Raw genomic sequence first — 55902 nt, forward strand, 5'->3', positions numbered from 1 at the left:
CCGAAGCCCACACCCTCTGCACCTTCACAAGCCCAGGCCTGACCCACACAGTCAGACCCGTAAACCCCTGACATTCCACACCAAGCCACAGAAGTGCCCGCCCCATCGGCTATTGTCCAAATGTCGGCGGAGGTGCGCTAACACCATTGATGCCGATGAGACCGCGGCGCATCCTTGGATCCGACTCCGTGCGCCGCGGCTCTCTATCTCCACGGCCGCCGGCACCCACACGCGCACCGTTCAATCGCACTGGCGATGTGTGCTGCGCGAGCTCGACTTCCTCTACAGTCGGGAAGTCGGCGGAGGTGCACCAACACCGTTGAAGTCGATCAGACCGCGGCGCATCAACGGATCGAGCTCCGTGCGGCGCGGTCTGCTTGTTCCTCCAGGCGCACCGACCCTCCACGTGCGCCCTTCGATCACACCAACGACGCGCACTCGCGAGTTCAACGTCCGGTATGGTCAGGAAGTCGGCGAAGGTGCACCAACACCGTCGATGCCGACGAGACCGCCGCACATCGTTGATCGGACTCCGTGGCGCCGCGGTTTGCTTGTCCTCTCAACGGATGGCCTCCTCACCGCTGCGCGACCACGCCAGCCAGAAGGGCGAGCCGGTGGTCCAAAGGTTTGCGCAACGATGGCTTGTCAAGGACCCGATCGGTCAGCCCCATGCACGTGGAGGGATCCCGCCAGTTTGCTCGAGCATGCGAACTCGGTCCGTGAGGGAAGGCATGCTTGACATCACCTGACTTCGACGACTCTCGTCTCGGCCGAGCATCTGCTGATGCTGCATCTGCCAGCCGTACAGAACCTGCACGAGCGTGCTGCCGTAGCCCAACCGCGCCGCCTTTTGATCGGCCTGCCTGACCTGCCATCGATTGAGCCAGGCAAGCAGAGGAGGCGCGATGAACGGCGTCACGAACAAGAAGGGCCAAATATATCCGTGTCCCAATGCGAAGACGGCAAGGATCAATCCGATGTATGCCATCGCCAAGAATCCACCGATGATGCACCCAAGCGCCGGGACTCGCCTCATCAACCTGGCGATGGCCCGTACGGCGACCAGACCACAACGGGCCGGAATTGAGTACCAGAAGTTAAGCATGCTCAGCCACGAGCGACCCCCCAGATGATGCCCGAGCTCGTGTGCCAGAACTGCCTCAAGATGTGATGGAGGCAGTGTGTACAGCGCCCACCTTGTTACCGCCACTACGTAGCCTGGCGTGGGAGTCGCGTTGACGTCGTCGGATTCTTGAATCCACAGCGAGAATCTCGCGTGCCGAACCTCCGCGCGCCGGAGGAGCTGGTGCCAGATGGGTCCGAGGCGCTCCTGCTCGATCAGAGTCGGCTGGCGCAATCGGAAGAGATACCTGGCGAAGAGAGGCTCAGCCGGAGCGACGAAGATCACCGCACCAGACAGGATCCAGACGACGACAACGATCCAGCCCCAGCCAAAGCCAATCGCACCTGCAACCCAAACAACCAGAACTAGGCTCCAGAAGAACCATGGAATCCCGGTCAGCAATGACGTCCACGCCGAGGGTTCGGGTAGGTACGCCGCCCCCCGCGATTCTGGCCCGGCTCCATTGCCGCTGGTTGGCGGTAACTCGCGGGGCGGCTGACCGCCATGAAGACCGAAATTCGGAGGTGGTGGGGTCCCCGGATCGGAACCACCGGCCCAGTCACCGTGTTCGTCGTTCGGCTCGCTGGGGCCGGTCATTGGTAGCGCTCCTTTTGCAAAGTGGGCGGTTTGGTCCAGTCCATTATTAGTACAGAGAGACGTGGACGTGGTCGAAGTGGCCGCCGGTGGCGTCTGTGGGGTCGTAGACGCCGCCGCCGTTGTAGGGGATCCAGGTGCCGCGGCGGGCTGACCAGATCTTGCCGTACCAGATGACGTAGTGCACGCCGGTCTGGCCGGCTGTCTTGATGGCCCAGTTGGCGATCTGGTCGCCGCGGGCTCTGGCGGGCGCCGACGTTCGGGCATCTGTTCCGACCATGACGTCGCAGGCCTTCCCGCGGGGGTGATCGCTGGTCGGATTCCACGCATGCGCGTCCCAGCAGCTCATGCTGAGAGTGCCGAGATTCTGACGGGCCAGGGCGACCCAGGCCGCCGTACGCGGGGTGACCAGACCACCAGTGCCGGTCGGGTCAGTGACCGATTGCTGCTGCTCCGGCCAGACTCCGTTGACCGGTTGACCGCTGATCAGGCCGCCGGTCTGGTCACAGTTGCCGTCGTCCTGCTGAACGCCTTCATTGGCGGAGTCCGGAGGAGGCGCGCCGGCCCGGCCGGCGTACGGGTTTCCGGTGCGGGTCAGATCGATGCCCGCCTGCGACGCGATCTCCCGTGCTTCCTGCTCGCGCTGCGCGTACCGCTCAGGGAATTTAGATGCCTGGACGGTCTGCGCCGCATCCCCGAGCGCCATGGACGGCCACCCGTTGATGTCGACCAATCCTGGCGGATCCGGCGGTTCGGCGCCGCCGAAGAACGCCTCCGTCGCGTAGTGCGGGTCCATGATCTGCGCGATTCTGCCCCACCCGGCAGCAGGCCGCTGCTGGAAAAGACCAACGGAGTCGGCGTCACCGAACGCGATGTTCTGTAGATCCGACTCGACGAGCGCTGTCATCAACGCAATCAGCGTCGCCTTGCCGGGCAAGCCGCGTTGTACCGCGACCTGATCAATGAGCTTGGCGAAAGCAACCTGCTGGGCACGCAGCGGAGCGTTTGAACTCGGGTTGTCGGCCTGACCTGGAATCCCCGGCAGACAGGCCGCCTGCGGTTGCGACGTACCACCGAACGGAGCAAGCATCAACAGACTCGCGACGCCGACAACCGCGAGTACAGCGGCGCCCTTGATGAACACCCCGCGGCTCGCGACCGCCATGAACCCGCGGCCGAGGTCACGCTCGTCGAACATCGCAGACCCCCACTGTCATGGCCCGGTACCGCCCGACACGTCGCTGATGACCCATTGGTCGTTCTGATTCACCAGCGAGATCAGTAGCGGTACGTCGAAGCGCTGAGGGTGCTTACCGGTGACGTCGATCGTGACCTTCACAAACCGGGTGATCCGATTCGGGGTGTCGACCGGTGCGTCTGCGTTGGCCGGAGGAGCGGTCACCGGTGCCGCGAGCACTGTCGATTTCCCGCCGTCGTTCTTGAGTGCGTCGTACGTCGGATCCCCCGCCGAGGTGAAGCTGGCTGCGACCTCGTCGGTCATGTACTTGGCGCTCCTCCCCACCAACGCGGCGTAGCTCTCCGCGCTCGGATCGCGGGTGTAGAACAACCTGGCCCAGGCACCGACCACGTCGGTAGCCAGCGCTGTTGCCTCCGACGACGGACCTTGTGTCACCGGAGGTGGGGTGGTCAACTGCGCAGTGGTCGTGGACGAGGTCGGCTGACCTGCCGGCGGATTCGATGGCGCCGTCGGAAGGACCACCGAACGCCCAGGGGTCAGCAAACTGATGGGCGAACCGTCGCCGCCTCCCTTGCCACCGAACAGGCGCGGCAGCCCGCCACCGAGACCGAGGATGACGACGGCCAGCACCACGACCAGTACGACGATGACCACGGGACTAACCGGCTCAGCCTGCCGCTGACTACGCAACCAGGCCATCCGCTGCAAGTGATCGTCACGCCGCCACGTCTTCTTGGCCCGACGCCGCTCACGCCCACTCAGCTCGTCAATCTCCTCCGGATAGTCATAATCCGAACTCATCAACGAACGCCAACCATCAGGCGTGTCGGGGTGGGTCCGGCCTGACTCGTCGCGGTCCGTCTCGGAGGAGCTAGGTTGTTGGGCGCGATGACGTGACCGGCGCGCACCTTCGCGGCGGTCGTCTGGTGAGCGTGGTTTCCTGGCCATCGGACATCACCTGCGCGTCGGCACGTGCACCGTCACGCCGTCCTTGGTGACCGCGGAATACTCGCGGAACCTGCGCTGGGACGAAGCCGGCGACTTGCGCCGGGTCCGCTGGCCCTTCGGCGGCCCCTCCCGCAGGCTTGCCGATTGCGTGTGAATCCGCGGCTCGTACCTGACCTCGTTGGTAGGCGTAGGGATCGGACGCCGCGAGTGCCGAGCCTTCTGAGCCTCGGCCGATGCACCACGCGAACCCGTCGCCGCAGCAGAACCTCCGGTGGAGGCAACGCCGGCGGCCGACACCGAGATGGTCCGCCGTCCCTCGCCCTGGGACTGTGTGCGCGCTCTCGCGAGATTCAGTGCGGACGTGCTACGAGCTGGCGCACCATTCGTGCCCAACCTGCCTCCGCCACCGACACCACCAGCACCCGCCGCCGCTTGGCCGCCAGGCCCCGTGCCACCGGAAGGCGCCGAGGTCGTATCCGTCCGGCGTCGCTCGGCACCAGTCGTCAATTCGTACGGCGAACTCGCCGAGGACCCGCGTGACAACGAACCAGCTACGGGAGCCTGACGATAAACCCGCGTAGATGAAACCCGCTGCGGACTCGGGTCCGATTGCCGAATGCGATCCCTGCTCCGGTCAGCAGGTGCCGGTGTGGCTCCACGACTGCTCAAGGCACCCATGAGCCTTCGAACGGCCCCCATGGCACCACGCCGAGCGAGCCCACCAAGCATGATGCTGCCTGCACCTGGACGCATCATCGTCGTCAGACTGTCCAACAACCGCCGAAGCCTGAAGCCGACGATCAGGACCGCGATTGCCAGACCGGTTACCGGCAGCCAACCAAGCGTCCCAGTCAATGTGAAGACCGCTGTGACCAGAGTGAGTGCTGTACCGAAGACCAACATTGCCAGGAATGACTGAAGCACCAGACCGACCAGGGCTTCGAACCAATTGAGACCCCACTGGCGGGGGCGTCCGGGAATTATCCACAGGCAGGCAAAGAACACGCCTACAACCAGGAGCAGTAACGCGCCGATAAACGCCATCAACGCGGTGAACGCCAAACCTATGTTCAAGAAGCCGAACAACGTCGCCGCGATCGCAGCGAGCATGACCACAGCGGTCCGCCCGAACGGGTTGTCGCCCTTGACCCACTTGGCCGTTGGAGAGTCCTCGCCACCTTCGGCGGGAATGACAACCTTATTCACATAGTCCGATCGATCTTTCGGATTGACGCCAACGTCGAGCATTCCTTTTCCGTATCGCTCGCAAGCTGCGATGGAACCGAATTCCGCAATACACCAAGGAGTTACAGCGAACCCTCGCCAACTTGCATCTGCCGATTTTCGCAGCAATGTGTCCCGTGGGGTACCTGTGAAACCAGGCTCCGGCCAAGGCAGCGGGCTCTGCATTGTCGGCCCCAAAGCCTCTGACGAGGCTGTCATAACTGCACCGGCGCCCAGTTGCCTCGCGCCATCAACTCCACGGAGCCAGGTGGCAGGCGCGAGGGCGAAGCTGATACTCAGAACGCCTGCTACGAAGACCCACACCAATTGCCCCAACGCAGATCCAGTCGCGCGTCGCTGTGTGTACGCCGCCACTGCTCCGAAGGCCAACGCCGAAGGAAGCAGCCAACCAACCAACTGAGTTCCGGTCGCGCCGATCGTGGCGGAGGTGGCATCCGTCAAGGGTTTCACGTCAGTGAAGGAGAAGAGCCACCAACCCACGGAGATCGCCGCTCGCGTTATCGCGACGATGTACATCATCACGAGGTAGGCATAGCCGTTGAAGATCATGTTGAACGTGTCCGACAGACCGGTGTCGAAGTCCAACCCATAGGCCATCGGGCTGTACTGCTCGAAGAGGGTTCGGGTGTCGCCGTGGGTCAGGTCGGGGGTTGGGAGTAGGTCCGCGAAACCGGTGGGGTTTGTTGGGCCTTGGTTTGGGTCGGCGGCTAGGGCTAGTTGGGCTGTGATTATGAAGGAGACGCAGACGACGGTCGCCAGTGTTCGGAGGCGTTTGGCCCACCTCATGCGACGTGTTCCTTGTTGGTGGGGGGTTTTTCGCTGGTGGCGGGTTGGTACATCGCCTCGTTGTAGGCGGCTTCGTCTGCTTCTTGGTCGTAGACCTCGTCGGGGCCTATGGGGGATTCGTAGCGGGGTGGGTGGTGGTGGTCTTGGCCGTTGGTAGTGGCGTGACCGTTTTGGGGTGTGGGCTCGGGGGGAGCTGTCGGCGGGGAGGCGGCTGGGGCCGGGGTGGGGCTTGCGTGGGCCGCGGGGGTGGGGACGCCGTTGGTGGGGGGTGGGGTGATGGCGTCCTGAAGGGCGGGGGCCGGGGCGGGGGGCTCGGCTGTGTGGGCCTCGGCTTGGGCTGTGGCTGTGGCGGCTGGTTCTAGGGAGTCTTCGTAGTCTTCGGCGAAGGGGTCTTCGGGGGGTTGGGGTTCCAGGACCGGTTGGGCGGGCTGGTTGGCGTGTTCGGATTCGGGGGTGGTGCGGAGGAGGGCGGCGACCTGCTGGCTGGGGATGTCGATCTGGACGGTGGCTACCTCGTCCCAGCGGTCGCGCATGATGCAGTGGCCGTGGCGGATGGACTTGCCGTTGGCGGCGGTGTTGATGCCGCGAACCAAGGTTTGGTACGGCGGGGTCTGCGGCCGGCCGAGGAGTTCGAGGAGTGAGTCGACCTGCTCACGGGAACGCAGGCTGAACGCGAAGAGGGTGGTGATCTGCTCGACCAGACCAGGCAGCTTCAGGATGCTGGCCGGGTCCTGGGTGTCGAGGACAAGGGATGCGCCGAGGGCGCGGCCGACACGGGCGATGTAGTCCAGGAAGGACGCACCGTCGGGGGTCTTGGTCAGCAAATGGACCTCGGGCACGATGACGACCTTCGAGCGACCACGGAACTCGCGGCGGCCGGTCGTACGGACCATCCAGGCGAGGCAGCCGCGGAGGCAGGCCATGCCGACACGTTCGATCGGTGACCAGGACTCTGGTGCCGATTCGGGTGAGGGCAGGGTCAAGCCGGGCATCTGCACGACCCATAGGCCTGGGTTGGTGGTCAGCGACGACAGGCCTGACGGTGGTCCGGCCACGACCGAACCAAGGCCCGTCTCGACCAGGTCGCGCAAAGCGAAGCCGACAGTACGCACGGTCTCCGACTCGGAAGCGCAGAGCCGCTGGATCACGCCCCACGACGACGGGTCGGGTGACTGGATCTCGGCACGCGTCGCGGCCACCACTGGAGCTTCAGCGGCACCACGCAGGTGTGGAGGCAGCAAAAGCATCAACTGCGACGGCGCCTGCAGCAGCGCATCGTCAACAGGCAAAACCCGGAGCAGATCGGCCGCACCGGAGAACTGGGCGGTGATCTCGATAACAGCAGTCGGTACGCCGTACTCCGCCGCGACTGCGGACACACCGGCCGCGTCACCCTTCAGGTCGAGCAGCGGCACCCACGCACCGGCGAAGGCGGAGTCAAGACCACCCAGCATCGCCGCTGTGGTCTTTCCACGACCGGACCTGCCCAAGAACAGCGTCGTTGTCGCGTCACCGAGCGCAGAACCCGCAGCGGCATCAAATCGCACCAGACCGGGCGTAGAGCCGGTCAGATAGCCAATTGCTGGGCCGGTAGCGTCGCCGATAGACGCACCGCCCCAGAACCACGACCCGAAGAACGCGGTCGACTCACGGACGTGTCCGAGGTCAGGCACGCGCAACTGGTCACCTGGCAGGGACTCCAGCCAGAGATCACGCTGCTCGTCCGCACCCGGCGCCACGGTGATGCCGCGGTCGGCGTAGTGCGCGATGACGGCGTCGACGTACGCGTCGAGGTCCTCGCGGGTGTCCGCGCTGACCAGTAGGCGCGGGTGGTCCTCGACCAGCGTCAGGCCGCTGCGGTTGATGTCGCGCTTGACCTCACGCATGATCCGCTCGGTCTCGACGATCTCGTCCGCGGTCTCCTCGGCCGTGCCCTTGGCGGCGGACCGGCGCTGCTCCTTGGCGCTCTTGCGGGTCTCGTCGACCAGGTGCCGCGCCGTCTTCTTTGTCAGCACCCGGAATCGGACGGACGCCTCGACGGTGACGTCGATCTCGTCACCCTCGTCGTCGATCGCCTTGATCTCGGACAGCGTACGCAGCCACTCCCCCGGCCCTGGCGTCTCGAGCTCTTCAGGGAAGTCGGTCATCGCCAGAACGGTCGTGTACGCCGCAATCTGGCCACGCGTGTCGTAGATCCGCAGATGGTCGGTGTAGGGCACCACTCGGCCGGACGTCAGCCGGGCCAGCGACGCACCGGTGATCAGACCGCGACGAGGCGCGGCAACGGCGCCACGGTGCATCTCTCGGCTGATCAGCCAGGAGATCACCTCGGCCGGCGCGGTGTGGGCGCGCCACACGGTCGAGCCGAGCTGGCGACCCAGTTTGCGGACGCGCTCGTCCAGGTGGGCGAGCTCGCGGGCGCTGACGCGCCAGGACGTCGTACCGAGGGCGTCGCTGATCGAACCGCGGACCTGCGCGGTCGCCCGCGGGTCGCGGTCGCTGAGGTGGACGCCGAGAGCGACGTACCGCTCGGGCATGCGCATCTCGTCGATCCGGTCGGCCCTGGTCTGGGCCCACGCCTCGTGGTCGCCGAGGCGGTAGTGACCGGCGATGGAGTCGATGTAGTCCGCGCCGGTCGAGCGGCCCCAGACCACCTTCAGGTGGCTCAGGCGGTCGCCGAGGATAGTGGCGGCGGCGCTCACCGCGGCGTCGAGGGCGGCGTCCTGCTCGGCCTCGGTGGCCAGGTCGGTGTTCGCCACGGAGATCAGGAACCACGCCTCAGCGCTTCGCTCGGTGACCAACAGGCCGTCGGCGATGGCGACCAGACGTGGCGGCGGGAGGCCGCGTTCACGACCGACGCCGACCAGGTTCAGGAGTTTGTCAGCGATCTTCATCGTTGCCCCTTCCGCTCCGAACCAACGAGTCGCTCCGACCCAACGGGTCGCTCCGGACCGGCGAGCTCGGAACCGGTGAGTCGGTCCGAACCAACGAGTCGGTCCGAGCCGGCGAGCTCAGGTCGGGCGAGTGTCTCCGTCCGCGCACGTCCGGACGAGTTCCTGCGGCTGACCTTCTGCACGTGGTCCGCCCCGAGCAGGCGGGCGCGCTGGTTCACGGTGATGTCCGCACCGGCGCGGACCATCGGATCCAGCTCGACCACGGCCTCGCGCTCCCACTCCGGTGTCACCCTGGCCTTGGCCAGGTCGGCGACCTTCCGGGTCGCGACGCGGTCACGCCACGGCAGGTACTCGGTCTTGTCGGCCGCGCGAGCACCCAGGCCGATGATCGGGCGGTGGGCACGCAGCGCGTAGCGGACGGCCAGCGCCCACTCGGTCACCCGGCGGCGACGGTCGTGGAACTTGCCCGGCCGCCAGCCGAAGGCGGTGATGACGAACGGCGGAACGACGTACAGGCTGACGGTGGGTTTCTGCGGAATCCCGATGAACGGGTACAGCAATGCCACCCAGAGCACGATGATCACCGCGCCGAAGATGATCATCCGGCGACGGGCGCCTTCTCCGAGGTCGATCCCGAGCAGGTCGTACTGCCGGGTCTCGATCTCGAAGTGGTGGGTCAGGGTACGGCCGACGCGCATCAATTACCTCCGGACAGCAATCCCCAGAAGCCCTTGAGCACATTGATGGTCTGGTTGTTGGCGTAGATCAGCCCACCGACCAGTACTCCGGCCGCGATGTGGCCGAACAGCTCGCCCCACTCGCGCTTGAAGTAGTGCCCGATCGCGCGCAGCACGAGGATGGCGATGAAGATGTTCCCCGCGATGACCAGGACCCAGTCCTTGAAATCCGCACCCGTGGGGACGTTGGCGTCGGCCAGGGGCGCGGCGAGCTGAACCACGCTCGCAGCCAGTTCGTGCATCATTGCGGTGTCTCCCTCGTTGCCTCGGTCATCCGATGGCTCGTCGCTGGTGTCATCCGACGGCTGCCACTTGCCATCGTTGTGCTCCGTCCGTGGCGACAGTACGCCTCAGCGTGAGCGTGTACGTCTGGTCGAGGGTGGTGTCTCCCGCCCCGTCCCAGGTGACGGCCGCGGTCGCCCGCCGCTCGTCGTCGTTGCCGGTGAAGACCTGCCAGTCCTTCAGCTCGCCGAACTTCACCGCACCGTTCAAACTGCGGATGGTGGAGCCCGGCGCGGTCACCGCCGACACCTTGTTGTCGGACTCGGCATAGGCACTGAAGAACGCCTCCGCGTCCTTCTGCGTCGCCGCCGTTACATCATCATCCGGAGCACCGGCCTGCGGCATGTTGTCCGGGAGCGGCGCCCGCTCGTCCGGTACGAACGTCGGCGGCCCGCTGGCCACCACCCGCGCCGCGGTCCGCGCGACCGGCACGGACAGGCGCTGCCAGGTGAACGGGCCGGCGGCCCAGCTCGAGCCCTTCTTCGTGAAGGACTGAACCTGCACCCGTACGTCGACCACGGCGGTGATGCCGTTCGAATCCGGCTTAACCTCACCTGGATACGCAATGGAGGCTGTCTGCTTGCCGCGACCGTTCCAGCCGGCGCGGCTGTCCAGTCCAGCGGCCAGATCGAGGCCGACCTGCGCCGGCCGCGCATCCGGATTGCCCTCGTCCCACGTGAGGTAAGAGACGGCATACCGCGTCGCGATGGCGCGGGCGTCATCGGCCGGGAAACTGCTCTGCCCGCCGACCACCGTCTCCGGGGCGCGGTTCGGAGAGATCCACGACCGGACACCGGAGATCGCGGCGAACAAGAGCACAACGACGACCAGGCCGCGGAAGAACCGCCGGGCCCAGGTCGAGAACGACGACTCCGGCTCCGTCGACCACGGAGCCTGGCCGGGCTCGAGCACCTCGCGGGTCGGAACCGGCGCCGCGTGCGCGCCGTGCGGCGACCGTTGTTTCAAACGCTCGGGTGGGCGATGGCCGGGCTGGGAGTCCTGCGGCGGATGCGCGGAAGGACGGCGCGGCGGTGCCATCACGCCACCGGTCGGCGGTGGCGGACTCTGCGGTGCCGAATACTGCGCCGCTACACCCTGTGCCTGCCGAGGGGTGGGTGACACCGGTCCATCGGGGTGGGCCCACCACTCCGGTGCGGTGTTCTGAGGGCGCTTACCCGCCTTTTTCGTACGCCGCTGGTCCGACCAATGCTCACCTTGTGGCGGCAGATTCAGCAACGTTCGCCACCAACTCATCGCTACCCGCCCCTCAGACAGCAGTTATGCGGACAGTAGCCGGGAGGATACGGCAAGCAACTGTCCACCGGGAGACCTGAGACCAGGATCCGGATGCTCCATCGCTCCCCGCAGCCATACTGTTACCCCACTTGCGGGCAGTGTCACCCTCATCGGGCAAGCGTGACACCTTCGGTACCGTCGTCATAGCTCCTCTCCCATGCCCGCTCGGGTCGATCGGGCAGCGCAAACCCTGCCACACGCGGCGGACAGATTCGAAAATCCGTGCGAACACCAGGGTAAAAGAACGCATCAACTGATCACGCATAGTAACCGATCCGCGGACCTGCCTGTGGAAAACTCTCGCGTGGCGAGGGGGTCAAATTGCCCTGTGGACAACCGCTTGCCACCGCCTTCCGCGGGCATAAGGTTCAAGTAACCCCTGCTACCCCTTTGGAGACCAGGATGGAAACTCGCCGACTGGGCAGACTCGGTCACGAGAGTTCGGTGCTCATCTTCGGTGCCGCGGCGCTGGGCGCCGTCGACCAGGATCGGGCCGACGCCGCGATCCAGGAAGCGCTGGACGCCGGCATCAACCACTTCGACGTCGCCGCCGACTACGGCGACGCCGAGCTCCGCCTCGGCCCGCGGATGGCCGACATGCGCGACCGCATCTTCCTCGCCACCAAGACCGGCCGCCGCACGTACGACGAGGCCTGGGGCGAGATCAACCGATCGCTCGAGCGCCTGCAGACCGATTACGTCGACCTGATTCAGATGCACGCGGTCTGCGATCTGGAGAATCTCGATCTCGTCACCGGCAAGGGTGGTTCGCTGGAGGCGGCCATCCGGGCCAAGGAGGAAGGGCTCGTCCGGGCGATCGGGATCACCGGGCACACCGCGCAGGCGCCGTCCGTGCACACCGAGGGGCTGCGCCGCTTCGACTTCGACAGCGTGCTCACTCCGCTGAACTACCGCCTCTCGACCGACCCGCAGTACGCCGCCGACTACGCCGCCCTGGTGGAGGCCGTCAAGGCGTCCGACGCTGCCCTGATGACGATCAAGATGATCGCCCGGCGAGGGTGGAAGGACGGCGAGGAGAAGTCGTACGACACCTGGTACCGGCCGTTCGACGAGCAGCGCTACATCACCGCCGCGACCGCCTGGCTGCTGAACGGGCATCCCGAGATCACCGGCCTCGCAACCGCCGGCGAGACCCGGCTGCTGCGGCAGATGATCGTCGCTGAGCGCGAGCGCGCCGATCTGACCCCGGAGGCGGCCGCCTCGATCCTCCAGGAGGTGGGTGACTACGAGTCACCCTTCGTGGACATGCCGATCTGAGGCGTGGCTCAGGTCACACTCCCGGCTCCGCATTCCGGTCAGTCGTGCGGGGTACGACGACGCGGGCGGGCGTCGTCGTACCCCCGGGAACAACTCGGGGGCGGTCGGGTGTTGAGATCGCTGTAGTCGTCTACTTTCGGAGGTCGTAGTGGCAACGGTCGAGCTGACCCAGGAGAACTTCAACGAGGTGGTCGGTAGCGACGGCCTCATCCTGGTTGATTTCTGGGCAGAGTGGTGTGGCCCGTGCAAGATGTTCGAACCCGTGTACGAGAAGTCTTCCGACCAGCACACGGACATCACGTTCGGCAAGGTCGACACGGAGGCTCAGGTCGAGCTGGCGCAAGCGTTCGACATCCGGTCGATCCCGACCCTGATGGCGGTTCGCGACGGCGTCGTCCTGTACTCGGAGCCGGGCGCGTTGCCGGCTGCGAACCTGGAGGACCTGATCGGCCAGCTGCGTGCGGTCGACATGGAAGAGGTCCGGGCCCAGATCGCCGCCCACGAGGCGGAGCACGGTACCGAGCCGCACACGCACTAGTTCACCCGATCCGGGAGCTCGCTCAGAGCTCCCGGATTTGTTGTGCCAGGGCGGATCTGCCCACGCCGGACCGGATCTGCGGGCTGGCGTCGACGGCTGCTCTGAGGTCGCGACGTTCGTCCGGTGACAGGCGGCCCCAGCCGTCCAGGATCACCTTCAGCGCGTGATACTGCTCGTTGCCGGTGAGCGGTCGGGTGACTGCGTCGAGCAAGACCTCGCTGTCGATCAGTGAGAGGTCGCCTTCCATCAATCCGAGTGCGAGCACGCGGACGATGGGAGCGCCGTACAGAAAGAGGTCCTTGACCTCGGCGGGGTCGAACTTCTCGACTGCCGATGCGTTGGAGACTCGCTGGACAATCCGATCGAGGAGCTGCCCACGGACGTCCTGCAGCTCGGCGCCACGCAGCTCGGTGTAGATCGCGGCGTAGGAGTTGAGCTCGGACTCCATGCCGAGTCGTCGCAGGATGTCCGCGCTCTTGCGGGCGTTGCCGGCGATCTGATCCATCAGCTGGATCTCGAACTGGCCGGCCTTGAACGTGCGGAGCCGGTCGACCACCGACGGCAGGAGCACGAGGATGACACCGGCGGCGAGCTCGGCGATGAGCCCCGCGACGCTCACCTCGACGAACAGGCCGACGATCGCGGCGAGTACGAGGGCGCAACCGGCCGACAGGCACGCGATCCGCGCGATCACGTCGATCCGCGGACCGCCCGTCTCCACCCACGACTTTTGCGCGCTCGGAGGCGGCCGAACGGCGTGAGTCGGCACGGTCTCGTCGGGATCAGGCATCAGGGTTGCCTCTCACCTTTGGTGGGCGTGGTGCTGATCGTGCTCCCGGATGAGGGCGTTCGGCAACCAGTCAGGGTCCGCAGGTTGCTGCAATCGGGTCGGTCAGGAGTCGCGTGAGCTGAGCACGCAGAACTCGTTGCCCTCGGGATCGGCGAGGACGGTGAACGACCCATCGGCCGGCTGTCCGACGTCCACGTGGGTGGCGCCGAGCTCCAGCAGGCGCGCGATCTCGGCGTCGCGATCCTGGCTGGTGTGCGGCGCGAAGTCGAAGTGCAGGCGGTTCTTCACCGTCTTGCCCTCCGGCACCGGCACGAACGCCATGCCTGGCCCGATCCGCTCCCACGGGGTGTCGCGCATCGCGCTCTCATCCACCCAGCCGGGGATGTTCACGCACTCTTCGTCGCTCTCGTAAACCGTCTTCCAGTCGAAAGCTTCCGCCCACCACGCGGCCTGCTTCCGCACGTCCGCACAATCAACCACCGTCACATACCACCGCAGCGCCATGGCAACCCCTCCTCGTCATCGGGAGGAACACCTTCGCAGGCCGCACCGACAAAATTCAGCCCGTCAGCCGAGAATCGGTGGTCCGGCGCATGAGGAGCGAGCGACCGACCTCATCGGTGAAGCCCCAGCGGCGATAGAACGGCACCAGCTCGGGCTGGCAGACGAGTTCCAGGCTGCGGATCTGCGCCAGCCGCGGATGCTTGACCACAGCATCCAGCAGAGTCGCGCCGTATCCGGTCCCCCGACTGCCCGGATCCACGACCACGTCGAGCAACAGACCGACGTACGTGAAGTCGGTGAGCACCCTGGCGAAGCCGACTACGCGATCGGAGACGTGCTGCGTCAGTACGACGACCAGGTCGGACTCGACAAGCATCCGGGCGACGTCGTCCGGCGTGCGGTCGGCCATCCACCATGCCGAGTGCAGAAGCCCCAACAGGTCGGTCAAGCGGTCGGGCTCGATCGTCCAGCTGACAGTGACAGTCATCCCGCAAATGGTCGCTGACCCGAGAGAAGCCGGCTGGAAAGAAGAGGGAGCGGGCCCTGGGCAGGAGATTTACTTGCCAGGGCCCGCTCCTGGGGCTGACCGGGGCGGGGTGATCGCGCTGTGGCGCCGGCGGACGGGTGCTGGAATCCGTCCGGGTTGATCACCCGGGTCGTCGCCCGAGGTGTGGTCAGCCGGGGAGGGCGCCGCCTGAGGCGGGCGGCAGATCCCTCTATCGAAGGGGGTTACTCCGCTATCGGAGCGGGTTGAAGGGTGCCAGCTCGCGCGGTGCGCGGCCGGTGGTGATGGTCTCGGCCAGGAGCTGGCCGGTGATCGGGCCGAGGGTGATGCCCCACATGCCGTGGCCGCCGGCGGCGAAGACGCGTGGTGAGGAGGTCGCGCCGATCAGCGGCAGGCCGTCCGGCGTGCACGGACGCGGTCCGACCCACTCGAAGGTGCGCGCGTCCAGGTCGGCGTCCCGCAGCAGGGGGCGCGCGGCCTCGACGATCGCGTCGATCCGGCGCGGGTCCAGCTTGGCCTCCGGCTTGCGGAACTCCATCATCCCGGCGACCCGGAGCCGGTCTCCCAGCGGCGTGCAGGCGATCCGCTGCGCCGGGAAGTAGACCGGGCCGGCCGGTACATGCGCGATCGGCACGCTGAAGCTGTAACCACGGCCGGCCTGCACTACGGTCCGTACGCCGAACTGCCGCGCCAGCCCGTTCAGCCAAGCGCCGGTCGCCATCACCACGGAGTCGAACGGGTCGGTCTCGCCGTCCTCGGTGATCAGCCGGACGCCGCGGATCTCATCAACGATGTCCTTGACCACGACCCCACTGATGATCTGCCCGCCACGGGCGATCACCGAGTCGGCCAGCAGCTGCACGTACTCACCCGGGTTGATGAACCGCTGCCCGTGCAGACGGATCGCCGCGCCGATGTTGTCGGACAGCGACGGCTCGATCTCGCGGGCGTCGTCGCCGGTGATCGCCTCGAACTCGATGTCCTGGCCGGCCGCGTGGATCTGCTCGATCTCCTCGAGCAGCACACTCCGCTCGGCCTCGGTGCGATAGGCGGCCAGGAACGACTTCGCCTCGTACGTCTCGGCCTCGACACCGGCCTTGGCCAGCAGGTCGAAGGCGTTCAGGGCCTGGCGGTTGATCGGGACCAGCGACTCCATCGCGGTCTTCCAGCGTCCGGCGGTGCTGTTGCGAGCGAAGCGGGTGAGGAAACTGAGGAGCCGCGGGCTCGCCGACGGTGGGACATACACCGGTGAGGAGGGGCTCAGCACCGCACGGACGCCGTACTTGAGGACTGCCGGTTCCGGCAGCGGGGTGGCCAGGCCGGGCGTGAGCCAGCCGGCGTTACCCCACGACGCACCTGCGGCGACGCCTTCACGGTCCAGGACGGTGACCTCGACGCCGGCCTCCTGGAGGAACCAGGCGGTGGCGAGGCCGACCATGCCGGCACCGACGACGGCGACGCGATCGGGAACGATATGAGTGGAACCTGCAGCGACCATGTATCGATGGTGCGTCGTCAACAAGCTGCTGTCATGGTGCGATCACACCACTGACGGGACAAATGACTGTGCCGAGCGCACAATAACCTAATGATCACTGCGTCTGACCTGGTCGTTGCCGTCGGTCCAGCCCTCTTCGACGTGGTCGTGGCGGGCAAAGGCGACACTGAAGTGCGCGATGTCTTCGTAGCCGATCCCCAGGAGCCCGCGACCGGTCAGCCCGGCGATCTGGTCCTAGGACTCGGTCTACGCGGCGCAGAGGACGCTGTAGAGCTCGTGGAGCGCTGTGCGGCCGGCAATGCGTCCGGAGTCGTCGTTCGTACGGCGCTAGCCCGCGAAGCCGATGTGGTCACGGCAGCCGAACGGTCCCAGCTCACCCTGGTCGCCCTGCAGCCGAGCGTCACCTGGGCACACGTGGTCTGGCTCCTGCGCGGCGTCATCGATCGGGCCGCCGCACCGGACTCTCCCGCCGCCGGAGACGCCGGAGTCCACCAGGAGCTGTTCGCACTGGCCGATGCGGCCGCTGCGATCGTGGACGCGCCGGTCACAATCGAAGACAACCAGTCCCGCGTCCTCGCGTACTCCTCCGGCCAGGACTTCACCGACCCCACCCGAGTCTCCACAATCGTCGGCCGCCGGGTGCCCGCCGAGGTGATCGCGCACTTCCGGGCCCGTGGGATTTTCCGCCGGCTGGCGCGGTCCAGTGAGCCATTCCTGGTGCCTGATGGACCGGACGGCATCCGCCCGCGTCTCGTCGTACCGGTGCGGGCTGGTGGCGAGTGGCTGGGGTCCATCTGGGCCGTTGTGGACGGTCCAGTGAGTGCTGAGGTCACTGCGGAGCTCAGCAACGCCGCCTCGGTGCTCGCGCTGCACCTGCTCCGGCTGCGGGCGCAGGCGGACGTAGCGCGGCGGAGTGCGATTGACAGGCTGCGAACGGTCCTGCGGCAGTTCTCACCGGACAGTCCGGTCGACGTACGGCTCCCCTCGCCGCCATGGCGTGCGGTCGCCCTCGCATCGCCCGAGGGGTACGACGTGCCCCAGCAACTCGACCTGTGGGAGTCGACAGGCCGCCGGCACGGGTGGAGCGAGCCTCAACTCGCGGACCTGGACGGGACGGTGCTGGCCGTGGTCACCGACGCGGAAGGCCCCGGCTCGTGGGCCTGGCTGCGCAAGCTGGTCACAGAGCAGGCCAAAACCACCCCCGGCACGATCGCCGCGGCAGGTGGTCCTGCACGCGGTCCGGCCGACCTCCCAAGCTCCCGGGCCGAGGCGGTCGAGTTGCTGGGTCTGGTACGACGCGGCGCCGCGCCCGGACCCGCATTACGCGTCGAGGAAGCGTGGCACGTACTGACTGTGCACCGAGCGGTCACCTCGCTGGATACCACCAAGATGGACGGACCGCTCGCCACGCTGCTGCGGCACGACATCGAGCACGACACCGGGTTCGTGGAGACCTTGCAGGCGTGGCTCGACTATCCGGGTCAACCGCAGCGCGCCGCCCGGGAGCTGCACCTGCACACGAACACCTTGCGGCATCGGATGAAGCGGATCGGCGAGATCGCAGCGCTCGATCTGTCCGATCCCCAGGAGCGTCTGGCGCTACAGCTCCAGATCGCGGCCGTGCGAACCGAGCACTAGGGCGTGGGATCGGGAGACACGCCCTAGTTCCCCACCGGGCTGAGATCTACGCCACAGGCCGGTGTAACAAGGCTTCACATTCTGGCAATGGTTGGGCAACATGCGGCTGATTAAGTTCTTCTCAGGAGCTGGTCCGACCGTTCACCAGGCGGCCGGAACGGCTCGGGTCCGAGCTTTTCACCAGGAAGCTCGGGCCCCCTCTCGTGGCCCGGCGGTTGTCTGAGCGACCGCCGGGCCCAGAGTCGGCACAGAGCGCCGGCACAGAACTGACCCGAAAAGTTGCCCCTGACGCGGCAAATATTTGCTCAGGACAACCGATTCACGATCGTCGCGTAGACGCCGGGCAGTCGCGCCGCCGCCGGAACGATCCGGGGACCGAGCAACGACCGGTTGCGGGCCCACAGCAACGACCCCGTGAGCAGCCGGCATTCCCGCGACACCCGCCGCCACGCTGCCTCGTACGACGCGGGCTCGTCGCGCCGGACGCACTTCACCAGCTCGGCGGAGGTGCGGAGCGCCACCGCGATCCCTTCACCCGTGAGAGCGTCGACGTATCCGGCAGCGTCACCCACGAGCAGCACCCGGCCGGCCACCCGCCCACGGACGCGCTGGCGGAGCGGACCGGCGCCCATCACCGAGCTCGCGGGCGCAGCACCGCGCAACCGCTGCCGAAGCGCCGGAAAGGCTTCCAGGTGCGAGTTGAACGTCCCGCGTGCCGACGTAAGGATCGCAACGCCCACCAGATCGTCCGCCACGGGCGTCACGTACGCCTCCCCCAGCCGCGACCAGTAGACCTCCACCAGATCCGTCCAGGGCGCCACGGAGAAGTGCTGACGGAGTCCCCGGCGTACGTCCGAAGACGGCGGGCCGCAGAGCGACAACTGGCGGCGGATAGGCGAGTGGAGGCCGTCGGCGGCCGCCAGATACCGGGCGGTGATCCCAGCGGCAGTCACCGAGGTCAGGTTCTGAGTGATGGGCCCCACCCGCGCCCGCACCACCTCGATCCCCAGCTCGGCCATGCGGGCGGACAAAGCAGCCTGCAACGTCGTACGCCGAACTCCTAGCCCTGGACCAGCGACGAACCGAGCGTCGACCCGGTGCGCCGAGTCGAGATACCGGATCCCCTGAAACGGCCGGCCGGCCAACTCGACTCCCAGCCGACCCAGATAGTCGACCGCACTGTGGGCAATACCCTCGCCGCAGGCCTTGTCGATCGGAGCCGCGCGAGGCTCAACAACCACAACAGACAGGCCCGCCAAGGCCGCCCGAATCGCGGTCGCCGCACCGGCCGGCCCCGCCCCGGCAACCAGCAGGTCGGGCCCGTTCACTTCACCAGAGCTGTATTCAGGGCGGTTTCCTCGGCGCGAATCCGGACGGCCAGCAGCGGGATGTTCAGCACAGTAAAGACGAGCGCGGTGATCCAAGCGGTGTGCACCAACGGCAGTGCGATGCCCTCAGCCACAACCGCCACGTAGTTGGGGTGCCGGATCCACCGATACGGGCCGCCGGCAACCAGCTTCAGTCCCGGTACGACGATCACCCGCGTGTTCCACTGGTGTCCGAGCACCGTGATGCACCACCACCGCAGGCCTTGCGCCAGCAGAACCACGGCGAGCATCGGCCACCCGAGCGCCGGGATGAACGAGCGGTGCGCCCCTTCCACCACACAGGCCGCGAGCAGCAAGGTGTGCAGCGCGACCATGAACGGATAGTGCCCGCGACCGGACTCCACCCCGCCCTGCGCGAAACTCCACTTGGCGTTGCGCAGTGACACCACCAGCTCGGCCACGCGCTCGAGACCGACGAGCACGATCAGCACCACGTACCAGGCGTACATTCACCACTCCAGGAGGACGAGCTCGGAACAGAATCCCGGCCCCATCGCGAGCAGCACCGCGGGGCCCCTGGGAGAAGGATCCAGCTTGAGCGTGTCACCGAGGACGTGCAGCACCGACGACGACGACAAATTGCCGACCGCGTCGAGTGACTTCCAGGTCAGACCCAGCGCCCCCGGCCGCAGCTCCAGCGTCTCCGCCACGGCCTCCAGCACCTTGGGACCGCCCGGATGGCTCACCCAGGTCCCAATCTCCGGCACCGTGAGCCCGTAGTCCGCCAGGAACGCGGTCACGTCCCCACCTAGGTACGTCCGCACCACCTCAGGCACGTCCGCCCCGAGCACGATCCGGAACCCACCAGACCCGACGTCCCATCCCATCACGCGCTCCGAGTCCGGGTACAGCCGCGAACGCGTCGCCACCACTGACGGCCCGGCCGCGAGCGGATGCTCCGACCCGGTCAGCACCACTGCCGCAGCACCGTCCCCGAACAGCGCCCCGCCCACGAGGTTCGGCAGCGACGCGTCGTCGCGCTGCAGGGTCAGCGAACACAACTCCACCGACAGCAGTACGGCGACCTGCGTCGGCCAGGCGAGCAGATAGTCGTGCAGCCGGGCGATACCCGCCGCTCCACCCACACACCCCAGCCCGAACAGCGGCATCCGCTTGACGTCCTCCCGCAGCCCGAGCCGCACGGCCACCCGCGCGTCGATCGACGGCGCAGCGACCCCGGTCACGGTGGTGAACATCAGTACGTCGACATCGTCCAGCGTCAGCCCAGCGTCCTTCACCGCGCCCGCAACCGCCTCAGCGCCGAGGTCCACGGCCGCCGCGATCCACGCGTCGTTCGCATCACCGAAGTCCTTCAGTGCGGCGTACTGCTCCAGAGGCAACGCGAGATGCCGCGAGGACACCCCGGCGTTCGCGTGCAGTCGCCGTAAGAGGGCGAGCCCACGTCCGTCCGGCAGACAGATGTCCGCGAAGGCCTCGGTCAACGTGGACTGCGGATAGCGGTACGGCGGCAACGCGGGCCGGACCGCTGCGATCCGCGTCATCGTGGCATCGTTACGTCGGTGAGGATCCTCGGGACGGCACGTGGTCTGGCATTGGCCTGCCACCCCGGTCCGACGGTCGCCGTGACGGTCCTCATCACGGCCTTGGCCTGGTCAGCCGGGCGCAGTCCGGCAGGGTGTCTCCTGGTCGCAGCAACGATCCTCACCGGCCACCTCTCGATCGGCTGGAGCAATGACGCGATTGATGCAGCCCGCGACACCATTGTGAACCGACAGGACAAACCTGTGGTGCGTGGACTGGTGAGTCGCCGCACGCTCGCGGTCGGCGCCGGCGTCATGCTGGTCGTCACGATTCCGGTCTCCCTCGCGAACGGGATCGCCTCCGGGCTGATGCATCTGCTCTTCGTCGCGTGCGCCTGGGCGTACAACCTCGGGCTGAAGTCGACCCCGATCTCCTGGCTCCCGTACGCGGTCGCATTCGGCGCGCTCCCGTCGTTCGTCACGTTGGGTACGGCCCACGTGTGGGCGCCGTGGTGGGCGACCGCCGCCGGCGCGCTGCTGGGGATCGGTGCCCATCTGGCAAACGTCGTACCCGATCTGGCCGATGATCTGGCGACCGGGGTTCGGGGCTGGCCGCAACGACTTGGTCGCTACGCCCGGCTGATCGCGCCGCTACCGCTGGCGGCCGCGACCGTGCTGCTCGTGATCGGACCGGCCGGAGCGATCGGCCTGACCGGCTGGATCGCCCTCGCCATCGTGGCCGGGTTGCTGGTCGTGATCGTCGCTTGGCGGAACGCGCCGTTCCTCGTCACGATCGCGATCGCCGCCGTCACCATCGTCGCCCTGATCCTCCGAGGCAACGCACTCGTTTAACCGCGCACTCCTTCCCCTCCTTCGAGGGTTTTCAGAACCCTCAAAGAAGAAAGCAAGGACAGGAAAAGAAAAAATAGAGTTGCTGGGCGCGCGGCGGGCTCGGTGCGTAGGTGCGGGCGGCCTGTGGTTGGCGTGTCGAGAATGCGACGACCGCGGCGCGTGAGGGATCGCGGCTGTCGAGGACCAGGCGCTGAGTGAGCGGTCCTGCAGCCCCGGGTGCGGATGCCTTGCGTGCCCGCTGGGTGGTTCGAGTCGTGGATTATGGCGTGGTGGGGTGTGTCTGGCCGACCACGATCCACGACTCGATGCCGGCACGTACCCTGACCAGCCGACCACCACCGGCCCGCCCACCCCAGCCAGGCACCCAGCACCTCTCTATTTTCCCTTTCCTGCCTTTTTAACGCTCTTGCTCTTGTTCTTTGCTCTAGGTCTTCAGAACTTCTTCTTTCTCTTCTAGGTGGCGTGCGGTTTCAGCGGTGCATTGCTCCCGAGGATCGCGGCGGTGAGTGCCTCCGCGGGCTCCTTCGCCGCCCGAGGGTTGGTGATCAGCACCAGATCGACCGGCGGCAGCTCCGGCAACCCGGCGCTCGGCGGCGGCTCGACCAGGTCCACCGGCATCAACGACCGGGCAAAGATCGCGATCCCCAGACCGGCACGGACAGCCGCGAGTACGCCGTTGACCCCCCGGACGATGCATGTGATCCGGCATGACCGACCGGCCTGCTCCAGCGACTGCACACCGAGTGACCGGCTCAGTGACGGCGCCTGATACGCCACCAACGGCACCGGACCATCGGGCGCGATCCGGGTCCCCGCGATCCCGGCCCAGACCAGCGGGTCCCGTCGTACCAGCCGTCCGTTCGGCTCGTAGCCACCGCCACCTTGCTTGACGTAGGCGAGATCGAGGTGGCCCGACTCGACCCGGCGGAGCAGGCTCTGGCTCTGGGCGACGGTCAGCTCGAGGTCGATCCGGGGATAGAGCTGACGGAAGTCGCGCAGGATCCGCGGCAGCGGGGTCAGCGCCAGGTCGTCGGTCACCCCGAACCGCAGCCGGCCACGCAACTCGGAGCCGGTGAAGTACCCGGCCGCCTCCTCGTGCGCGGCCAGGATGGTCCGCGCGAACCCGGCCATCGCCTCGCCGTCCGCGGTCAGCGTCACCGTCCGGGTGTCCCGGACGAAGAGCGGACGCCCGACCGCCGTCTCGAGTTTGCGGACGTGTTGACTCACCGTCGGCTGCCGGATGCCCAGCCGATCGGCAGCCTGGGTGAAGCTCAGCGACTGGGCGACCGCCAGGAACGTCCGCAGCTGGTCCGGGTCATACATCGATTCACCTCTCATTACGCGACGCTATAAGACTAATAGGAGTAATTCGCTGTCGGAATTCAGTACCGAACAGTGAGGATGGAGATGTCCTCCCCTGACCAGTCCACACGCGTAGGGATCGCTCTTGACCACCCGGGCCACCGGTACTGTCCCATCCGTCCCCGAATCCGTCTCCGACTTCCACACCCACCGAACCACCACCGCGGACAAGGTCCGCGAACCCCAGCGGCGTCCCGGCTTCAAGGACACGTTCAGCGCACTGCAGGTACGAAACTTCCGCCTCCTCGTCAGCGGCCTCCTGGTGGTGTCGACCGGCGGCTGGATCCAGCGGATCGCCCAGGACTGGCTGGTACTGACGCTCACCGGCAGCGCCACCGCGGTCGGCATCACCACCGCGCTGCAGTTCCTCCCCACCCTCCTGCTCGGCCTGTTCGGCGGCGTCATCGCGGACCGCTTCCCGAAGCGGAAGGTCCTGCTCGTCACCCAGTCGACCTTCGGATCCTGCGCGGCCGTGCTGGCGGTGGTCGCGTTCACCGGCCATGTGCAGGTGTGGCACGTCTACCTGATGGCGTTCGTCCTCGGTCTCGCTACCGCGGTCGACAACCCGACGCGGCAGTCGTTCGTCACCGAGATCGTCCCCCGGGACAAGGTCCGGAACGCGATCAGCATGGTCTCGTCGACGTTCCAGCTCGGCAGCATGATCGGACCGGCCCTCGGCGGCGTGCTGCTCGGCGTGCTCGGCACGCCCTGGGCGTTCGCCATCAACGCCTGCACGTTCTTCGCCTCGATCAGTGCCTTGCTGCGGATGCGCGAGAGCGAGATGCCCGGGATGCACGCGGCCCGCAAGGCCAGCGCCGGGATCCGGATCCGGGACGGGCTGCGCGACGGCCTGCGGTACGCGTTCCACGAGCCGGCTGTCCGCTGGTCGATTGCACTGGTCGGCATCTACGGGATGTTCACGATCAGCCTGCCGGTCACGCTGACGGCGTTCGCTGACCGCGTCTTCCACACCGGCGCATCGGGGTACGGCGTACTCAACTCGGTTGTCGCGTTGGGTGCGTTGGCCGGCGCACTGTTGTCCGCTCGCCGGGTGCGGCCGAGTCGCCTGCGCAACCTGATCGGTATCGCGGCGCTGCTCACGCTCACCGAGGTACTGGCCGCGATCCAGCCGTCACTGTGGACCTTCATCCCGGTGCTGGCCTCGATGGGTGTGGCCACGCTGATGTTCCTGACGGCCGCGCAGTCCATGGTTCAGCTGACGACGCCGGACGGTCTTCGCGGCCGGGTGTCCGGGATCTACAACCTGGTCTTCATCGGCGGCGGCGCGATCGGCGGACCGACCGTCGGATTCCTCGCCCAGCACGTTGGTGCCCGCAGCGGTCTTCTGCTCGCCGGGCTCATCCCAGCGGTGGCAACGGTGGCGATCACCCTGAGGCTGCGGCGTGACGGACGGTTCCGGCTGGTCGTCGTACGGACTCGTTCACCCTGGAACCAGGCCCCGCTCCGCCTCGAGCAGACGTCCATCCAGCTGTCGGCGCCCATCCCCGCCGAGCCGACGCCGCGCGCACCGCGCACGTTCCCCCTCAGCCGCCGTCACGCCCGCACCGACCCCCACACCCGGCCACTCCGAACCCGGCGCCGCCCCCAGCACCACTGAGTCCGCGACCTTGAGAACCCACCAACCATTTTCGGCGTCGGACTGTGGCTGGTGGGTTCCCAAAGTTGGATTTACGGAACGTTGATCACGCCGACCGGCGGGACCTTGACGGTGCGGTGGTGCTTGGTGCCGCCGAGGATGACCTGACGCAGCGCCACGTTGTTCTTGGTGTTGGCCTCGAACAAGCGGTTCTCCGGGTTAGCGGTCACCTGGACGTAGTACGTGCCGTTCGGCAGGTCCGTCACGTCGAAGGACTGGCCGGGCAGGGACTGTACGTAGGTGTCACCGGATCCGACATCGAGCACCTCGCGGACCGACAGCGATCCGTGGTTGCCACACGCGGTGTGCAGGTCGGTGTTTCCCGGGTGCCAGTTGGCGTTCTTCACCGTGTAGTCGATCGAGTCGGTCGCGGCCAGGCAGAAGGCTTCCTTCTGGCTGCGGACAACCTCGGTCTGCTTCGAGTTCGTCAGGCTGTAGCGGGCGAAGTCCGTGAAGTGCCAGTGGTTGTGGCCCTCACGTCCGTCCCACTCCAGCGTGCCGGTGTTGTGGTAGCCGACCTCCTTGCCTGATCCGTCGTAGAAGTACTGGTACGCGTCCATCAGGTCCTTGCCCTGCTGCCGGAAACCGTCCAGCACCAGCGGCGACGGACCCGCGTTCCACACGGTCGCCGAGAACTGCAGGAAGTCCTTGTCCGCGTCCGGCGTACCTTCGTCGCCGGGCACGACCTCGATCCCCCAAGCGGGCACCGGGACCAGGTCCGGCTTCGGACCCTTCGGCACGCTCGCCTTCCCGGTCGGACGGGCCGAATGCGGCTTCGGCGCCACCGAGGTCGCCGCAGCATTCTTCACAGCTGCCGCCTTCAAAGCTGCCGCCTTCTGGCCGGCAGCGCACCCACGGACACCGTGTCCGGGGTCGCACCCCTCGTCCGGCACCACGGTGACGTTCAGCGAGACCGCGCCGTCGGCCGTCGGGATCTTGTAGAAGTCCCGGTACGCCTTGCTCACCGTGACGGTCGCCTTGTACTTGCCCAGGGCAAGCTTCACCGGAGCGCCGTAGCCGCCGTAGGTGTTCGACGACCAACCGGTCTGCAGCCCCCAGACCGACCCCTGGGTGAACGGATTCGCGTAACAACCTTCCGGGTACGGCGAAGTCGCCGGCGCATCCGGCCGAGTCCGCGAGCCCTCCCCGTTCAGGCACAGCGACTGGTCCTGCTCCAGCACCTTCTTGCCGGTCGCATCGGTGAACGTGACGTGCAGGAACTTCCCGAGCCCGTTGAAGTCGGTGACGAGCCCCTTCGGCAGCGTGCGGCCCGCCTTGCCCTTCACCCACTCCTTCGCGACCACCGGCGACTTGTACGACGCCCTCGTCGCGCGGACCTCGATCGGTGCGTTACCCGCCACCACGTGCGTACCGAGATCCAGGTCGACGCCGTAGTCCTCGACGCTGGTCAGCGTCACATCGGTGCTTCCGGCAACCAATTTCAGCGCGGGTCGCGCCGTGGCCGTCGTACTGGACGACACCGCCGACGCCCCGGTGGCCGCGAGTGCGACCAATCCGGCCGCTCCGACCGCGGCGATCGCCGTACGGCCGAGTTTCCTCGAGGTATTGATGATGGAACCCCCTCTGCTTCGACCGACGTCCTCACGAAGCCGGTCACTGCAGGTACGACGCTCACCGCGGAGCGAAGTTGATGAAGGTTCGATGGCAGTCACGTCACAGCCCGTTCCGGAAAAGTGACAGGACCTGAATACTTGACGGTGTAAATTAAACAACCCTAGGCTCGGCCGGGTCCGCTCTTCTCCTCCCCCGGAGGATCATCGAATGTCTCTTCGACGCTCTACGATCGTGCTCGCCGCCGTTGCCCTGGTGACAACTGCAGCGACCATCGCCCCCGCCGACGCGGCTCGACCCGAGTCGAACCAGCCGTCCCCCAAGCCCAGCCTGATCGAGCCGAAGTCGGCCTATCAGGGCACGCCGGACCTGACGCCGTCCGCCAAGGTCCCCGCCAAGTACCCGCAGGTTGCCGCCAAGCCGTACCTGGGCTGGAGCAGCTGGAGCCTGCAGTCCACCAACTACCCGGGTGTGAACCCGGACGGTCCCGGCAGCTTCATCAGCGAGAAGAACATCCTCACCCAGGCACAAGCGCTGGCGACCAAGCTCAAGCCGTTCGGCTACGAGTACATCAACGTCGACGCCGGCTGGCAGGACGGTGGTGACGAGTACGGCCGTCCGGTCGCGAGCGCGAAGCGGTTCCCGCGCGGGATGAAGGCGGTCGGCGACGACATCCACAAGCTCGGCCTGAAGTTCGGCATCTACACCACTGTCGGCCTCGGTACCGACGTCTACCGCGACGGCAACACCCCGATCTACGACGCGCCCGGCTGCTTCACCCGCGACATCGTGTACCCGGACCTGCGGACCACCAACGGCTGGGACGCGGCGTACAAGATCAGCTACGAGAGCCCGTGCGCGCAGAAGTACGCCGACTCGATCGCCAAGACGTTCGCGTCCTGGGGTGTCGACTTCATCAAGATGGACGGCGTCGGCCCGGGCTCGTGGAAGGGCGCGCCGGACGACCCGAACCACAACAACACCGAGGACATCGAGTCCTGGTGGCGTGCCGTCCAGAACGCCGGACGCCCGATGCAGTACACGCTGTCCTGGTCGCTCAGCCATCGGTACGCCGACGCCTGGAAGGCGAACTCGAACGGGTGGCGGATCGACACCGACGTCGAGTGCTACTGCGACACCATCGTCAGGTGGGACAGCTCGGTGAAGGCCCGCTGGTGGGATCTGCCGCAGTGGATCGACGACGCCGGACCGGGTCACTGGAACAACCTGGACGCGATCAACGTCGGGGTCGGCGCGATGGACGGCCTCACCGACGCCGAGCGGCAGAGCTACCTGACGTTCTGGGCGATCAACGCGGCGCCGATGTTCGCCGGCGACGACCTGACCAAGCTCGACGCCTACGGTCTGAAGCTACTGACCAACCGCGAGGTCATCGCGATCAACCAGTCCGGCAACCCGGCACGCCCGCTGAACCAGGACCAGTTGCAGCAGACCTGGTACGCCAAGAACGCCGACGGCAGCGTCACGGTCGGTCTCTTCAACCTGGCCGACACTCCCGCCACGGTGACCGGGAACTTCGACCAGCTCGGCATCACCGGCAAGGCGACCGTCCGCGACATCTGGGCGAACCAGAACACTCGCAACGTGTCCGGCGCCGTGAGTGCAAATCTGCCCGCGCACGGGTCGATGCTGTACAAGATCACGCCGAACGACGCCGGCTCCGTCGGCAAGCCGGCTGATCTGACCGCAACCGACGTCAGCCGCACCACAGTCTCGCTGAACTGGCGGCCGAGCACCGGTGCTTCGTCGTACCAGGTCTATGCGAACGGCAAAAAGGTGGCGACCAACTCGAGCACGAACACGGTGGTGACCGGGCTGCTGCCGCAGACCCAGTACACCTTCACCGTGAAGGGCGTGCAGAACAGTCGTACGTCGGAAGCCAGTGCGCCGATCACCATGTTCACCTCCAAGTCGGGTGGACCGGTGCGCTACGAGGCCGAGGCGTCGACCAGCACCCTGACCGGGAACGCGGGTATCTCCGGGTGCACGCTCTGCTCAGGCGGCCAGAAGATCGGCAACATCGGGTACGACGCGTCGGTCACGCTGAACAACATCACCGTCCCGACGACCGGCACGTATCTGGTCAAGATCGCCTACACCGACGGCGACACCAGCCGCCAGAGCATGCTGACGGTCAACAACGCCGACAGCTACTGGGTGAACTACGCGGGCCTCGGTGACAACGACTGGGGTACGCCGCAGGTGACCTATCTGCCGGTGAAGCTGACAGCGGGTGCGAATGCGCTCAAGATCAGCAATCCGAGCGGCTACATCGCCGACATCGACTGGATCACCGTCTAACGCGCTGTTCGGCCCTTTCAGGAACCGTCCGTCATACCTCTGCCGTAGTGGCGAGGTATGACGGACGATTGGTCCATGAGCGCCTATCCAGAAGCAATCGTGCCGCCCGGCGGAACCGCTCCGGTGCCCCGCCGGGTGCGCGCGACTCTCGGCAACCGCGTCGTGTTCGATACGACGGATGCGATCTACCTGTGGGAGATTCCGCCGTACCCGCAGTTCTACATCCCACTCGCCGACGTGGCCGCGGGTGTGCTGAGCGACACCGGTGAGACGAAGACGTTCGACCACGGGGTCGCGCGGGTCCACGCGGCCGGCAAGGGCAAGGCCTGGGTGTACGACGACGGGCCGGCGAAAGACCGGGTCCGGTTCCAGTGGGACGCGCTGGACAGCTGGTTCGAGGAGGACGAGGAGGTGTTCGTCCACCCGCGCAATCCGTATTCACGCTGCGATGCGATCTTGTCGAACCGCAAGATCCGGGTCGCCCTCGACGGCGTCGTACTCGCGGACTCCCGCGCGACCGTGATCGTCTTCGAGACCGGCCTGCCGCCGCGGTACTACTTCCCCCGGACAGCGGTGAACTTCGAGCACCTCAGCCGGGTGGACACCGTCACGTCCTGCCCTTACAAGGGCACGACCTCGGACTACTGGTCCGCACCGACGGTCCCCGACGTGGCCTGGTCGTACAACTTCCCGACCGCGCCGCTCCTGCCGATCGCCAACCACGTCGGCTTCTACAACGAGTACGTCGACATCACGATCGACGACGTACCCCAGGCCCGGCCGATCACGCCGTTCTCGAACTCAACCGGCCGGCCAGTCGACGAAACCCTGAAGACGCCGTAAATCAGACGACGGCGGTGGCGGCGCCGTCCATGGTGATGATGGAGGCGGTGACGTAGCTGGCCAGGGGTGAGGCGAGGAAGACCGCGACGTTCGCGACCTCGGCGGGCTCGCCGGCGCGGCCGAGGGGGATCTCGGCGACCATCTCCTGCAGCAGCTCCTCCTTGGGCCGGCCGGTCGCGCGGACCGCGGCCTCGAGTCCCTCGTCGACACGGGCAGTGCGGGTCATGCCAGGGTTGATCACGTTCACCCGGACGCCCTGGCCGGCGTACGCCTTGGCGTAACCGACCGACGCGAGCATCAACGCGGCGTTGGCCGCACCGCCGCCGATGTGCAACGGGTTCGCGACGCGGCCGCCCTGGCCGACCACGTTCACGATCGCGCCGCTGCCACGCTCGGCCATGCCCGCGATGACCGACTCGGTCGCGTGCATGTAGGTGAAGTACTTCGCCTCCATCGTGGCGTGCAGCGCCTTGCTGTCCAGCTCGCTCACCGGAGTCCGCCGGGCCGCTCCCGCGCAGTTGATCAGGATGTCCGGTACGCCGATGCGCTCGAACACAGCCTTGGTTGCGTCCGCGTCGGTGAGATCAACCGCTTCGACGGCGAAGCTGAGATCCTTGGCCGCGAGCTCGTCCTGCGCCTTCGCCAGGTTGCCCGCGTCGCGCGAGATCCCGATCACCGTGGCACCCTCGCGCGCCAGCGCCTCGACACACGCCAGCCCGATCCCCTTGCTCGCCCCGGTGACGACCGCCGTCTTTCCGGACAGTTGCAGGTCCACTCACTTCTCCTTGCCCTGAGCAATCGTCAGCTGTTGGCCATCGGCAACGAATCCGAATCATCGCTGTCGCGGGCTTGAACAGGCCGGTACGATGGGTAACCAGATCGACACTCTTTGTTTCGACGCCTGATGCCCTGAGCAACGTTACGAGCACCGACGCCGGAGGACCCGTGCCGACCACGTCAACTTCCCATTCCCCGCCCTCCACGGACCGTGTGTCCTGGAGGACCATTCTCCACCACGACCTGCCGGCTTCGCTGGTGGTCTTCCTCATCGCGGTGCCGCTGTCCCTGGGCATCGCCGCCGCGTCCGGCGCCCCGCTGATCGCCGGCCTGGTGGCCGCCGTCGTCGGTGGCGTGGTGGCCGCCGCGCTCGGCGGCTCACCGCTGCAGGTCAGCGGTCCGGCCGCAGGCCTGACCGTTGTCGTCGCCGGGCTGGTCACTCAGTTCGGCTGGGCCGCGACCGCGGGAATCACCTGCGCTGCCGGGCTCGTCCAGATCTTGCTGGGCGTCACCCGGATCGGGCGGCTTGCCCTTTCGCTGTCGCCGGCCGTGGTGCACGGCATGCTCGCCGGGATCGGTGTCACGATCGCCGTCCAGCAGCTGCACGTCGTGCTCGGCGGCAAGGCGCAGAGCTCACTGATCGAGAACGTGACCGCCTTGCCCGCGCAGGTGATCGCTCATCACGGTCACTCCGTCGTCGTCGGCGTACTGACCGTCGCGATCGTGTTGGTCTGGCCCAGATTGCCCAAGGTCAAGGTGATTCCGGCGCCCCTCGTGGCCGTTGTCGCGGTGACCGCGCTGGCCGCGGTCTTCATGGTCGACGTCACTCGCGTCGATCTCCCCGAGCATCCGCTGCAAGAGCTGATCCTGCCCGCGTTTCCGAGCGGCACCCCGGTGGAGATCGTGACCGCCGTACTGACGGTTGCCTTGGTCGCCAGCGTCGAATCGCTGCTGTCGGCGGTTGCCGTGGACAAGCTTCATCGTGGCAAGCGAAGCAACCTCGATCGCGAGCTGATCGGCCAAGGCGCCGCGAACATGGTCTCCGGCGCGTTCGGTGGCATGCCGGTGACCGGGGTGATCGTGCGTAGTTCCACGAACGTCGCGGCCGGTGCGCGGACCCGCGCTTCCGCCATCCTGCATGGCGTCTGGATCGCGGCGTTCGTCCTCGCGGCCGGATTCATGCTCGAGCTGATCCCGATGGCTGCCCTGGCCGGAGTGCTGCTCGTCACCGGTCTGCGGCTGGTCCAGCTCGCCCACATCCGCACGCTGCGCCGCCACGACGAGTTGCTCGTGTACGTCGTGACTGCCGCGGGCGTCGGCGTGCTGGGTCTGGCCGAGGGCGTCCTGATCGGTCTGGTGCTCGCGATCCTGCGGGTTCTGTACCGGCTGGCGCGAGCGACCGTCACCGCGACCGAGGAGGACGGGGTGTGGACCGTGCGGATCCGCGGCACCCTCGTGTTCCTTGGGGTCGCATCGCTGGTGCGCACGCTGCGGTCGATCCCGACCGGTGCCCGGGTCCGGGTCGAGCTGGACCTGAACCACCTCGACCATGCCGCGTACGAGGCGATCGAGGATTGGCGGCGTGGTCACATCGCGCGCGGCGGCTCGGTCGAGCTCAACCTGGCCGCGGTCCGGGCGGCCATGCACTCCGATCCGGCGCGGCGGCGGATGCCTTGGCAACGCCATGTCATCCCCGCTCCCGATGACCGGGTCTCGATGCTCGACGGGGTCCGCGCGTTCGAGGCCGCGGCCGACGAGATCCGGCCGATGCTGGCCAAGCTCGCCGCGGACGGGCAACGGCCGGCGCATCTGTTCATCACCTGCGCGGATTCGCGGATCGTTCCGACGATGATCACCACGAGCGGTCCGGGCGAACAGTTCTGCGTGCGCAACATCGGCAATCTCGTCCCGCCGAAGGGCTCGAACAGCAACTCCGTCGACGCCGCGATCGAGTACGCCGTCGAGGTCCTCGGCGTCCAGTCGATCGTGGTCTGTGGTCACTCGCACTGCGGCGCCGCCGCGGCCGCACTCGAGGCGAACGTCCCCGCGGGCTCAGGCCTGCAGAACTGGCTGCGTCACCTCGAACCTTCCGTACGGCGTGCAGTGGGCCTGCCCGACATCGTGGATCCGGCCACGGGTGTGAAGCTCAGCCCGGCGGACAAGCTGTCCGTCGCGAATGTCGGCGTACAACTCGAGAACCTCCGGACCTTCAGCTGCGTCCGCACAGCCGAACAGGAAGGCCGCCTCGAACTGATCGGCCTCTGGTTCGACATCGGCGCCGCGGCCGCCCGCCTGGTCCTCGACCGGGACCCCTATCTCGTCCGCGCAGACGAAGAGCTGGCCACAGCGGGCCGAAAGAGCAAAAGATGATCGACTCGGTCGGTCGCGGGAGATGATGAGCAAGCATCGACCCGACCGAAAGGCGCGCCATGGAATCGTCCGACCACTTCAAGAGCGACTTCTCGCACTCGCCCGAGGCGCCCGGAAGGTTCTTCCGGGTCGAGGACATCGAGTCGATCGAGTATGTGCGGGGCTTGACCTTCCGGCCGGTGCTCGGCGAGCAGACCCTCGCGAACTTCGTGCACTACGAGCCACACACCGAGGCTCCGCTGCACACGCACGTCGAGGAGCAGATCGTCGTGATCCTGGAGGGCGAGCTGGAGTTCGAGATCGACGGCGAGACCCGGATCATGCGGCCCGGGGATGTCGCCGTGATTCCGCCGTGGGTCCCGCACGCGGCCCGGACGCATGAGGGCACGTGCCGTCAGATCGACTTCTTCACGCCGCCTCGTGACAATCTGGTGCCCCATGCGAGCAAGGCGCGCGACTCGGTCGGGGAGATTGCCGGGCGCGGGAAGGCCTGACCGTGCGCGCCATCGTCGTACGGCGGTTCGGGCCGCCGGAGGTGTTGGCGGTCGAGGACGCGCCCGATCCGATGCCGGGACCTGGTGAGGTGGTGGTCCGGGTGATGGCCGCCGGAGTCAATCCGGCCGACACCTACATCCGGACGGGCGTGTACGCGTTCTTCCAGCCGGTGGTTCCGTACACGCCGGGCTTCGACGGTGCCGGCGTGGTGGAACAGGTCGGCGCCGAGGTGACGAGCTGTCGCGTCGGTGATCGGGTCTTCGTTGCCACGCTCGGCTTCTCGGGCTCAGGGACCTACGCGGAGCGGATGGTTTGTGCGGCCGACGCCGTACATCCGTTGCCCGAAAGGGTGTCTTTTGCCGAGGGTGCGGCGATCGGGGTGCCGTGGACCACGGCGTACCGGGCGCTCTTCCAGCGCGGTGAGCTGCAGCCCGGCCAGACCGTCCTGGTGCACGGCGCGAGCGGCGGTGTCGGCGTCCCGGCGGTTCAGATGGCGCGCCGGGCCGGTGCCGTCGTCATCGGTACGGCGGGTACCGGTCCGGGCGAGGAACTGGTCCGATCCGTGGGGGCTCACCACGTCCTCAACCACCGCGAGGACGACTACCTCGACGGCGTCGCGCCACTCACCGGCGGCCGTGGCGTCGACCTCATCATCGAGATGCTTGCCGACCACAACCTCGAAGCCGACACCGGCGTACTGGCACCACGCGCTCGGATCGTCATCGTGGGTAGCCGCGGCTCGCTGCCCTTCACGCCGCGCGCACTGATGGTCCACGAGGCCGACGTCCGCGGCACCGCCGTCTGGAACATGACGCCCGCCGAACAAGCCCAAGCGCAGTCGGCGATCGCCGACCACCTGACCGCCGGCGACCTCACGATCCCCATCGGCACAGCCTTCCCACTCGCCGAGGCCGCCCGCGCCCACGAGCACGTGATGACTCAACCGGCCACCGGCAAGTGCATCCTCGACTGCTCCTGACTACCGCGTCGTACGCGGAAGATCGCCAGGAGCGGGATTGCCAGGGTGATGGCGACGAGGCCGTCCAGCCAGTAGTGGTTGGCGGTGATGACGACAACGGCAAAGGTGAGGATGGGGTGAGCAATCCACAGCCAGCGCCAGCGGGAGTGGGTCGCACGGATCAGGAAGACGGCGATCATGAGGGCCCAGCCGACGTGCAGGCTTGGCATCGCGGCGAACTGGTTGGCGACTCCTGAGTCGGTGCTCGGGCCGTAGACGGATTGGCCGAGCAGTACGCCGGTGTCGACCCAGCCAGGCATCATCCGCGGCGGTGCGAGCGGGAAGAACATGTGGCCGATCAAGGCCAGACCCGTGAGCGAGGCCATCGCCCAGCGCGCTTTGCCGTACTCGGCGGGCCGCCGGATCATCAACCAGAGCAGGACCGCGGCGGTCAGCGGGAAGTGGACGGTCGCGTAGAACGTGTTGGCCACCCCGGCCAGACCGTCGATACGCAACGCCTGGTGCTGGAGGCTCGCCTCACTCGGCAGGCCGAGCCACGCCTCCCAGCGGATCAGCTCGTGCGCGTGCCGGAACGCCGACCCCGCGTGCTCGGCGGACAGGAACCGTCCCAGGTTGTAGACCCCGAACAGCAACGCCAGCAGCGCGATCTCGCGCAGAATCCGCCACACCCCGTGTGTCTGTCGCTGTCCCACCCGCTCCAGAGCTGCCTGCGCCACGTCGACCCCCACATCAAACCGAACGCTTGTTCCCCGAACTTCCAGCCTGCGCCGCAGGATCCCCCAAATTCAAGAACGGTCATTCGTTTTGCAGTGTGACGCTCGGCACTAAGTGGTTGTGGCTACCAATCAACAGTGGCGACTGTGGGACCCGCGTCGATGCGTAGCGGGTGGTCGAGCGGGAGGTCGTCGTACCGGTCGACAACGACGACCGGGGTGGCGAGGTTGTAGAGCTCGCGTGCGATCAGGGCGCCGAGCGGGATGATCGAGTCCGCGCGGGCGAGGATGATCGCGGCCGGTGCTGTGCCGGCGCGGATCTGTTCGGCCAGGACGCTGGAGGACGAGCTCGAGCCGCGGCCGGATTCCATCAGCAGAACCCGACCGGCCAGCAACGCGCCGCACTGAGGATGATGCGCATCGACAATCCGGCCGTCCTGATCCGTCCCGCCCCAGAAGGAGAGTGGCGCGGTCAGGCGGAGTGGTTCACCTGCGGCGGCCCCTGGATGCAGCGTGCGCGCGATCATACGTCCTCGAGCATCACACGACCGGCGCGTGCCGAGGCGACGCACTCCGCCAACGAACCGAGGACCGCGGACACGTTGATGTTGCCGGGTGCGTAGTGCGCCCACTTGCCCGAGTTCGTCATCACGTTCTTCCAACTGGGCTTGAGGATCGACGTCACATAGGTGCACGTGTCAACGACCACGGTCACTCCGGCCGCTTCCAAGGTCTTCAGTACGCCGCTCTGCTCGGCCCGGGCCCGGGTCACGCGGCCCGTCGACAGGTAGACCGGGAGTTTCAGCGGCGGCCCGTCCGCGACAAGGTCGGCGAGTCGGGCGCATTCGGCGTACGACGCATGCGGTGTGCCAACGCTGATCGCATCGAGCTCGCTCGACCTCGACGACAGCGCCTGCCGGACCTCACGCAACATACTCACCTCAACAGGTTGCCGTGGCAGGTCGTCCACCTCAGCAGGCGCCTCCGGCGTCACGCCGACCACATGGAACATCGCGACTCCCCCGGCCGACGCGGCCGCGGCCCCGAAGGCCTTCAACGAATCCTCGGTCACATCGCGCGGAATCCCTACCAGAACAGGGATTTCGGCACCGACTACCGACCCGATGTAGTGACCGAGCAACGGATACGCCAACTCTTTGCGGAGGAACTCGCCCAGCGGGCGGCAGTCGAACACCACAGTCCCCCGCCGCGCCTCGGTCGTCTGCAGACCGGAGTACGGCGCTCGCCCGGTGATCGCCGCGCAGATGTCGAGGAAGTCGCCGTACCGATCGGTGCGGGCGCCGAGGACGGAGTTAGCGAACACGATCGCGTTCGACTCCGCCCACGCGACGTGCTCACCGAGCCCCGGCCGGTTCGGCAGCTGGTACGGCGCACACGTGAACGTCGGCGTACATCCGAGCGCGACGTACGCCGACATCAGCTCACGCCCGGCCTCCGCGAGCTCACGGTCGCGAACCAGCTCCGGGTGCAGGAGATCGAGCGAGCCGACGTTCAGCGTGGTCGGGACGCGGACCTTCGCACCGAGGTCCACGAGCCGGTGGGCGAAGTCCAGGCTGACCTGACCGTGATACAGGCAGGAATCCACGTGGGCGGAGGTGATCTGGACCAACCGTGTCGCCTCGGAGCTGGTTGCCATGCTGACGACCACCCGCATGGCCAGCGCAACGCCATCTTGGCCGTTCAGCATGCGCTCTTCCTCGGCGGTGAGCTGGAGACTTTGCATGCCTCGAAGCTAGTGGTTGACCACCGGGCTGTAAGGATGGGCCGGTGAGAGAGTTCTGGGACAGCATCACGTCGGCTCAGCCGGAGCCATCGCTCCGGGTGGTGATCGGTACGGGCGTCGTCGCGCTGATCCTGATCGCCTGGCGGCCGTTGTGGCACCTGACCCGGCAGGTGGTGACGATCGCGCACGAAGGCGCGCACGGTCTGATCGCCGCGCTGGCTGGGCGAAAGCTGGCCGGGATCCGCTTGCATTCGGACACGTCCGGCGTGACCGTGTCGCGTGGTCGTCCGACTGGTTTCGGCATGGTCACCGTGCTTCTGGCCGGCTATCCAGGTCCAGCGCTCTTCGGACTCGCCGCAGCGTTCGTCCTGAGTCGTGGGTACGCCGTTGCGCTGCTTTGGGGACTGTTGGTCGCACTCGTGATCCTGCTACTGCAGATCCGCAACCTGTACGGGCTCTGGTCGGTTCTGGTCTTCGGTGCGGTCGTTTTCGCTGTGACGTGGTGGGGTTCGACCGCCCTGCAGTCCGCATTCGCCCATCTGCTCACGTGGTTCCTGCTGTTGGCCGCGCCGCGCGCCGTACTGGAGTTGCAGTACTCACGCCGAGGCGGAGGCGGCCGTAGCTCGGACGCGGACCAGTTGCGTCGCCTCACCGGCATTCCAGCGCTGCTGTGGGTCGGCGTCTTCGGACTGGTCACGCTGGCCTGTTTGGCGGTCGGCGTGGTGTGGTCCGGCGTGCTGCCGAGCTAGACCGGCGGCGGCAGGGTCACACCGAAGCCGGTGACCGCCAGTCTGAGCAGGACCTGACCCGGCCGGAGCAGATCCGCGATCTTTGCCGCACTGAGCAGCTCTAGCTCCGCCAACCGCGCCGCGTACGCCGTTGGACCGACCACTCGCGCCTTCTGCAGCTCGATGGTGTTGTGCCACACCTTCTGCCGGGACTCACGCAGGAAGCGCTGTGAAGCCAACCGATTGAACGGCGTCAGCACCTGATCCACCAGATTCCGCGGACCGGACGCGGCCAGCTCGTTGTCCTCGGCCCGGACACGCTGGGCCAGCACGCCGTCGATCCGCTCGTGATCACGGCGACGCCGATCCATCAGTTGCGGATCACTGAAGTCGTCGTCGCTGATCACAGCCAGGAGTGCCTGCGGCAGGTCGTAGTTCACATGCGCATTGATCCCCAGCAACACGTGCCGCAGCCCCTGCAGGTCTGCCGGTGCCTCGAAGGCCAACCGCCACGGGCGAGCCACCGCACTCGACCGCCGCTCCTCACCCGTTCCTACGTCGCTGCGGCCCACCCAGTCCTTACCGACCATCTTCCGGGCCGGGTCGGCCGGTTCGCGCTCCGCGTCGTGCGCCTGGAGGTAGAGCTCGGCGAACTTCACGTCCCACCGCTCGACCCACGCGGGATCCTCGAAGCGGGCCTGCTTGATCGCCTCACCTACCGCCTGGGTGGTGCGCAGGTAGGTGCCGAGGAACGTCCGGCGGTGCGCCAGCTCCGGCGGCAGATCGTCCAAGCGCTGCCGCAGCTCGGCGACAACGCCATCGATCGGATTACCATCGCTCATCGGATCTCCTGCACGGGGAGGAACCATGTGGGGCGGCAGAACAGGTCCACTCTCCTTCGACCCGGTGGTCGTCGGCAACCGCGAAACGGACGCTTGGGCGGCCTATTACCGGCACGAGTGGCGGCAGTTCCTGGTCGCGTCGGTGGGGATGGTCGCGGCCGGCTTCGGGATGGCACCTGGTCGGACACTCACCGGAGCCTGGTATGTACTGCGCGCCAACCAGCTGTGGGCGCCGTACCCGGACAACCAGCCGGACGCGGCGACGGCGTACATGCGGCGCTTCTACGAGCTCGTCGTACGGTCGGCCAGTCTTGGCATCGATCCGGCGCGGGCTGCGCTATTGGAGGTCGAGTGGTGGCGCGTCCATCGAGCTCGCCAGCACGACGCGGATGTGGGTGAGCAACAGCTGGAGACCGCGCTGGTCGACCTGTACTCCTATGTGTACGGCGCGGATCGGGCAGCTGTGCTGCCGGCCGCGCAGAAGCGGGTCGAGGCGATGGACCTGTCGGACCGATGGGTCCGTGCCGGGTGCACACTCGACGACCCGTTGCTCGCGGAGGAGCGGCGTGCGCTCGTTGCGTCGTACGCCGCTCTCCGCAGAGCCGTGGAGCGTTGAGGCTCAGCCGGTGATCTCCCGACCCCGCTGAGCGACACCCGGACCGCCGTACGGGTAGTCGGCCGCGCCGGGATCGCTTGCCTGGTTGAGCTTCTCGGTCTCCTCCGCGGTGAGGTGCAGGTCCGCGGCGGCCAGGTTGTCCTCCAGCTGCTCCATCGTGCGCGCACCGAGAATCACCGACGTCATCGCGGGCCGGTCGACCAGCCAGGCGAGCGAGACCTGCGCCATCGAGATCCCGCGCGCGTCGGCGATCTCCCGGACCGCGCCGACGACGTCGCGGACGCGCTGGTTGGTGCTGCGACGATGCCAGGACTCGACCCCGCGGTCCGGGTTCTCGCCGAGGCGGGTCGCGCCGGTCGGCTCCTCGTCGAACGAGTACTTCCCGGTCAGCCAGCCGCCACCGAGCGGCGACCAGGGCAGCAGGCCGAGCCCGTTCTCCTGGGCGGCCGGGACGATCTCCCACTCGATCTCGCGGACCAGCAGGTTGTACTGCGGCTGCAGCGTGACGAGCGGGGACCACCCACGATGGGCGATCAGATCGCATGCCTTCTGCAGCTGCCAGCCGGTGAAGTTCGACAGGCCGCCGTACGAGATCTTTCCGGCGCGTACGGCGTCCTCGAGGAAGCTGAGCGTCTCCTCGAGCGGGGTGATCGGATCCCACGCGTGCAACTGGTACAGGTCGATGTGGTCGACGCCGAGCCGGCTCAGCGACGCGTCGAGCGCGCGGCGGAGGTGGCGACGGGACGTGCCGAGGTCGTTCGGGCTGTCGCCGGTCGCGAACCGGCCCTTGGTCGCGAGGACGACGCTGTCGCGCGCAGAGCTCTTCGCGAGCCAGCGGCCGACGATCTCCTCGGACGCGCCCCCGGAGTACACGTCGGCGGTGTCGATGAAGTTGCCGCCGAGCTCGACGTACCGGTCCAGCTGCGTGTGCGACCCGGCCTCATCGGTCTCGGAGCCGAACGTCATGGTGCCGATCGCGTAGGTGGAGACGACTGCGCCACTGCGGCCGAGCGTGCGGTATTCCACGGTTTCTCCTTGTTTGTCCGAACCTGCGTTCCCACCTTAGAACTGTCGGGACGTCGGACTAACGTGGCGTCCATGAACACGAGTGAACTGCTGATCGATGCCCACGGCCGGATCAAGGAGGAGGTCCATGACGTCGTCGAGGGCCTCGACGAGAAGGCGCTGACGTACCAGCCGGGCGCGGAGGCCAATTCGATCGCGTGGCTGATCTGGCACCTGACACGGGTTCAGGACGACCACCTCGCCGACGCCGGTGGGTATGAGCAGGTCCACACCGCGGACGGCTGGCACGAGCGGCTCGGACTGCCGCTCACGGCCGACGACACGGGCTACGGGCACAGCCCGGATCAGATCCGGCTGGTCAACCTGTCGGCCGAGCAACTCCTCGGGTACTACGACGCCGTGCACGACCGCACGGTCGAGTTCCTGCGGACGGTCACCGACGAGGGGCTCGACCGGATCGTCGACCACCGCTGGACCCCGCCGGTCACGCTCGGCGTGCGGCTGATCAGCGTGATCGACGACTGCGCCCAGCATGCCGGGCAGGCGGCGTACGTGAAGGGCCTGCTCAGCTGAGCTTGGTCTTCCAGAGCTTGCCACCGGCGATCAGGTAGAGCGTTCCGTCGCTGGTGTACGTCGCATCCGTCACCGGACCCTCGACACCACCAGTGGATTCCTGCGTCGTCCAGCGACCGTCCTGCCCGGTGAGCAACTCGACTTTGTTGTCCTGGGCAATGACCTGGACGATCTTGCCGTCGGTGACCACTGGTGGCGGCAGCTTGTCCTCGTCGCCGACCGGGATGGACGGGACGCCGGAGAGCCGCTCCGGCTTCCCGGACGCGTCCAGCCGCCAGATCGCCAGCCGACCGTCGACGTACCCCGGGATCACGCAGTCCGTCGTGCACGCCGCGCTGACCGCCTGACTGCGGTTCCCGGGGTCGGGCAGGGTGACCTGGCTCCAGCCCTGGTTGAGTTTGTTGGAGCGCCAGACCGCCGCTTCCTGCGCGACCACGTTCGGCGCCAACCGCACTCCCGACCCCACGAGCACCAAGCTCTCGCCAAGCGTCGTACCGAAGCTCGGGCCGACCAGCATGGACGGCGTGCTCTGCAGAGCTGTCTTGGTCGGATCCTGGCGGACCCATTTCGCGTCGCCCTCCGGCAGCCAGATCGCGCCGTCGTTGCCGGTCTCCACGCCACCCCACGAGCCGAGCAACGCGCGGCCACCGCCTGGCGTGATGACCGCACCGAACAGGGCGCCGGCGATCTGGCCGCCGAACGTCTCGAACGTCTGGGGATGCTCGGTCAGGCCGGCCGTCACCGAACCGGTCCACACCGTCCAGCGCACATTGGAGTGGGCGCCGCCGGCCGCTCCCCCGAGAGCCAGCAACTGCTTGCCGTCGTCGGCGATCGAGTACCAGACCGCCTCGAAGGCATACGGGCTGGCCGGGTTCGGCCGGATCGCGATCGGGGTGGGCTTGTCGCCGTCGAGCAGTACGAGCTCCGGGACCACCTTGGCACCGCGGTGACGCAGGCCCACGAGGAGTCCGTTGCCGTGCTTCGTGAGTACGACGGGTTCCGACGTACCGATGTCGACCTGCGTCCACGCGACCGGCGCCGGCGGTGGGGTGCTTGCTTTGGTGTCGCTGTTGTCGCTGCAGGCCGCGAGCGTCGCCAGCACGGCGACGAGGGCGGCGAAGCGCCGCATCAGCGGTTCTGCGGGAGCTTGGTCGTGGTCTTGCGACCGGCGCGAGGTGCGGACGGCGGCGGTACGACGGGACCGATATCGCCATCGGGTGCGACGTCCAGATCGATGATCACCGGCGCGTGGTCGCTCGGCCCGGTTCCCTTGCGGGCCTTGCGATCGATCCACGCCGCCTTGACCCGCTCCGCGACCGGATCGGTCGCGAGCATCAGGTCGATCCGCATGCCGAGGTCCTGGTGGAACATGCCGGCGCGGTAATCCCAGTAGCTGAAGACGCGCTGATCCGGCCAGCGATCGCGGACGACATCCTTGAGGTCTTTGGCAGCCATCAGGTCGGCCAGCGCCTGCCGCTCGGACGGGGTCACGTGCGTCTGACCGACGTACGCCGCCGGGTCGAACACGTCGGCGTCGGTCGGGGCGATGTTCATGTCACCACAGACGATCTGGTCGGCAGGTCCGGCCGCGATCACGTCTTTGAGCGCGGCCAACCAGGCGAGCTTGTAGTGATAGTGGTCGGAATCGGGGGTCCGACCGTTCGGTACGTAGAGCGAATGGATCCGGATCCCATCACAGGTCGCCGCGACCGCACGGGCCTCGGGATCCGGGAACCCGGGCGCTCCCGCGACGCCGGTGACCACATCCTCCAAGCCCACCTTGGACAGCAGGGCTACGCCGTTCCACTGGACTTCGCCGTACAAGGCCGTCTCGTACCCACGGCTCGCCAGCTCGTCGCCGAGCAACGCGGTGAACGCGTCGTCGGCGAGCTTCGTCTCCTGCAGGCACACCACATCGGGCTGTCGCTCATCCAGCCAGCCCAGCAACCGCGGCATCCGCTGCTTGACCGAGTTCACATTCCAGGTCGCCACTCGCACCGGACCACGGTAGACCCTTTCAGCGCCAGGTGATGGCTCCCAGGTCGTAGTAGTTGTTGTACTGCGGCTTGGGCTGGCCGTACTCCTCGATCTCGACCCCGTACGGCGGTCCGTCGTACGCGATCGTGGTCACCGGGTCGGAGGCGTTGGCCACGGTGAGGACGCAGTAGACCGAGCGGCTGCCCTTACCCCGGATGCTGAGCGTGTCGTCGCCGCAGCCGGTGAGCTCGCCGCCGATCAGGCCGAGTGGTGGTTGGCGTTGGCCGCTGAGCAGGCCGTGGAAGTTCAGGAAGTAGAGACCGGTCAGGTCCTGCGTACCAAGGTTCGTGACGACGACCTCGGCGTAGAACAGCGTCTTGCCCTTCATCCTGGCCAGACTCGCCGCGTCGAAGTTCCCCTCCAGGTTGGACGCCTTCGTACGCCGGATCTTCCCGACCGCCAACCCGATCACCCCGTCGACTGTGCTGCCACTCATCGGGTGAACCTGCACCGGCACGACCGCCCGCTGGCCGAACCGCAACCGAGTGCCGGGCTTCGCCATCGACTTGCTCAACCTGATCGGCCCGGTCGGCGCTTGGATCGTCGGCGTCGGCGGCTGCGGAACCGGCGGCGGACTGTAGGAGGGCGTCGGTGTCGGCGTCTCCGTTGTCGGCGGCGCGCTGACCGGTCGCTCGTTCCCGCTGCATCCCGACAGCACCGCACCTGCCACCGCCACCATCACCCAGCGCCTCCACATGACCACAGGCTATGACGACCCACGGCTCAGCCGCTTCTCTGACAGCAAGCGGCCGTCTTGAACCTGGCCGGAGCGCCGTCGCGCCGTCTACGGAAGTGACTTCCACGGAAGGTAGTTATCCACATACAGAAAGTCACCGGTCTTTTCGGCGGCGGATCACGGCACTCTCTTAGTCAGGAGAGAGGGGAACCGATGGCTGACCTCGACTGTGATCCGGCGGATGTGACCGCGCTGGTGGCGTACCTGCGCGACATCGGACATCACGAACTACTGACTTGGGAGGAGGTGAACGAGCACTCGTACTGGATCGAGGCCGGCCTGCTGGCGGCGGAACAACTGGCATCGGAGCCGCTGACATCGGAGCCGCCGACATCGGAGCCGCCGACATCGGAGCCGCCGACATCGGAGCCGCCGACATCGAACCGGCAGGCATCGGACCTGCAGGCATCGGACCGGCAGGCATCGGACCGGCAGGCATCGGACCGGCAGGCGTCGGACGGAGCGGCGTCGGACGGAGCGGCGTCGGAGGGAGTGCGCGCCGGTCGGGGCCGGTACGACCCGGAGGAACTGCGGCAGGTGGTCGCGCTCGGGCGCAACTCGTGGCGGCGGATGATCGAGGGCAACCTGCGACTGGTTGTCTCCCTGGCCCGGCGGTACACCGGGAAGGGCATCTCGCTGCTCGACCTGATCCAGGAGGGCAACATCGGGCTGATGCGGGCGGTCGAGCGGTTCGACCACCGGCTCGGTCACCGGTTCTCGACGTACGCGATCTGGTGGATCCGGCAGGCGATCGGTCGGGCGATCTCGGACCGGTCCCGGTTGGTGCGGATGCCGGCGCAGGCGTACACGGACGCGGGCCGGGTCGCGACGCTGCGGCACGACCTGACCCAGTCGCTCGGGCGGGAGCCGACCACGGCGGACCTGGTCACCGCGACCGGACTCACCACGGCCCGGGTCGAGCGCGCCCAGGCCTGGCGCGTCCGGCCCGAGACGCTCGATCTGGACGAGTCGGAGCCGGTCGTCGACGACGACGCGATCGTTCTCCGCGTCGCGCTGCGTCGCGATATCGCCCACCACCTCCAGTTCCTCGACGACCTCCAGCAAGACGTGCTCCACCATCGCTACGGACTCCAAGGCCATCCACCCAGCACCCTCGAAGAAACCGCCACCGCCCTCGACCTCTCCCCCGACCAAGTCCGATCCCTCGAGCGAGAAGCCCTCCGGGTCCTCCGCCGCCGAGCCCACCACCACCTCCGCGACTACGCCGCCTGACCCGACCACCTGACCCCCGCCACCTGACCCTGCCCCCACCGATGCCCACCACCTGACCCTGCCCACCGACCCTCACCACCCGACCGGACCCTGCCCACCGACCTCCACCACCCGAGCCGACCCGACCACCTCCTGGCCCCCACCACCGAACCCGACCGGCTGACCCCACGTTTGGAGGGACTGGAATGATGAAGACGTGAGACTTCGGCGTACGTCCTGGCCCCGTGAGCTGGCGGAATCGGTGAACATCGCCGCCCGCCACGGCTCCGTCGGCAAGGAAGAGATCCTCGCGGCGGTGGAGCTGGCCGACGGGCACTGGGTCGCCGGCACGCGGGCGGCCGTCTACCTGCCGACCGATGCTCCCGACGCCGTGCGCCGCGTCGGCTGGGAGAAGATCGAGCGTGCCGGGTGGGATGCGGAGGCCTCGGTGCTGACCGTCTACGAGACCACCGCCTTCGGGACACCGCTGCGTACGACGGAGCTCAAGGTCGACGATCCCCGCCGGTTCGGCCAGCTCCTGCGGGAGCGGGTCGACGCGAGCATCGTCGTTCAACGGCACGTCCCGCTCGCCGGGAAGCGTGGTGTCCGGATCGTGGGCCGGCGCAATCCGGCCGCCACCGACACCGCCGTGACCTGGAACTTCGTTCTGGACAAGGGATTGGAGCCCGACCAGCCCGGCGTAGTGGACGCGGCCGAGGCAGCCCTGAAACAGGTCCGCGAAGAGTTCGGAATCTGACCCGGAAGGCGGATCCGGGCGCCCGAATCCCGTTTTTGTAGTTCGGGTCGCTCCTGCTAACCTACTCAGGTCTTCGGGGTTCCCCGGAGGCTGGGAAAGTACCGATCCCGCCTAGCTCAATTGGCAGAGCAGCCGGCTGTTAACCGGCAGGTTACTGGTTCGAGTCCAGTGGCGGGAGCAGTTCGAGGGCCGACTCCATCGGAGTCGGCCTTTTCCATGCCTGGCCGCGGTGCGTAGACCTACGGAGCCCGTAGGTTTGAGGGATGCGCAGGCGAAGGTGGGCGGGCCTGATCGGCGTGCTGCTCGTGGTGGGCGGCTGCGGCACCGAGACCGCCGCCGGCAGCATCCCCGAGCGGACCCCAACACCGACGCCGACCCGACGGGCAACGCCGACTCCCACTCCACCACCGCCCACCTGCCCGGCCTCAGGCGTCTCGTTGACCGTAGGAGACGTGGACGCGGCCCTAGGACACCGTGCGGTCGTCATCACGCTGACCAACTGCCGGTCCAAGGTGATGACGGTCAACGGCTACCCGGACGTGACGATCCTGGACGGCAAACGCAGGACCATGGACGTGACGGTTACGCACGGTACGTCGTACATGGCAATCGATCCTGAACCCACGGCAATCCGCTTGCGGAAGGGCGAGACGGCGACGGCCGCTGTCTCCTGGTCCAACACGGTCGAGATCGGCGCGGACAAATCCGCCGGCACCTACCTGTCGATCGCGAGCCGCGCGCACGACAAGCCCGTCATCTGGCCGGTGGTCACCGACATCGGGACCACGGCCAGGCTCACCCTGACCGCCTGGTGCCTGAAGTTCCCAACCTGACAGCACCAGGCAGCATCACAGGCACTCAGGCACCTAACGGCGCCTACTTACCTTTCTTCCGGTCGATGGCGCGCTGAATGCGCTGCTGCGGTTGCCCCGTCAGCTTGGCAATCAACGGAACGCGGTACTTGTACGCCGCGATGGCGCCCACCACGATCACAAGAAAAATGAACCAGCCCATCAGTGTTCCCTTCATCGGACCTGCCCCCATCATGCCCGGTCAGACCCAATTCCCCACGAGCTCACACCCCTGACTCCCCCCTGGTTTCCCACCCCACCGCCACCCACCCGATACCATCACCCGAGCACGGGGCGGTAGCTCAGCTGGTTAGAGCAGGGGACTCATAATCCCTGGGTCGCGGGTTCGAGTCCCGCCCGCCCCACCATGCGCTGGGCCATGTGGGACTCGCGGGTTGATCTCTCGAGTGCCGCGGCTCTCGAGGGTTGACCTGGAGTGCGGTCCAGGGGTGAGGGTGAGGGGTATGAATACACCCACGATGGCCCTGGGGGCGATGTACTTCGGCACCAGGGTGGATGAGCGGACCGCCTTCTCGATCCTTGACCGGTACGTCGAACTGGGCGGATCTGTCATCGATACGTCCGGCAACTACAGCTTCTGGGTCTCCGAGACGGGCTTCGGTGGGCAGAGTGAGGCGGTGCTGGGCCGCTGGCTGGCGTCGAACCCGGGGATCCGCGTCCGCCTCAGTACCAAGGTCGGCGCCCAGCCCACCCGCGTCGGCGGATTCCCCGACCACGTCGAAGGGCTGAGCGGGAACGTCGTACGCGAAGCCATGGCGCAGAGTCTGGAGCGGCTGGGCGTGGACGCTGTGGATCTGTACTGGGCGCACGTCGAGGACCCGACCGTTGCGGTAGAGGACCTGGTCGAGACGTTCGGCGGCCTGGTCAAGGACGGCCTGACTGCTCGGTGGGGCTTGTCGAACCACCCGTCCTGGCTGCTCGAGCGGATCCGGGCCACCGCCGAACGCGCGGGCCAGCCGCAACCAGTCGCCTACCAACAGCGCTACTCCTACCTTCAACCCGCCGGCGGTATGGCCGTGGAAGGCCAGCCGATCCCGCTGGGAATGCTGTCACCGGACGGCCTCGACTTCCTGCGGCGCAACCCATCGTTCGAGGGCTGGGTCTACACCGCCACCCTCCTGGGCCGCTACGACCGCGACGACCGCCCGCTCGAGATCGAGTACCGCCACCCCGGTACTGAACGACGGCTGGCGGCGCTGACCCGGGTCGCCAACGCGCGCGGACTCCGACCGGGCCAGGTGGTGCTCGCGTGGCTGATCTCCGGGAGTCCGGTGCTGACTCCGATCGTCGGGGTCAGCAGCGTCGAACAGCTCGAGCAGGCTGTGGCCGGCGCGTCCACCATCCTCACCGAGGACGAACTCGCGGCGCTCGACGGCGCATAGGCGACGAGGCGACGGGGCCGCGCAAGGCGCCAAGCGTGGGTCAGGCGGTCGCATCCCCCTCGGCACGACCGGGACGCCGAACACGACCGGCACCCTGAAGGGGGCCGGCTGGTTGAGACGAGCCCGGCGAGTCCGTCCGTCGAAGCTCCCCGCGGTACCAGTCCGTCTTCTCGTCAACCCGGGCGAGGCTCGCCTCGAGCTCGTCGATCCTCGCCCGGATCGAGGCGGCGTGCTCCTCGAGCAAAGCGACTCGCGCCGGCATCGTGGTCTCGTCACGGCTCAACTCGCCGTACCGCCGCAACTGCTCGATCGACATCCCGGTGTCCCGCAGGCACCGCAGAAACCCGAGCATCCAGAGATCACCGTCGCTGTACACCCGCGGCCCATCCAGATCCGACCCCAGCAGCACCCGGCTAAGCGAGTGGAGACTCAGGTGGGCGGCGGCCCCAGGTTGAGATGAGGGGGGCGAGGGTCAGGTCTAGTTGGCCTGCGCGGATTGCGGCCAGGTGGGCGTCGAGCTCGGTGTCGTCGGCCAGGCCGGCTGCGAGCAGCTCGCCGCGTACGTGCTGGATGGTCGCCGCCTCCAGGTGGTTGCAGGCTGGGCCACCGACCGGGAACGAGCCCGACGCGGCAACGTCTTCCAAGCCGGCCTCGCGCAACGCGCGCGGAAGCGTTCGGCCGTAGCGGAGGTCCGCGCCGCGGCGGGTCAGGAGTTCTCGGACCGCGCTGCGCAGCCGGTTGGCTCGCTGTTGCGCTGGACCGCTGTCGTCAATGCAGGCCAGTGGTTGGAGAGCAGTATCGGCGTCCTCGATCAGGAGCCACCCGCCGGGCCGCAGCGCGGCCACCATCGTGGCCAACGCCCGAGCCCGGTCAGGTAGGTGGACCAGGACAAGCCGGGCATGCACGAAATCGAACGTCCCTGGCTCTGGCGGCGGATCGGCGACGACATCGTGCCGGCGTACGTCGTACCCGTCGCCTTCCCGCAGCCACGACGGGTCGATGTCCGTCGCGAGCACGTACCCGGTCGGCCCGACGGTCGCCGCGAGCGCCGCCGGGATGCCGCGCCCACCGGCGCCCACCTCCCAGCAGCGTGAGCCAGCCTCGACTCCCAGTCGATCGAAGTGTCCCAACGTCACGCTGTCGAACAGCTCAGCCAGCCAAATGAACCGCTCACCAGCCTCAGCGCGCGCGTTGTCCAGCAGGTACCCACGGTCCGAGGAGGTCACCACAACATCGTCATCTCCCCGGACCACCAGCGCCACAACGACGAGCGAGGCACATCTCACACAGCTGCCGGCCTGTACGGACGTCAGGTGCTACCGCTGCATCTGAGCCGGCGTCGGTCCGCTGAGGACCCCTCGGTCTGTAGTGCCAAGTGCGATCCACAGCGAGCCCAGCAGGGCCACGACGGCACCGCCGACAATGAATGGCGCCGCCGGCCCGGGCGCGGTCAGCATCAGGCATGCCCCTCCGATGCCCGTGACGATCGCGGCGGCCGGCGGGACCTGGCGGCTGCGGTAGAGCCCGACCGCCAGCAGAATTGCGCCGATCGCCCCGACAATCAGCACGATAAAGAAGACGCTGAACACGGATGCGCTGTTGATCCGCTCGAGCAACGGTCCCATCGCCGCGCGATCCCCTTCCTGGGCCAGCCGTCCGGCGACCAGAGTGAACACCGCGACCGCCGAGATTCCGAACGCGCCGACGATGCTCAGCGCGGAGCCGATCGCCCCGAGCCGATTCCGCGCGATTCTGGCCAGCGCCAACGACATTGCGACGTACAGAATGGCACTGAGCGTGGCGAGCAACGCGCCGAGCTCGTTGCGGCCACCGGCATCGGCGAGCGCAGTCAGGTAGCGCGTGGTGTCGAGTTGGTCGCTGTTGTCCTGGTACTGCGGTGTCATCAGTAGCCGTGCGACCACGGCCACCAACGGCGCGCTGACGAGTACGACGAACAGTTTCATGATTCCCTCCCGGTGCTGATGTGTTGTCACATCGACTCTGCCGCCGGACGCCGAAACGGCGCCTCCGAGCGGTCCCGGGACTTGTCGTCAGGGCATACCCGGAAGACCTGCGGTGGGTTTCGATGTCACCATCAGAGCTGTGGGGGTACTCCGAAGCCGCATCCTCGCGACCATCAGTTGCGCGCTCATCGTCGCGATGGTCGCGGGCGCGGTCGTGTTCGATCGGCAGCTGTCGGCCGCGGGGCACCCCGGGACGTTGTTCGGCCTGGACGACCTGCCGTTCCTGGTCGCGTTGGGCAGCGCAGCAGCGGTCGGCGCCGTCCTCGCCTTTCATCGCCCGGAGCACCCGGTCGGCTGGCTGTTCCTGGCGCTCGGCGGCAGCATCGCCCTGACCGGACTGCTCGACGGGTACGGCGCAATGCACCCCTCCACTCGCGCGAGTGCCGTCGCCGACGTCACGTTCATCGCCTGGTTCGTGCTCCTGGCGCTGATCCTGCACCTCACACCGACCGGCCGCCCGCTGTGGCGATGGGTGCCAACAGCAACCATCGTGATCGGCCTGACTTGGTTGGCGAGCACCGCGATCGACGTCCCTCCGCTCCGCACGATCGCCGGCATCCTCACCGCTGTCGGCCTGGTGGTCGCGGGGTTCTCGTTGCTGTTCCGCTTCCGCCGCGGCGACGCGGCCGTCCGGCGCCAGCTGCTCTGGTTGGCCGTGGCTGTCGTCCCGCTACCCGCCTTCGTCGTGCTTGCCTTCTACGCCTCGCCAGGTCACCCCGTCCTGTTGTCGCTCGCGACGAGCGGCTTCATCGTGCTCATTCCGATCGCGGCCGGCCTCTCGATCGCGCAGTACCACCTCTACGACGTCGAGCGGATCCTCAGCCGGGCGGTGGTCTACCTGCTCGTCTCGGGCGTTCTCGCGATCACTTTCGCCGCGGTGACGTTCGCCGTCGGACGCTTCGTGGGGAGCCGCAGCAACTCCCAGATCCCCGCCGTCGCCGCCACCCTGGCCGCGGTCGCCCTGGCCGGTCCGGCGTACCGCGCCTTCCAGGAGGCCGTCGACCGCCACTTCAACCGCCGTCGCTTTGACGCGCTCACGATGATCCGTGCCTACATCCGCGATCCCGGCACGCAAACCGTTCAAGCGGTCCTGCGCGCCGCTCTGCGCGACCCTGAGCTCGCCGTGGCGTTCTGGGTCGCCGACCGCGAGCAGTGGGTCACCGACACCGGCCAGTCCATCGTTCCCGACTGGACCCCGGCCTCCGCGGAGATCGTCGTACGGCGGCCCGATCGCGACGTCGCCCGAATCACCATCGGCCGTTCGTCCGATCGCGACCTTGCCCTCCTCGTGGCCACAGAAGCCCTTCCTGAACTGGAGAACACCGCCCTGCGCGCGGCGATCAGCTTGCAACTGGCGGAGGTCAGGGAGTCCCGCGCCCGGATCGCCGCCGCGCAGCTCACGGAGCGCCGCCGGATCGAGCGTGATCTGCATGACGGCGCTCAGCAACGCCTGCTCGCGCTGGCGATGAACCTCCGCGCCGCCCAACTGAACGGAGCCGCGCTGGCCGACGCGGTCGAGGGCGCGATCAGCGAGATCCGCGGCGCCGTCACCGACCTCCGCGAACTGGCGAACGGCCTGTACCCCGTGGGCGACGCCGGTCTCGGTCCAGCCGTCGAGGAGCTCGCCGGCCGGCTCCCGTTGCCGGTGGCAACCGATGTGACGGATCGGCGGCTTCCCCCGGCGGTCGAGGCGACCGCCTGGTTCGTCATCTGCGAGGCGATGACGAACACGGTCAAGCATGCCGGCGCACAGCGGCTCGACGTCTCGGTTGCCCTCCGCAGCGACGGCCTCGTCGTACGGGTGGAGGACGACGGCTGTGGTGGCGCGGACGCCCGCGGTACCGGGTTGCGCGGGATCGGCGACCGCGTCGAGGCTTCCGGTGGCCGGCTCACCGTCGCCGAGCGCCCCGGCGGCGGGACCCTGGTGACTGCGGAGCTGCCATGCGAGTCGTGATCGCGGACGACTCCGTCCTGCTCCGCGAAGGCCTGGCCCGCCTGTTGTCCGAGGCCGGGATCGAGGTCTGCGCGCTCACCGGGGACGGCGAGTCGCTCGAACAAGCCGTGGCCGACCACCACCCCGACGTTGCGTTGGTGGATATTCGGATGCCGCCGACGTACACGCACGAAGGCGCTCGGGCCGCCGCCAACCTGCGCGCCCGCGATCCCGAACTCGGCATCCTGCTGCTCTCGCAATCCTTGCAGAGCCAGTACGCCGCCGACCTCGCCCGCCGGTCACCGCGAGGATTCGGCTACCTGCTCAAGGATCGCGTCGTCGACGTGGCGACCCTCATCGACGGCGTCACTCGAGTGGCCACCGGCGGTACGGTGCTCGACCCCGATGTCATCAGTCATCTCCTCGGCCGCCAGGCCACCCGCAGCCGCCTGGCGGTCCTCTCCGGCCGCGAGCGTCAGGTCCTGGGGCTGATGGCACAGGGTCGCTCCAACCAGGCCATCTGCCGCCACCTCACGCTGACCCCGAAAACCATCGAGAGCCATATCTCGAGCATCCTCACCAAACTCGACCTCCCGCCCGAACCCGACGACCACCGCCGCGTCCTCGCCGTCCTCGCCTTCCTGACCGGCTGAGGCCGCGAAGTGCGTTCGGCCCGGTGGAGAGCCATCCGGCGGGTAGGCTTTGTGGCTCGATCAGGTCCTTCAAGGGGGAAATATGCTTTCTGAGCAGGAGATCAGGGTGGCGATCGACGATGCGTTCGGGGCTGATACGCCGCGCACGATCGAGCTTCACCCGTCGGGGGCTGCCGCGATCGCGATCCATCCTGGCGACCAGTTCGTCGCGATCGAGAGCACTGCCACGCAGGACGAGTGGGGCGTCTCGGTGAACCCGAGCCCGGAGTCCGCGTTCACCGGCCACGACACCGCCGTACCGACCCTGGTCGAGGCGCTTCGCTCCGCCCAGGACGCGGTCCGTGCCTGAGCCGGGCGAAGTCCTACCGCTCCGAGACCGTTTGCAGATCTACTTCGATCGCCTCCGCGCGCTCCCGCCGGCCGCGAACGCCGCGGAGGCTTTCGCGCAGGTGTCGCGGACGCTGGAGGAGGTCGAGGACGACCACAGCGGAGTGATCAAGAACCCGAACCCGGGGCTGGAGTCCGACGGACGCATGTACCCGCCGCGGGCAGACATGACCTGGAACCTCGAGAACGGCGGGATGCACGCCGTGACCCGAGGCAACCTGATCGACATCACCCCCGGCGGCACGATCGCCATGCGTCGGCGGGACAACGGTGCAGAGGTGCTGCGGAAGCCGGGCGTGGGCGACAACGGGCCACAGCTCGACCAGGATCTCCAGAAGGTGCGGCAGCTCGGCGAAACGGCGTACCCGAAGGGATTGCGGGCTGCCGCCGAGGGTGCTCAAGCGACGACGAGCGCCGCGAAGGTTACGCCGAAGGTCGAGCGCGGCGGGAGCGAAGCGAGTCGCTGAGCACGTCCTCGGAGCAGCGGCGGTGGTCAGATGGCTTCGATGGCTGAGTGGATGATGTCCAGGACGAACTTGGGATGGGACATCATCGGGACGTGGCTGCTGTCGATGTCGTAGGTGTGGGCTCCCATGCGGTTGGCGGCGTGGCGCTCGAGTTCTGGGTGCACGGTGTTGTCGTTGTTCGCGACGATGTACCAGCTGGGCTTCGTTCGCCAGGCGGTGCCGTCGAGCTTCTGGTCGAACAGGTCGACGGCCGGCGACATGGCGGTTGCGTACACGAGCTTCTGTTCCTCGTCGGGCAAATCGCCGCAGAAGGAGCCCAGGCCGCTCTCGCGGAGCCAGATGCGGTTGTCCGCAACCTCGATGTGATCGAAGACCTTCGTCGTGGGGAAGTTGCTCTGCTCGCCCTGTGAGGTTTCGGTCTCGTCCGGCGCGAGCGCGGCGATGTACACCAGACCACGGACCCGGTCGTCGGTCCCGGCGTGCGTGATCAGGGTTCCGCCGTACGAGTGGCCGACGAGAACGACCGGCCCACTCGCGCGGTGGATGTTCCGGATCACGCAGTCGACGTCACCCGCGAGGGAGTCGAGGCCGTGCTGCGAGGCGAAGACCTCGTAGCCTTCCTGCTGGAGCGGCCCCGTCAGCTTGTTGAAACATGAGCCGTCCGCCCAGAGCCCGTGCGCGAAGACGATGCTTGGCTTGTCCGACATGGTTCCTCCTCGGTGTTCTGACCTGGCGAGGTCGACGATTCACGGCCGGTAGCGCCCGCGCCAATCCCCCGAACACGTGATCTCTTCCGGCCGTGGCGCGGGCACGAATCAGTTCCTTCGCCCGGCAAAAGGTGGTTTCGTAGGACCGTCTGTGGGGGGTGCGACAACTGTCGCGGGGAAGGAGGACCATGACCGCTCTTCCGTCCCTGCCGGTGCGCGGCCGGGACGCTCATATGGCCGTGCTCGACCAGGCGCTGGCCGACGCTCTGGCCGGTCGTGGCTCGGTCACGGTGATCGAGGGCGGTCCCGGGATGGGAAAGACTCGCCTGCTCCAGGCCGCGTGGGGGCAGGCCGCCGACCACTCGTTCCGGATGGGCCGCGGCATGGCCGACCCAACTCAGCGCGTCGTCGAACTCGCTCCCCTGCTCGAAGCACTGTTCGAGCACGATCCACCCCTGCTGGAACGCTCCGCCCTGAAAGAGGTGTACGCCGCTCCCGAGCAACGGTTCTGGTTGTTGCACGAGATCCAGACGCTGCTCGAGCAGGTAGCGAAGTCCGCCCCCGTCCTGATCGTGCTGGACGATGTGCACTGGGCCGACTCGGGCACCGCCGCCGCGTTGCGTTATCTGCCCGCGCGGGTCGCCGCGGTACCGATCGCCTGGATCCTGACGCTGCGCCCCGGCCAGGGATCAGAACCGATCCGGTCGGCTGTCGCGTCCCTGGTGGACGCCGGAGCGAACACGCTCGAGCTGGAGCCGCTCGCCTGTGACGCGGTGGCCTCCGTCGCCGCCGACCTCCTCGGCGCCGAGCCGGACAAACCGCTCCTCAAGTTGATCGAGTCCGTCAACGGGAACCCGTTCCTCCTGGTCGACCTGATTCGCGGACTGACCGCCGAGGGCATCGTCTCGGTGGCGGCAGGTCAGGCGACCCTGCTCGAGGATCGGATGCCGAGCCGCGTCAGCGACGGCATGAGGCTGCGCCTGGCCCGCATGTCCGACGTGTCGGAGCGAGTCGCCACCTGCGCGGCATCCCTCGGCAGAAGGTTCAGCGTCGCTGACATCGCCGGGATGACCGACATCTCCGTGCCGGACCTGGTGGCGCCGATTCGCATCCTGATGGAAGGCGACATTCTCGCCGAGAGCGACGACCGGTTGTCGTTCGTCCACGACCTGGTGCGCGATGCCGTGCGGGCGAGCGTCCCGATGGCCGTACGGCGGGCGCTCGATCGGCACGGCGCCGAGGTGTTGCTGCGCAAGGGCGCGCTCCCGGTGGAGGTCGCGGCTCAGTTCGCGGCCAGCGCGACGTACGGCGACGACGTGGCAATCGCGACCCTTGCGGAGGCTGCCGAGGTTCTGGCGGCTACCGACCCAGCAGCGTCGGCCGAGCTGGCCGCTCGGGCACTGGACCTGATGCCTGAACGTCACGCGCTCCGCGGGCCGCTCGTCGGGCGTCGCGCCATCTCGCTGTTCGCGGCCGGCATCCGCGACGAGGCCAGGGACTACGCCGACACCGTGTTGCGCCAAACCATGCCGCCCGAACAACAGGCCCAGGTGCGGTTGAGCATCGCCAGCATGTTCGTGCTGTCCCCGGATGTCCGCGTCGACAACGCGCGCCAGGCATTGGCTCTCCCTGGACTCGACACGGAGCTCCGGGCTCGGCTGATGACCACTGAACTGCACAACCTCGCGGTCGGCGGCAGGATCGCCGAAACGATCGAGAAGCTGCCCGCGGCCGAAAGCGCGGCCCAGGCCAGCGGCAGCCGTGAAGCCCTGTTCGCCATGGATCTGGCCAGTGCCGGCTTGGACTATCAGCTGTTCGAGTTCGAGCGGGGGCTGACCCGGCTCGATCGAGGGATCGCGAACGGCACGACCGAGGACGTTCGCGATCGGCTGGCGCACTACTACCGGGGCTGGCTGCTGACAGCGCTGGACCGCTTCGACGAGGCGTTCGCCGTTGCCGATGACGGCATCCAGGCCGCGATCCGGGACCGGCAGCCGTGGGCCAGCTCCATTTTCGAGACCTTGAAGGGGCTGGTCCACATCCAGGCGGGGCGTCTGCCCGACGCCGCGGCGGCCTTGGAGGGCCACCTCACAACCGGCGACGGAGTCACCATCGGCGGCCTGATCGACGCGGTCAACCTGTCGTCGCTTGCCCACCTCCGGGTCCACACCACCGACGAGTCGGGAGGCCGGGATGTGGCTCGCAGGTGCGAGCAGCTGCTCAACTCGACTGCGCCGTCGATCCGGGCCCACGCCGCCATGGGATTGGCTGCCCACACCGCTGCACACTGGCACGTCGAGGAGGCGCACAGGTGGTTGCGTACCGTCTGGGACAGCGACCACTCCGTCTTTCCACTGTTCCCGCACGACATCGGCTACGACGCAGAGGTAGTTCGGATCTCGCTGGCCGCGGGAGATGACGAACTCGTCGCGCAGACGCTGGCGTCCGCAGAAGAGCGGCAACGCCTCAACCCCGAGCTGAGCTCGGCCGCTGCCGGCGTACATCATCTGCGCGGTCTCATCAGCCGTTCCCCGGACGATC

Annotated in this window: 54 protein-coding genes and 2 tRNA genes (2 of these 56 cut by a window edge); 25 read left to right on the top strand and 31 right to left on the bottom strand. The window is 67.6% G+C overall.

Translation table 11 applies throughout. The features are described 5' to 3' along the window. Positions 1-71, top strand: the end of a protein-coding gene (locus ACWF4Z_RS09920) for a winged helix DNA-binding domain-containing protein (RefSeq protein ID WP_452242592.1). 1024 nt of this gene lie to the left of the window's left edge; 71 of the gene's 1095 nt are visible here — the last part of the coding sequence; its start codon lies beyond the left edge, outside the window; it ends in the stop codon at positions 69-71. 590 nt (positions 72-661) lie between these two features. On the opposite strand, the gene ACWF4Z_RS09925 is transcribed toward ACWF4Z_RS09920, so the two are convergent. The 8 genes from ACWF4Z_RS09925 to ACWF4Z_RS09960 form a co-directional block, all read right to left on the bottom strand. After that, positions 662-1720, bottom strand: coding sequence for a M48 family metalloprotease (locus ACWF4Z_RS09925; RefSeq protein WP_452242593.1), 1059 nt, complete (start codon positions 1718-1720; stop codon positions 662-664). Positions 1721-1766: 46 nt separating this feature from the next. Next, on the bottom strand, positions 1767-2915 hold the full coding sequence (locus ACWF4Z_RS09930) for a hypothetical protein (RefSeq protein WP_452242594.1): 1149 nt from the start codon (positions 2913-2915) through the stop codon (positions 1767-1769). 15 nt (positions 2916-2930) lie between these two features. Further along, positions 2931-3716, bottom strand: coding sequence for a hypothetical protein (locus ACWF4Z_RS09935; RefSeq protein WP_452242595.1), 786 nt, complete (start codon positions 3714-3716; stop codon positions 2931-2933). Between the two features lie 153 nt (positions 3717-3869). After that, positions 3870-5705 carry a hypothetical protein gene (locus tag ACWF4Z_RS09940; RefSeq protein WP_452242596.1) on the bottom strand — a complete coding sequence of 612 codons (1836 nt, stop codon included), beginning with the start codon at positions 5703-5705 and terminating at the stop codon, positions 3870-3872. 185 nt (positions 5706-5890) lie between these two features. After that, a complete protein-coding gene (locus tag ACWF4Z_RS09945) occupies positions 5891-8788 on the bottom strand; it encodes an ATP-binding protein (RefSeq protein WP_452242597.1) in 2898 nt (965 codons plus the stop codon). Next, entirely contained in the window at positions 8785-9486 is a 702-nt protein-coding gene (locus ACWF4Z_RS09950) for a hypothetical protein (protein WP_452242598.1), read from the bottom strand. Before ACWF4Z_RS09950 ends, ACWF4Z_RS09945 begins: the two co-directional genes overlap by 4 nt. Beyond that, positions 9486-9770, bottom strand: a complete 285-nt coding sequence (locus ACWF4Z_RS09955) for a hypothetical protein (RefSeq protein ID WP_452242599.1) — start codon at positions 9768-9770, stop codon at positions 9486-9488. The genes ACWF4Z_RS09950 and ACWF4Z_RS09955 overlap by 1 nt, the downstream gene beginning before the upstream one ends. A gap of 49 nt (positions 9771-9819) precedes the next feature. Beyond that, the gene (locus tag ACWF4Z_RS09960) at positions 9820-10845 is read right to left on the bottom strand and encodes a conjugal transfer protein (RefSeq protein WP_452242600.1); all 1026 of its coding nucleotides are present in this window, start codon (positions 10843-10845) and stop codon (positions 9820-9822) included. Between the two features lie 660 nt (positions 10846-11505). Here ACWF4Z_RS09960 and ACWF4Z_RS09965 point away from each other — a divergent pair. Beyond that, on the top strand, positions 11506-12381 hold the full coding sequence (locus ACWF4Z_RS09965) for an aldo/keto reductase (RefSeq protein ID WP_452242601.1): 876 nt from the start codon (positions 11506-11508) through the stop codon (positions 12379-12381). Between the two features lie 148 nt (positions 12382-12529). Continuing rightward, complete coding sequence (trxA, locus tag ACWF4Z_RS09970; protein ID WP_452242602.1) at positions 12530-12919, top strand: thioredoxin; 390 nt, start codon at positions 12530-12532, stop codon at positions 12917-12919. 22 nt (positions 12920-12941) lie between these two features. Here trxA and ACWF4Z_RS09975 read toward each other — a convergent pair whose 3' ends face one another. From ACWF4Z_RS09975 to ACWF4Z_RS09990, 4 genes are all read right to left on the bottom strand, one after another. Next, positions 12942-13709, bottom strand: a complete 768-nt coding sequence (locus ACWF4Z_RS09975) for a hypothetical protein (protein ID WP_452242603.1) — start codon at positions 13707-13709, stop codon at positions 12942-12944. A 102-nt stretch (positions 13710-13811) separates the two neighbouring features. Next, entirely contained in the window at positions 13812-14213 is a 402-nt protein-coding gene (locus ACWF4Z_RS09980) for a VOC family protein (protein WP_452242604.1), read from the bottom strand. A 55-nt stretch (positions 14214-14268) separates the two neighbouring features. Beyond that, a complete protein-coding gene (locus tag ACWF4Z_RS09985; RefSeq protein WP_452242605.1) occupies positions 14269-14700 on the bottom strand; it encodes a GNAT family N-acetyltransferase in 432 nt (143 codons plus the stop codon). A gap of 250 nt (positions 14701-14950) precedes the next feature. Next, a complete protein-coding gene (locus ACWF4Z_RS09990) occupies positions 14951-16216 on the bottom strand; it encodes an NAD(P)/FAD-dependent oxidoreductase (RefSeq protein ID WP_452242606.1) in 1266 nt (421 codons plus the stop codon). A gap of 90 nt (positions 16217-16306) precedes the next feature. On the opposite strand from ACWF4Z_RS09990, the gene ACWF4Z_RS09995 reads away from it, so the two are divergent. Continuing rightward, positions 16307-17854, top strand: coding sequence for a PucR family transcriptional regulator (locus tag ACWF4Z_RS09995; protein WP_452242607.1), 1548 nt, complete (start codon positions 16307-16309; stop codon positions 17852-17854). A gap of 305 nt (positions 17855-18159) precedes the next feature. Here the strand turns inward: ACWF4Z_RS09995 and ACWF4Z_RS10000 are convergent, their stop codons facing one another. From ACWF4Z_RS10000 to ACWF4Z_RS10010, 3 genes are read right to left on the bottom strand one after another with little or no spacing between them, the layout of a single operon-like run. After that, positions 18160-19182 (bottom strand): NAD(P)/FAD-dependent oxidoreductase, encoded by a 1023-nt coding sequence (locus ACWF4Z_RS10000; RefSeq protein WP_452242608.1) that lies wholly within the window; start codon positions 19180-19182, stop codon positions 18160-18162. After that, positions 19179-19691, bottom strand: coding sequence for an isoprenylcysteine carboxyl methyltransferase family protein (locus tag ACWF4Z_RS10005; RefSeq protein ID WP_452242609.1), 513 nt, complete (start codon positions 19689-19691; stop codon positions 19179-19181). The genes ACWF4Z_RS10000 and ACWF4Z_RS10005 overlap by 4 nt, the downstream gene beginning before the upstream one ends. After that, positions 19692-20744 (bottom strand): type III polyketide synthase, encoded by a 1053-nt coding sequence (locus ACWF4Z_RS10010; RefSeq protein ID WP_452242610.1) that lies wholly within the window; start codon positions 20742-20744, stop codon positions 19692-19694. An 18-nt stretch (positions 20745-20762) separates the two neighbouring features. On the opposite strand from ACWF4Z_RS10010, the gene ACWF4Z_RS10015 reads away from it, so the two are divergent. Continuing rightward, entirely contained in the window at positions 20763-21575 is an 813-nt protein-coding gene (locus tag ACWF4Z_RS10015) for a UbiA family prenyltransferase (protein WP_452242611.1), read from the top strand. Positions 21576-22028: 453 nt separating this feature from the next. Here the strand turns inward: ACWF4Z_RS10015 and ACWF4Z_RS10020 are convergent, their stop codons facing one another. Next, positions 22029-22898, bottom strand: coding sequence for a LysR family transcriptional regulator (locus ACWF4Z_RS10020; protein ID WP_452242612.1), 870 nt, complete (start codon positions 22896-22898; stop codon positions 22029-22031). Between the two features lie 124 nt (positions 22899-23022). Here ACWF4Z_RS10020 and ACWF4Z_RS10025 point away from each other — a divergent pair, with 124 nt between their 5' ends. Continuing rightward, positions 23023-24555, top strand: a complete 1533-nt coding sequence (locus ACWF4Z_RS10025) for an MFS transporter (protein WP_452242613.1) — start codon at positions 23023-23025, stop codon at positions 24553-24555. A gap of 71 nt (positions 24556-24626) precedes the next feature. Here the strand turns inward: ACWF4Z_RS10025 and ACWF4Z_RS10030 are convergent, their stop codons facing one another. After that, entirely contained in the window at positions 24627-26267 is a 1641-nt protein-coding gene (locus ACWF4Z_RS10030; RefSeq protein WP_452242614.1) for a lysyl oxidase family protein, read from the bottom strand. A gap of 109 nt (positions 26268-26376) precedes the next feature. On the opposite strand from ACWF4Z_RS10030, the gene ACWF4Z_RS10035 reads away from it, so the two are divergent. Together ACWF4Z_RS10035 and ACWF4Z_RS10040 are read left to right on the top strand one after the other, a co-directional pair. Continuing rightward, positions 26377-28488, top strand: coding sequence for a fibronectin type III domain-containing protein (locus ACWF4Z_RS10035; protein WP_452242615.1), 2112 nt, complete (start codon positions 26377-26379; stop codon positions 28486-28488). 75 nt (positions 28489-28563) lie between these two features. After that, positions 28564-29331 (top strand): DUF427 domain-containing protein, encoded by a 768-nt coding sequence (locus ACWF4Z_RS10040; RefSeq protein WP_452242616.1) that lies wholly within the window; start codon positions 28564-28566, stop codon positions 29329-29331. A gap of 1 nt (position 29332) precedes the next feature. On the opposite strand, the gene ACWF4Z_RS10045 is transcribed toward ACWF4Z_RS10040, so the two are convergent. Beyond that, the gene (locus tag ACWF4Z_RS10045; RefSeq protein ID WP_452242617.1) at positions 29333-30106 is read right to left on the bottom strand and encodes an SDR family NAD(P)-dependent oxidoreductase; all 774 of its coding nucleotides are present in this window, start codon (positions 30104-30106) and stop codon (positions 29333-29335) included. Positions 30107-30321: 215 nt separating this feature from the next. Here ACWF4Z_RS10045 and ACWF4Z_RS10050 point away from each other — a divergent pair, with 215 nt between their 5' ends. From ACWF4Z_RS10050 to ACWF4Z_RS10060, 3 genes are read left to right on the top strand one after another with little or no spacing between them, the layout of a single operon-like run. Then, entirely contained in the window at positions 30322-32478 is a 2157-nt protein-coding gene (locus ACWF4Z_RS10050) for a bifunctional SulP family inorganic anion transporter/carbonic anhydrase (RefSeq protein ID WP_452242618.1), read from the top strand. Positions 32479-32537: 59 nt separating this feature from the next. Continuing rightward, the gene (locus ACWF4Z_RS10055; protein ID WP_452242619.1) at positions 32538-32972 is read left to right on the top strand and encodes a cupin domain-containing protein; all 435 of its coding nucleotides are present in this window, start codon (positions 32538-32540) and stop codon (positions 32970-32972) included. 2 nt (positions 32973-32974) lie between these two features. Continuing rightward, positions 32975-33952, top strand: coding sequence for an NADPH:quinone reductase (locus ACWF4Z_RS10060; RefSeq protein WP_452242620.1), 978 nt, complete (start codon positions 32975-32977; stop codon positions 33950-33952). Here ACWF4Z_RS10060 and ACWF4Z_RS10065 read toward each other — a convergent pair. From ACWF4Z_RS10065 to ACWF4Z_RS10075, 3 genes are all read right to left on the bottom strand, one after another. Continuing rightward, positions 33913-34620, bottom strand: coding sequence for a phosphatase PAP2 family protein (locus ACWF4Z_RS10065; RefSeq protein WP_452242621.1), 708 nt, complete (start codon positions 34618-34620; stop codon positions 33913-33915). The two genes, ACWF4Z_RS10060 and ACWF4Z_RS10065, sit on opposite strands and share 40 nt — an antisense overlap. Positions 34621-34790: 170 nt before the next feature. Further along, entirely contained in the window at positions 34791-35192 is a 402-nt protein-coding gene (locus ACWF4Z_RS10070) for an aconitase X swivel domain-containing protein (RefSeq protein ID WP_452242622.1), read from the bottom strand. After that, positions 35189-36409, bottom strand: a complete 1221-nt coding sequence (locus ACWF4Z_RS10075; RefSeq protein WP_452242623.1) for an aconitase X — start codon at positions 36407-36409, stop codon at positions 35189-35191. The genes ACWF4Z_RS10070 and ACWF4Z_RS10075 overlap by 4 nt, the downstream gene beginning before the upstream one ends. Before the next feature lie 44 nt (positions 36410-36453). Between ACWF4Z_RS10075 and ACWF4Z_RS10080 the strand changes: the two genes are divergently transcribed. Next, positions 36454-37158: a M50 family metallopeptidase gene (locus tag ACWF4Z_RS10080; protein WP_452242624.1), complete on the top strand. Its 705-nt coding sequence runs from the start codon at positions 36454-36456 to the stop codon at positions 37156-37158. Here ACWF4Z_RS10080 and ACWF4Z_RS10085 read toward each other — a convergent pair. Further along, positions 37155-37979, bottom strand: coding sequence for a DUF5995 family protein (locus ACWF4Z_RS10085; protein WP_452242625.1), 825 nt, complete (start codon positions 37977-37979; stop codon positions 37155-37157). The two genes, ACWF4Z_RS10080 and ACWF4Z_RS10085, sit on opposite strands and share 4 nt — an antisense overlap. Positions 37980-38004: 25 nt before the next feature. On the opposite strand from ACWF4Z_RS10085, the gene ACWF4Z_RS10090 reads away from it, so the two are divergent. Next, complete coding sequence (locus ACWF4Z_RS10090) at positions 38005-38595, top strand: hypothetical protein (RefSeq protein ID WP_452242626.1); 591 nt, start codon at positions 38005-38007, stop codon at positions 38593-38595. Between the two features lie 3 nt (positions 38596-38598). Here the strand turns inward: ACWF4Z_RS10090 and ACWF4Z_RS10095 are convergent, their stop codons facing one another. Next, entirely contained in the window at positions 38599-39621 is a 1023-nt protein-coding gene (locus tag ACWF4Z_RS10095) for an aldo/keto reductase (protein WP_452242627.1), read from the bottom strand. 72 nt (positions 39622-39693) lie between these two features. Between ACWF4Z_RS10095 and ACWF4Z_RS10100 the strand changes: the two genes are divergently transcribed. Next, the gene (locus tag ACWF4Z_RS10100; protein ID WP_452242628.1) at positions 39694-40194 is read left to right on the top strand and encodes a mycothiol transferase; all 501 of its coding nucleotides are present in this window, start codon (positions 39694-39696) and stop codon (positions 40192-40194) included. Here ACWF4Z_RS10100 and ACWF4Z_RS10105 read toward each other — a convergent pair. The 3 genes from ACWF4Z_RS10105 to ACWF4Z_RS10115 are packed head-to-tail and all read right to left on the bottom strand — an operon-like array spanning position 40187 to position 42928. Then, positions 40187-41323 carry a hypothetical protein gene (locus ACWF4Z_RS10105; RefSeq protein ID WP_452242629.1) on the bottom strand — a complete coding sequence of 379 codons (1137 nt, stop codon included), beginning with the start codon at positions 41321-41323 and terminating at the stop codon, positions 40187-40189. The genes ACWF4Z_RS10100 and ACWF4Z_RS10105 overlap by 8 nt on opposite strands. Continuing rightward, positions 41323-42192, bottom strand: coding sequence for an exodeoxyribonuclease III (locus ACWF4Z_RS10110; RefSeq protein ID WP_452242630.1), 870 nt, complete (start codon positions 42190-42192; stop codon positions 41323-41325). The genes ACWF4Z_RS10105 and ACWF4Z_RS10110 overlap by 1 nt, the downstream gene beginning before the upstream one ends. A gap of 19 nt (positions 42193-42211) precedes the next feature. After that, positions 42212-42928, bottom strand: coding sequence for a hypothetical protein (locus ACWF4Z_RS10115; RefSeq protein WP_452242631.1), 717 nt, complete (start codon positions 42926-42928; stop codon positions 42212-42214). A 192-nt stretch (positions 42929-43120) separates the two neighbouring features. Between ACWF4Z_RS10115 and ACWF4Z_RS10120 the strand changes: the two genes are divergently transcribed. The 4 genes from ACWF4Z_RS10120 (at position 43121) to ACWF4Z_RS10135 (ending at position 45769) form a co-directional block, all read left to right on the top strand. Then, on the top strand, positions 43121-44200 hold the full coding sequence (locus tag ACWF4Z_RS10120) for a sigma-70 family RNA polymerase sigma factor (protein WP_452242632.1): 1080 nt from the start codon (positions 43121-43123) through the stop codon (positions 44198-44200). 196 nt (positions 44201-44396) lie between these two features. After that, positions 44397-44936 (top strand): hypothetical protein, encoded by a 540-nt coding sequence (locus tag ACWF4Z_RS10125; RefSeq protein WP_452242633.1) that lies wholly within the window; start codon positions 44397-44399, stop codon positions 44934-44936. A 105-nt stretch (positions 44937-45041) separates the two neighbouring features. Further along, a tRNA-Asn gene (locus tag ACWF4Z_RS10130) sits at positions 45042-45114 on the top strand. A gap of 85 nt (positions 45115-45199) precedes the next feature. Next, complete coding sequence (locus ACWF4Z_RS10135) at positions 45200-45769, top strand: DUF4232 domain-containing protein (protein WP_452242634.1); 570 nt, start codon at positions 45200-45202, stop codon at positions 45767-45769. A gap of 43 nt (positions 45770-45812) precedes the next feature. Here the strand turns inward: ACWF4Z_RS10135 and ACWF4Z_RS10140 are convergent, their stop codons facing one another. Then, the gene (locus ACWF4Z_RS10140) at positions 45813-45965 is read right to left on the bottom strand and encodes a hypothetical protein (RefSeq protein WP_452242635.1); all 153 of its coding nucleotides are present in this window, start codon (positions 45963-45965) and stop codon (positions 45813-45815) included. A 113-nt stretch (positions 45966-46078) separates the two neighbouring features. Here ACWF4Z_RS10140 and ACWF4Z_RS10145 point away from each other — a divergent pair. Both ACWF4Z_RS10145 and ACWF4Z_RS10150 read left to right on the top strand, forming a co-directional pair. Then, positions 46079-46155, top strand: a tRNA-Ile gene (locus tag ACWF4Z_RS10145). 96 nt (positions 46156-46251) lie between these two features. Further along, positions 46252-47190 (top strand): aldo/keto reductase, encoded by a 939-nt coding sequence (locus tag ACWF4Z_RS10150; RefSeq protein WP_452242636.1) that lies wholly within the window; start codon positions 46252-46254, stop codon positions 47188-47190. A gap of 40 nt (positions 47191-47230) precedes the next feature. On the opposite strand, the gene ACWF4Z_RS10155 is transcribed toward ACWF4Z_RS10150, so the two are convergent. The 3 genes from ACWF4Z_RS10155 to ACWF4Z_RS10165 all read right to left on the bottom strand — a co-directional run bounded on the left by ACWF4Z_RS10155 (position 47231) and on the right by ACWF4Z_RS10165 (position 49154). Further along, the gene (locus ACWF4Z_RS10155; protein WP_452242637.1) at positions 47231-47599 is read right to left on the bottom strand and encodes a MerR family DNA-binding protein; all 369 of its coding nucleotides are present in this window, start codon (positions 47597-47599) and stop codon (positions 47231-47233) included. 4 nt (positions 47600-47603) lie between these two features. Continuing rightward, positions 47604-48416 carry a methyltransferase domain-containing protein gene (locus tag ACWF4Z_RS10160; protein WP_452242638.1) on the bottom strand — a complete coding sequence of 271 codons (813 nt, stop codon included), beginning with the start codon at positions 48414-48416 and terminating at the stop codon, positions 47604-47606. Between the two features lie 90 nt (positions 48417-48506). Continuing rightward, the gene (locus ACWF4Z_RS10165; protein WP_452242639.1) at positions 48507-49154 is read right to left on the bottom strand and encodes a hypothetical protein; all 648 of its coding nucleotides are present in this window, start codon (positions 49152-49154) and stop codon (positions 48507-48509) included. A gap of 139 nt (positions 49155-49293) precedes the next feature. On the opposite strand from ACWF4Z_RS10165, the gene ACWF4Z_RS10170 reads away from it, so the two are divergent. From ACWF4Z_RS10170 to ACWF4Z_RS10185, 4 genes are all read left to right on the top strand, one after another. After that, on the top strand, positions 49294-51168 hold the full coding sequence (locus ACWF4Z_RS10170) for a sensor histidine kinase (protein WP_452242640.1): 1875 nt from the start codon (positions 49294-49296) through the stop codon (positions 51166-51168). Beyond that, positions 51156-51800, top strand: a complete 645-nt coding sequence (locus ACWF4Z_RS10175) for a response regulator transcription factor (protein ID WP_452242641.1) — start codon at positions 51156-51158, stop codon at positions 51798-51800. The genes ACWF4Z_RS10170 and ACWF4Z_RS10175 overlap by 13 nt, the downstream gene beginning before the upstream one ends. Positions 51801-51882: 82 nt before the next feature. Beyond that, positions 51883-52149, top strand: coding sequence for a hypothetical protein (locus ACWF4Z_RS10180; RefSeq protein ID WP_452242642.1), 267 nt, complete (start codon positions 51883-51885; stop codon positions 52147-52149). Beyond that, complete coding sequence (locus ACWF4Z_RS10185) at positions 52142-52654, top strand: hypothetical protein (protein ID WP_452242643.1); 513 nt, start codon at positions 52142-52144, stop codon at positions 52652-52654. The genes ACWF4Z_RS10180 and ACWF4Z_RS10185 overlap by 8 nt, the downstream gene beginning before the upstream one ends. A gap of 26 nt (positions 52655-52680) precedes the next feature. Here ACWF4Z_RS10185 and ACWF4Z_RS10190 read toward each other — a convergent pair whose 3' ends face one another. Next, the gene (locus tag ACWF4Z_RS10190; protein ID WP_452242644.1) at positions 52681-53361 is read right to left on the bottom strand and encodes an alpha/beta hydrolase; all 681 of its coding nucleotides are present in this window, start codon (positions 53359-53361) and stop codon (positions 52681-52683) included. Between the two features lie 188 nt (positions 53362-53549). On the opposite strand from ACWF4Z_RS10190, the gene ACWF4Z_RS10195 reads away from it, so the two are divergent. After that, positions 53550-55902 carry the 5' portion of a helix-turn-helix transcriptional regulator gene (locus ACWF4Z_RS10195; RefSeq protein WP_452242645.1) on the top strand. The gene runs 443 nt beyond the window's last position, so only the first 2353 of its 2796 coding nucleotides appear in the window; its start codon is at positions 53550-53552; its stop codon lies beyond the right edge, outside the window.

This window comes from Kribbella sp. NPDC055071, assembly GCF_053608045.1.

Coding starts and splice junctions, on each gene's coding strand:
- ACWF4Z_RS09925 (WP_452242593.1), bottom strand. CDS start 1,720: ATGACCGGCCCCAGCGAGCCGAACGACGAACACGGTGACTGGGCCGGT.
- ACWF4Z_RS09930 (WP_452242594.1), bottom strand. CDS start 2,915: ATGTTCGACGAGCGTGACCTCGGCCGCGGGTTCATGGCGGTCGCGAGC.
- ACWF4Z_RS09935 (WP_452242595.1), bottom strand. CDS start 3,716: ATGAGTTCGGATTATGACTATCCGGAGGAGATTGACGAGCTGAGTGGG.
- ACWF4Z_RS09940 (WP_452242596.1), bottom strand. CDS start 5,705: ATGGCCTATGGGTTGGACTTCGACACCGGTCTGTCGGACACGTTCAAC.
- ACWF4Z_RS09945 (WP_452242597.1), bottom strand. CDS start 8,788: ATGAAGATCGCTGACAAACTCCTGAACCTGGTCGGCGTCGGTCGTGAA.
- ACWF4Z_RS09950 (WP_452242598.1), bottom strand. CDS start 9,486: ATGCGCGTCGGCCGTACCCTGACCCACCACTTCGAGATCGAGACCCGG.
- ACWF4Z_RS09955 (WP_452242599.1), bottom strand. CDS start 9,770: ATGATGCACGAACTGGCTGCGAGCGTGGTTCAGCTCGCCGCGCCCCTG.
- ACWF4Z_RS09960 (WP_452242600.1), bottom strand. CDS start 10,845: ATGGCACCGCCGCGCCGTCCTTCCGCGCATCCGCCGCAGGACTCCCAG.
- ACWF4Z_RS09965 (WP_452242601.1), top strand. CDS start 11,506: ATGGAAACTCGCCGACTGGGCAGACTCGGTCACGAGAGTTCGGTGCTC.
- ACWF4Z_RS09975 (WP_452242603.1), bottom strand. CDS start 13,709: ATGCCTGATCCCGACGAGACCGTGCCGACTCACGCCGTTCGGCCGCCT.
- ACWF4Z_RS09980 (WP_452242604.1), bottom strand. CDS start 14,213: ATGGCGCTGCGGTGGTATGTGACGGTGGTTGATTGTGCGGACGTGCGG.
- ACWF4Z_RS09985 (WP_452242605.1), bottom strand. CDS start 14,700: ATGACTGTCACTGTCAGCTGGACGATCGAGCCCGACCGCTTGACCGAC.
- ACWF4Z_RS09990 (WP_452242606.1), bottom strand. CDS start 16,216: ATGGTCGCTGCAGGTTCCACTCATATCGTTCCCGATCGCGTCGCCGTC.
- ACWF4Z_RS09995 (WP_452242607.1), top strand. CDS start 16,307: ATGATCACTGCGTCTGACCTGGTCGTTGCCGTCGGTCCAGCCCTCTTC.
- ACWF4Z_RS10005 (WP_452242609.1), bottom strand. CDS start 19,691: ATGTACGCCTGGTACGTGGTGCTGATCGTGCTCGTCGGTCTCGAGCGC.
- ACWF4Z_RS10010 (WP_452242610.1), bottom strand. CDS start 20,744: ATGACGCGGATCGCAGCGGTCCGGCCCGCGTTGCCGCCGTACCGCTAT.
- ACWF4Z_RS10020 (WP_452242612.1), bottom strand. CDS start 22,898: ATGTATGACCCGGACCAGCTGCGGACGTTCCTGGCGGTCGCCCAGTCG.
- ACWF4Z_RS10035 (WP_452242615.1), top strand. CDS start 26,377: ATGTCTCTTCGACGCTCTACGATCGTGCTCGCCGCCGTTGCCCTGGTG.
- ACWF4Z_RS10040 (WP_452242616.1), top strand. CDS start 28,564: ATGAGCGCCTATCCAGAAGCAATCGTGCCGCCCGGCGGAACCGCTCCG.
- ACWF4Z_RS10055 (WP_452242619.1), top strand. CDS start 32,538: ATGGAATCGTCCGACCACTTCAAGAGCGACTTCTCGCACTCGCCCGAG.
- ACWF4Z_RS10070 (WP_452242622.1), bottom strand. CDS start 35,192: ATGATCGCGCGCACGCTGCATCCAGGGGCCGCCGCAGGTGAACCACTC.
- ACWF4Z_RS10075 (WP_452242623.1), bottom strand. CDS start 36,409: ATGCAAAGTCTCCAGCTCACCGCCGAGGAAGAGCGCATGCTGAACGGC.
- ACWF4Z_RS10085 (WP_452242625.1), bottom strand. CDS start 37,979: ATGAGCGATGGTAATCCGATCGATGGCGTTGTCGCCGAGCTGCGGCAG.
- ACWF4Z_RS10090 (WP_452242626.1), top strand. CDS start 38,005: ATGTGGGGCGGCAGAACAGGTCCACTCTCCTTCGACCCGGTGGTCGTC.
- ACWF4Z_RS10100 (WP_452242628.1), top strand. CDS start 39,694: ATGAACACGAGTGAACTGCTGATCGATGCCCACGGCCGGATCAAGGAG.
- ACWF4Z_RS10105 (WP_452242629.1), bottom strand. CDS start 41,323: ATGCGGCGCTTCGCCGCCCTCGTCGCCGTGCTGGCGACGCTCGCGGCC.
- ACWF4Z_RS10115 (WP_452242631.1), bottom strand. CDS start 42,928: ATGTGGAGGCGCTGGGTGATGGTGGCGGTGGCAGGTGCGGTGCTGTCG.
- ACWF4Z_RS10120 (WP_452242632.1), top strand. CDS start 43,121: ATGGCTGACCTCGACTGTGATCCGGCGGATGTGACCGCGCTGGTGGCG.
- ACWF4Z_RS10135 (WP_452242634.1), top strand. CDS start 45,200: ATGCGCAGGCGAAGGTGGGCGGGCCTGATCGGCGTGCTGCTCGTGGTG.
- ACWF4Z_RS10140 (WP_452242635.1), bottom strand. CDS start 45,965: ATGAAGGGAACACTGATGGGCTGGTTCATTTTTCTTGTGATCGTGGTG.
- ACWF4Z_RS10150 (WP_452242636.1), top strand. CDS start 46,252: ATGAATACACCCACGATGGCCCTGGGGGCGATGTACTTCGGCACCAGG.
- ACWF4Z_RS10165 (WP_452242639.1), bottom strand. CDS start 49,154: ATGAAACTGTTCGTCGTACTCGTCAGCGCGCCGTTGGTGGCCGTGGTC.
- ACWF4Z_RS10175 (WP_452242641.1), top strand. CDS start 51,156: ATGCGAGTCGTGATCGCGGACGACTCCGTCCTGCTCCGCGAAGGCCTG.
- ACWF4Z_RS10180 (WP_452242642.1), top strand. CDS start 51,883: ATGCTTTCTGAGCAGGAGATCAGGGTGGCGATCGACGATGCGTTCGGG.
- ACWF4Z_RS10190 (WP_452242644.1), bottom strand. CDS start 53,361: ATGTCGGACAAGCCAAGCATCGTCTTCGCGCACGGGCTCTGGGCGGAC.